Consider the following 42,989-nt stretch of genomic DNA (forward strand, 5'->3'; position numbering starts at 1 on the left):
CATTTTAAATCAGGATAGAGCATTCATGGCTCTTTTATATTAATTTTTCAATTTACACCATTATATGGACATAATGTGGCTGTGGACGGATAATTACCGTATATGCCCAGTCATCTGCGATAAAAGCTATGACGAGGGGTGGCTGCAAGCCTGAAATCAGGCTATATACCCAAAACCTGTTTGATTGCAGGTGGCTGAGCTATTAAAAACAAGCTATATGCCCAAAGGTAACGCTTTCGGGCTCCCTAAACTGCTACTTGTATAGTGTACACATATAAACTCCCTTTAGCCCTGCTTTCACATGCGGCATGCGAAAGCTGCGAGCCCATGTTCCCTAGAAACTAGCCGCTTCTGCTGCCACTGAATTCAGAGTCCGAGGCGCCTTCATCCCCTACTGTTCTCGGAGTCAGAGCCCGAGGCCCTGGTATCTAGCCACACCGAAGGTGCTTGCCGTTGACGGGTTCTGAGGGGAACGCTACAATGCTGAATCCGACGGTGCGCGAATCTAATTACTGTTCCCATCATCCTCACCGTCGGCTCTAAGGCCAGGGCGTTTCCCTCAGGTTCAGTCAATGGTGGCGTACAGAGCCATAATCTAAGCTTTTCTTATAATAAAAGTATCGTTTCCAACACATATATTTATCATCATGTGGTTTGCTCTATAAATTATGAACTAATAACCAAAGAATGCTTACGCCACCGGCGTAAGCATTCGTAACAAAGATCAATTCAATTTATCAAACTCTCGCTGTAACACAAGAGTAAGTTTTTCCACGGTCACTTTATTTGAAACACCTCTTAACAACTTCGATGATCACATCCTGCTGCTCAGGGGTCATCTTGTTATCACTTGGAAGGCAAAGGCCTCTCTCAAAAATGTCACTTCCAACATCCTCAAAGCCGGTCTCTTTGATGTATGCGTTACTTCTTGCTCTTCCGTTTCCTGCCTGTGTAACGAAGCCGTTCATGCGGTAGATTGGCTGCATGTGCATAGGCTTCCAGATTGGACGACCCTCAGCATTTATAGCTGCGATTGCTTCCAGAATTTCTGTAGGACAGCTCTTTCCGGGTTCTGAAATATAGAGAACATCTTTTTCTCCACGAACCTGTTTGCACATTGCATCTTCATTTATAAGGAGACATGAAAGCCAGAAATTAGGCTCACTGTTCTCAGCATCATATGGGTTCATGGTTACAGGAAGGTCTTTGAAGCCCTCTTTGTATCTCTCATAGATTGCTTTCTTCTGAGCGATGTGCTCCTCAAGGTATGGCATCTGGCCTCTTACTACGCCTGCGATAACGTTACTCATGCGGTAGTTAAAGCCAAGCTCCTCATGCTGATACCAGGCCGCATCTTCTCTTGACTGAGTTGACCACTTGCGGACCTTGTGAGCATCATCTACATTATTTGTCAGGAACATTCCGCCTGATGAACCTGTGATTATCTTATTACCGTTAAAAGAAATAACGCTGTAATCGCCAAAAAGTCCTGTCTGCTGTCCCTTATAGGTTGCACCAAAAGACTCTGCGGCATCCTCAACTATAAGAGCTCCGTGTGCATCGCAGACTTTTCTGATCTCATCTACTTTGCCGGGAGTTCCGTAAAGATGGGCAATTACTACAAGTTTTACCTCGGGATAGATTTCAAAAGCTTTCGCAAGAGCAACCGGGTCCATGTTCCAGGTATCTCTTTCGGTGTCGATATATACTGCTTCGCCGCCCTCATAAGCAACAGGATTTACTGTTGCATCGAATGTCATATCTGAACAAAAGACTTTTCTGCCCTCGAGGCTTCCGTGTCCAACTTTTGGCTGTCCGTAAAGTCTTTCACCTGCAAGTTTTATAGCAAGGTGAAGGGCTGCTGTTCCGCAGGAAAGAGCTACAGCATCCTTGCAGCCGATCTTTTCTGCTACAAGTCTCTCAGTCTCATTGATATTGGCTCCGACAGTTGACATCCAGTTGGTCTCATAGGCTTCCTGCATGTACTTAAGCTCATCTCCGTGCATTGTAGGAGATGAAAGATAAATTTTTTTCTCAAATCTTTTTATTTCCATGATATCTAACCTCAGCAAGTGCTCTACTCTTCGTTTATTTTTTCTGCTGCCTTTTTAAGAGCTTCCATATGCTCTGCTGTCTTGTCATCTTCGTTGTCTGTTGGATGATAGGTTGTTACTATCTCGCGGACAAGTGACTTAATGTCCGGTGACTCAGCTCTTGCAGCCTTATGAAGTCTCTCAAGCTCTGCAAAGAACTTCATCTCGTCCAGCTCGATTGGCTTTCCTATATGGATCATCTTATTTGCTGTATCCTGAAGGCCTTCCTCGTCCATAAGCATCTCTTCATAGAGTTTTTCTCCGGGACGAAGTCCTGTAAATTCAATCTTTATATCCTCGCCAACCTTAAATCCTGAAAGCTTTATAAGGTTCTCAGCAAGATCAAGGATCCTTACAGGCTCACCCATATCAAGAACGAATATCTCTCCGCCCTTTGCAAAGGCTCCTGCCTGAAGCACAAGAGACACTGCCTCGGATATAGTCATGAAGTATCTGATAATGTTAGGGTCTGTTACTGTAACAGGGCCCCCTGCCATGATCTGCTTTTTAAAGAGCGGGATAACAGAGCCGTTTGAACCAAGTACGTTACCGAATCTAACTGCAACAAATTCTGTGTCATAGTGCTTATTAAAGGTCTGTACGATCATCTCGCAGATTCTTTTGCTGGCTCCCATGACGTTTGTGGGGTTAACAGCCTTATCGGTTGAGATAAGGACGAACTTCTTGGTGCCGTTCATTGCTGCTGCCATGGCTGTCTTCCAGGTACCAAATACGTTATTCTTGATAGCCTCTCCCGGGCTGTCCTCCATAAGAGGAACATGCTTGTGAGCTGCTGCGTGATATACGATATCAGGCTTGTACTGCTCAAAAATAGTGTTTATTCTAAGTGTATTTCTAACTGAAGCAATAAGAACAACAAGATCAAGGTCAGGGCACTTTGTCTTAAGCTCCTGCTGAATGTCGTAGGCGTTGTTCTCATAAATATCAACAATGATAAGTCTCTTTGGTGAGTGCTGGGCGATCTGTCTGCAAAGCTCTGAACCAATGGATCCGCCACCACCTGTGACCATGACAGTCTTGCCGCTTACGTAGCCTGCAATAGAATCAAGGTCAACTGCGATCGGGTCTCTTCCAAGAAGGTCCTCAACTTCTACGTCACGAAGTCTTGATACATTTACTTCACCGTTAACTAGCTGATACATTCCGGGAAGCGAACGGAGCTTACAGTCTGTGTTCTTACAGATATCAAGTATTTTCCTAAGCTCCTGCCTTGAGATTGATGGCATTGCCACGATGATCTCATCGATGTCGTAGAGGTCAGCGCACTCAACGATTCTCTCTCTTCCGCCTACAACTCTGATTCCCTGAATATATTTGCCCCACTTCTCTGTGTCATCATCGATGATGCACTTGATGGACATTGTGGAGTAATTGCTGGTAATAATCTCTTTTATGATGATATTGGCAGCTTCTCCTGCGCCGATGATCATAACGGCCTTGGAGTTGTGCTTATTCTCAGCTCTGTGTTTTTGTCCTCTTAAGAATCTGTAGGAGAATCTGCTGATAAAGATAAGTGTTATGAGCAAAAACGTATACAGAAAATAGTAGCTCTGAGGAACAGGCTGATCTTCTGATTTAAAGAACTGAAGGCCGATGGCATTGATGACACCTGAAAGTACGCAGCCCATTACGAGATTCTGCATCTCTCTTTCGCCAGCATAGGCCCACAAGCTGTCATAGAGCTTAAAGAAATAGAACACAGCCAAAGTTATCAATATATTAAGTGGCAAAAAGGTAGTTACGGGATCAAGGAAGTGATCAGGTATAGTACCGATCCTGAACTCATATCTTATTAGGATTGCCACGTAACTTGCCACGATAACGCTTATGATATCGTAGATAATAAGGCCTGTTCTTCTATATAGTTTTTGATAGTTAAAGGGTTCTTTTTCTTTGCGCATTTTTATTTTGCCTTTTTCTGAAATAATAATGGAGCAATTGCGAACATAAGAGCAAGTGTCATAGGATTGCTGAACATAAATACCCACTCACTTATTCCTGCCACGGCAAAGCCCAAGACAACAGCAAAGGGCATAAGGGCGAGAGGCTCTTTTTTCTCTCTCTTGTAATATGCCGCTCCGCATACAATTCCACCAATTATGAACAGTATAAATAAAGCTCCGACAATAACTCCGTGGTCGTATGCCACCTGAATGTAAGTATTGTGGGCATGTACTGCTATTTCACCATTTGGAAGCTCTGCTCCCATCTCATCATGTCCTGTAAGATTCAGCTCTTTTAAATAGGACCTGAATATAGTGATTCGGCCGTTTGAAAGGACATCAATGATGTTGGAAGAGTCAACGTATTCATTGACCTCTTCTGTAAGCATCAGGATTCCAAGTTCCGCCCTTGTGATGGCAGCGCTGGCCAAAAGCTGGCCAGGATCATAGTCTGTTACAAAGCCGTACTTCTGCTCCTGCTCATCGCTTCCCTCATAATCATTACCATAGTAATCAAGATAAGGGTCACCGGTTACGGGATCGTAGTTGTACAGATCCACCGGATAATTATAGTCGCCAACAGATATTCCAAGAATCTTACCTGCAAAAAGACCTGCAAATCTCTCCACGCACATAAAGTTAGGGCTATCCCACGCTGCGCCGCCTCTTATGAACTCGTCAGTGTCGTCAATTGCATACACAACAGGTCTTGCCACCATGGCCGGGATTATCCTCTGAAGGGTAAATGCCCCCGGGAAGCACACTATCACTGACACTATCATAACAAGGAGCATTCTAAAGAACTGCTTTTTATATCTTGCCGCAGTTACAATGAGCACAAGTAAGATGCAAACGCCCATGGCAAGGTAAGCTGTCCTTGATACAGTAAATATCGCGTAGGATGCTATCCATCCAAAGAGCACAATTTCTTTCCAGGCTGTCTTTATGACCTGCTTTATTCCGATGTGGTTTGGAAGGGCTACTATCTTTGCTGTCAAAAGAACTGCTGCCACAGCCCCCATGAATGTGAAATACTCAGCAGTCACAGTAACTGTATGGAAAAGAAATCCAAATCTTCCGCTTACGTATCCTGCAAAATAGCGGTGAAGCAGGCTAAACACAAGTGAAATAGCAAAGTTCATCATAAGTCCGCCGGATACGATCTTTATAAAGTCTTCTCTGTTTTTCCAAACTGACAATCTGATATACAGACAGGTAAAAGTAACTGCAAGAGCCACTCCCCACCATCTGGTATTTCTCATGATAACAATTGATGCAAGGAAAACAAGCACCAAAAATCCATAGGGTGAAAGCCTGTATTCTGAGCTCTTTTTCTGAATGTCTTTTGACAAAACATCCATAACAAAGCCCACAAGGAGTCTTATAAGGTTAAGTACAAGAAGTCCTCCGAGGATTACAATGATAATGCCGTACTTGAGGATCATATTGTGGAGGTCATACTCTTTTTCCGTGTCTGCAAGAACATTTGCATTGTAGTAATGAACTCCGTAAATAACTGAGCCAATAAGCCAAAGGATATTGACGATGTTAACAAGCTCTTTGTAGCTGAGGGTAAGGATCATAAAGATCAAAAGCCAGATGAGCATCCTTCTCTCAGAAAGAGTGTGGTAAATATCGTAAAGGTCATTCATGTAATCGCAGGCATACCAGATGGACATTGCCATTGAGAACATCATGAGGATGTATCTGACCTTGTTTCCGGAATCAATTCCTTCCCAAAATGAAATACCAACCTCATGCCTTACAGTCTTGTGGTTAACTGCATAGAAGGCGATCCCTGCACTGATCATGAGACCAATCTCGTAAAAGACAATATCCAGAACTCTCATGTCAAATATTCTAAGGGGGAACACCATTATCATGAGGCTTCCAAAGAAGAGTGCAATGATGGGATTAGCAACTACTTTTAGTGCCTGCCTTACAGTAACTAAGGTATTCCTGTCAGGTCTTTTCCTGAAATATAATCCTATGGCTGCCCACAGAATAAGGGCCACAGCAAGGATCCCTGCAATAAGCTCAAGTGAAAGAGTCTTGGAAATCGGAAGTCTGTAGTTGTAAATTGCCGCAAGGTGACGGGCAGGAACATCCACTCCATCCCTGAACACTCCGCCAACATAGGCAGAATCGGACTCAACACTCTCGTAGGCCACGCTGTATTTAGATCTGCAGCCATCAAGGTACAGGTAATAAACCTCGCCCACCTCTACATCGTATTCGATAGGAATAGTCACATAACCCGGAATCTGGAACTTGTTGGTATCAACATAAGCGTAAAAGAGCTCTCCATAGTACTTATCCATGAGAGTTGCGCTTATGTATCTTCCTTTTTCCACGTCTGTAACATAGATCTGGATGGAGCTGAGCCTGTCGTACTGAGTGACAAACTGCTGGGAGAGGTGATACTCGGTGTTTACGAATTCGCTCTCATTAAGAAGCTGACCTCCAGCTGTGAAGCTGTCTACCTTTGTCCAGATTCTGAATGGGAATATACTAAGCACTGCCAAAAGAGCCAGCAATAATACCACGGCTCTGCATGCTGTTTTTTTATCTATAACTTTTCTCATATTTATTAAGCCTTTTCTCAAAAATGGTACAAAACACCATCGTTTAATAATACCATATAGGCCCTGGCTTATCAAATTTATGGCTACGCGGACGTGTGACAACGTGTATGTGCATTTTTGCTGACGTTCCCACTTCGTGAAAAACGTAGCGGTACTAAGTCGTCACAAAACGCCGACTAAGTACCGACGTTTTTCAAGACAGCAAAACTACACATACACTCTTGTTACACTGGTCACGGAAGTTCATATATGTGTACTTCCAGTGCCTAACAATAACGGTAGTGCAAACCATAGGATTACAACGTAGCGTACAAGATATGTTGGTCCGAGGATTACCGTAAGCCAAACAAGCAATATAGGCAGGAAAGGCAGTATGTTCTTGTAATCCCTTTTATACAGTCTGTATGCAAGCACATACAAATAAATGATTATCAACAGCCCTGGTGAGAATAAAAGCGCTGGAACCTTGTGGTCTGTGTGAAATGATCCGATGGATATGTATCTGTAAAACTTATCAATGAGCGGTATGAAGCTGTGGCGCTCTCCGGGAAGTTCTACCTCATAGCCAAAGTATGAGCTTTCATCGTAGGTAAAGGTATAAACTGTGGTTCCTTTGTAGACGTTTATATTAGCCGGAGGATACCAGTATCCGTAGGATGTGAGAAGCCAGGCATTTACGTAGGTCATAGGGTGGGCCTTAAAGAGCTTGAAGTAAAGCTTCCAGAAATCCGCCTTATTCTGCTCGTAAAGTTCATTATTAAAGCCAACCTTCACAAGGTCAGAAACTCTTGGGGTGTATTTTACAAGATTCTCTTCAGGAACATAGGACTCAAGAGTTGTAATATCCTCTTTAGTCATGGAGTCTTTGTCATAGGTGTAGACCCTTGCCATCTGCATGATAGGCACTGTGAGCATTTCCTGATGATGAGGAGTAGCTGTTGTTAGAGCTGCTGAAAGCGCAGTACTTATAAGGAGGTACAAGATAACAGGTGTTACAGTTACCGTAACTAGTACCTTTGAAAGCTTTTTTCTGAAATAGATAAGGAAAAACGGTATAAATACAAGATAGGCGTAAAAGCCGTTATGTCTAAAGCAGGGCATCAAAACAGCTGCAGCTATAAAGGCCGCGCATTTACTTTTATTATTGAGAAACGCCTCAGGATTCTCTAAGAGCTGCACCAAAAGAGCTGTCATAAGAAGGAGCATAGCTGAAAAGAGCCCATCCTTACTTGAGCATAATGTATACATGACAATTGTAGGGAAAACTCCATAATAGACTATCCACAAAATGCGACTTCTCTTCCCCATGCCTCTTTTTTGCATATAGGTGACGACATAGGCCAGAGTGCAGGTGATTACAAGCATCTGCAAAAAGATATATGCAAATATGCCAAGGTTCCAGGAACCTGTGATCTTGTGGAAAAGAGCTATTGTGCCCCCAAGGAGCAGTACGTGAAGAAGAGGGTGATGAGTCGTGAAGGTCCTTGTAAGGACTTCATTAAGCTCTTCCTGGGCATCGTAGACAAAAAAGCCGGGGAATTCTGCAAGAAGGACCACAAGTCCAAGGGCTGCTAAAATGCCCCAGGTACACAGGTGTTCCCTTGATAAAAATATCTTTTTATCTGAGGTATCAAGTGGTGATGCGCTCTTTAAAGGAAAGAGGCCAAAAAGTTTCTGACCGCTGTGGGCCTGCTCGTAGTTACGCCATACGTATCTGGTGTCAATTGCAATGACCAGCATAAGGCAGGCCATGGTAAGCATGGCATTTCTGTCAGAAAGATTCACCTTATCAAGTGTTTCCAGCTGATAACCTATTACCAGGAAAAAACCTGTCAATATGCCAAATAAGCCTGACATAAGCCAGGCTCTGTAATTGATCTTATTTTTATTATCATTCCCCATTCTTTTTTCCAAGTACACTTTAATGCCCCCAAAAACTGATCTTTTCATTACTGTTTATGGGAAGTTGTCTCTCTTATGACATACTGAGGATTTTTATTCTGAGAGATGTAAACCCTTCCCAGGTACTCTCCTATCATACCAAGCATGAGCATAACCATTCCGCCAATGAACATGATAGCGCTCATAAGTGCAGAAAATCCAACCGGAACGTTAGGATTTACGAATTTCTTTATAACTGTATAAATAGCATACAAAAATCCAAAGCATGCAAGTATAGTTCCAGACATCGTAGCAATACGCAAAGGTTTGATACTAAATGCTGTAAAGCCGTTTATCCACAATCCAAGAAGCTTTGCGAATGTGTATCCACTGGTTCCGACTTCTCTTTTTCTGTGATTGACATCGACGTTTACAACGTGCTTGGTAGTCCTGAGCACAAGGCCGATAACGTAAGGGTATGAGCTTTCATACTTGACCATCTCATCCACAACGAATCTTCTGACACCAAAATAGCTTGATACAAAAAGATCTTTTGGCTTACCAAGCATCACGCTTGCCATCCACTCATTCATGGCAGTTCCAAAGTTTCTGAAAAGATTGTGCTGCTTGTGGCCGTATCTTGCATAGACTGCATCTGCGTCCCCTTCAAGGGCCGCAAGGAGTTTGCCCACTTCGTTGGCAGGAGTCTGTCCGTCATCATCAAGGCATACGACAAAATCGCCCTTTGTATGCCTAAGGCCCGCCATCAGGGCTGCGTGCTGGCCAAAGTTCTTGGCAAAGGTTATTCCAAACACTCTTTCATCAGTTCTTTTGCCTGCTATTTCCTGGATCTTACCCAAGGTATTGTCAGGAGAACCGTCATTAACAAGGATGATCTCATAGTCATAATCCATCCCTGCCATAGTCTCGTCTATTTCATTTATAACTGATTCCAGAGTCTGCTCTGATCTGTAGCATGGAATCACAAAACTAACCAATTTTTTGCTCATATTCTCTGCTCCATAAGTATCATATCACTTTTCTCTCCATCGCTGCATTCAACCAGCGGGAGGTCTTTTATCTTAACAAAACCTGCGTGCTCATAGCTTTTTATCGCAGCTTCGTTGTAGGTAAATACCCTGAGGATAAGCTTTGTAAGGCCAAGCTCTTTTCTTGCATACTCTGTTGCAAGAACTGCTGTCTCATTGCCATAACCCTTTCCTATAGCATCATCCTCACCAATAAATATACCATACTCTGCGCTGTGGGCGGTATTATCAATATCCCTGAAGTACACACTTCCTACAGGCCTGTTGTCATTGTTCTTCTCACAAATGATAAGCTGAACCACTTCCCCGGTCTCAACCTTTGTCTTTATCCAGTTCTCGTGGATCTCATTTGTAAACTTTTCCCGATAAACAAAATTGTCTCTGACTCTTTGGTTGTTACGCCACTTGACGATAAGGTCAGTATCTTCCCTTGTCATAAGGCGAAGAGCCACTTTTTCCCCAGCAACTAACATAAATCCTCCACATAAGTATTTATAAGTTTTCAGGTTACTATATCAAGTATCAAATATATCTACCGCTTAATAACTATCATCAATCATTCAGACTAACCTTATAGATTCCAAAGGCGTCAGCCACTATGTCCACTTTTGTAATCTGAATATCATACCCCTTTTCAGTGTAGTAGTCGGTGAGCCACTCTATATCCTCAGACTTATTCTGAACCACATACACATTATCAAGAAGTATCGCATCCTGCATGGAATCAAAGCCAAAGGCCTTAAATTTCTTTTCTGTGAGAGGGCTCTTTGACGCCCATCCTCCCATGAGATCATGGTTGGCGTAGGAATTATCAACATTCTTGAACATTTTTTCTGAAAAGAATGTCTCGCCCTCTGCCATGTCTTCGCCGCAGGAAACGCTTGTGTAAACATCTATAAAGTAAAAGTTATCTTTATTGTCTGCAAAATAGTCATAGAGCGCGTCGTAGTGCTGGCGCATCTTTTCCCTGGATGCCATCTCGGATTTCAAGACAAAAACCTGATTAGGGATGGATACAAGAGAAACTATCATAAGAGCTGCCAAAGTTCCCAAGGCTATCTTAAGGCTCTTTTCTGCCCTTAAATACAGCATTCCCAAAAGAACTACAATTTCCATAAGGTAAAGGGGATGGGTTATCCTTATTGGGTCCCTGCCTCTAACGATAATATAGAGCCAGAGCGTGGTTCTGCAGGCAAATAAAAGGGCCATCAAGGCTACTGCAAGTAGCGCTGATTTCTTTTCTCTCTCCTTTTTAGGGAAAAGATACATTAGGAGAACTCCCACATACAAAATGAACGCAACTACGTTCCAGGGAAAATCTGTCATAGGATATTCAAAGCTCTTTTGACAGGAAACCTGCCTTAATCTGTACAGGTACTTACCTGCTGCCTGACGCAGCTGGGCAGGAAGCGGAATTTCGTCGGTCTTAAGCTTATCTGCGTATTCGGCCACAGCCCAAAGCGTATCCGCATTTATCTCATCATCAAGTCCAAAATTGTAGTTCACAAGGAGGTGCTGTTCGCTCTCGGAAAGGCCGATGCTCTCATAGAACTCCTTATTCTCCGCATAATCAGGGATGTACTGGAAGTCATAGAGCTCTGTCCTTGCATTGAAAAGATCTGTAAAGTCCTTCCAGTCAGTGGATGAATAGGCCACTTTGTGGATAACCTGGCTTGCAACAATGATAAGGGCAATGGAAATAAGGAGCTTTAAGTAATTCATGAACTCTTTTCCTGTAAGTGCCCATTTTATCAGTATTCCAACCATTACAACCGGAAGTGTCAAAAGAAGCATCTCAGAGCGAAGAAGATATGCTATGGCTATGAGGACTGCTGCCAGATAAAGATTTTTGTCTTTTTCCCTGTGGGTAAAAATTAAAATAACAGCCGTTGCCGATAAAAATCCACAGGTGAAGGTGTACTGCACAAATAAGAAATGTGCTCCGACAACTCCAAGCATCAAAAATATGCTCGAAGCAAGTGACATAAGCCAAAGCTTATTATCCTTAGATATCTCCAGGATCTTGTAGGTGATGATAAATACGCAGAGAGCCTGAAGTAAACATAAAAAGATGCCGTACCAGTCAAGAGCCCCTGAAATTCTGTAAAGTACAGAGATCAGGGCGCTTATTGGATACAGCATCTGTATATTGTGTCCCTCCGGAACGCCTGTGTAGGCGCCGGAGAGAATATCCTTCATAAGGACGTCATCATTTAAGTCAAAAAAGTAGTCTCCACCAATAGCATTAAAGAGCATAACAAGGAAAGCAACTGCTGCACTCCCTTTTATATTTAAGCTTTTTGATGTGTTCCCCATAATCTGACTCCAAATTTAAGTAAATCTATAATACTCCTTTACCCTCATAACAACTTCATCAAGGTCCTCTTCCTTAAGATTGTAGTACAGAGGAAGGCGAAGGAGTCTCTCGCTCTCTTTGGTAGTGTATTTATCCTCTCCCCTGAACTCACTAAAGCGAAGTCCTGCCTTGGAAGAGTGGAGCGGAATATAGTGAGAAGCAGGAAGAATATCATTGGATTTAAGGTAATCGATAAGTCCCTGTCTCTCCTCAAAGTCTTTACACTTGATATAGAACATGTGAGCATTGTGAACGCACTCAGCAGGCACATAAGGAAGCTCGATAAGTCCCTTTTCAGCCATATCTCTGAAAGCGTCATAATATCTGTTCCATGACTTAAGTCTGTTATTATTTATCTCTTCTGCAAGCTGAAGCTGAGCATATAGATATGCCGCATTCATATCACTTGGAAGATATGAGGATCCAATCTCGATCCAGCTGTATTTATCAACCTTTCCAAGCTTGTAAAGTGTACGGTTAGTACCCTTTTCTCTGATGATGATGGCATCGTCAACATAGGTCTCATCTCTTAAAAGAAGTGCACCGCCTTCACCCATGCTGTAGTTTTTGGTCTCATGGAAGCTGTAGTTACCAAAATCACCGATAGCTCCAAGAGCCTTGCCCTTGTATGTAGACATTACGCCCTGAGCTGCATCCTCAATAACAAGGAGGTTGTGGCGCTTTGCTATATCCATGATAGTGTCCATCTCACAGCCAACACCTGCATAGTGTACAGGTACGATTGCTCTTGTTTTCTCTGTGATGGCAGCCTCGATCTTGGTCTCATCGATATTCATGGTATCAGGTCTGATGTCCACAAATATGATCTTAGCTCCACGAAGTGCAAAAGCATTGGCAGTGGAAACGAAAGTAAATGAAGGCATGATAACTTCATCACCCTCTTTTATTCCCGCAAGAATTGCGGCCATCTCTGTTGCATGTGTGCAGGAGGTTGTAAGAAGTGCCTTTGTTACGCCTGTCTTTTTCTCTATCCATTCATTATCAAGAGCTGTGTATTTGCCATCTCCGCATATCTTCTGAGCTTCTACACACTCTTTTATATAATCGAACTCTTTTCCGGTAAATGGTGGAACATTAAAATTAATTCTCATAACTTTAGCCTCTCTTCGCAAGTAAGTTATTTCTTTTCAAGGAAAATCTTTCTTGATATGAAATTATAAACCATTACTACGCCGGTTGCACCAAATTTAAAGAATACGTCCTTGGCAAAGCCTGCGCTCATGAAGCTCTGAAGCCATGGCCAGTTGAGATAGATCACATCAAATCCGATGAAAAGACATATCTCGTTGATTCCAAGACCGATGATACTAAGAACAAGGAAGATAACGAACTCTTTCTTCCTGCTCATATCCTCTTTTCTCTCAAATACGAATTTAAAGCTGAGGATGTAGTTGGCTACAACTGAAACTGTAAAACCAAGAAGCGCTGAGATCAGGTAATACTGTGGAAATACGTTGTTAAAACCTGTAGATTCAAATACTACGTTAAAAATTCTGTAAATTACATAATCGATGATGAAGGCAATGACTCCAACAACGCCAAATTTAGCTATCTGTGCCAAAAGTTTATTCATAACATTACTCCTATTATCTGTTTTCGGCGAATACAATAAAACGATCGCCCTCGAAGATTTTATTATAATCGTGATTTACAATATAGTCCAATAAAATATCATATTTCATTCCTATGTTGGCGTACTCAGCCATGTCTTTTCCAATGATTATGGTAGGTGTAGGCTCATCGGAAACTGACAACTCCATAAGCTGACTGTCGAAATTATCAACGCTGTAGCTGTCCAGGTCAGGCCATGTGGTGTCAATTGCAGGATACAGGTCAAAAAGATATGAGATTCCTGGGATTCCACCGAATAAGATGACCTTGGTATCGCAGAGATCATTGGTTTTCAGGACTTCTGAAAGTTCCTCCAGAGTCTGAGCATTATAATCTGTTGTGACCATATGCTCTGCTTTTGCTATACTCACGTAAGAATCCCTTGGCGTTCCATCTGCGCCGTCCATAAATGAGTACCCCAGGTGGAAAAGAGCTCCCTGTATGAATAAAACTATGAGAACAAATGTAAACATAGCTTCCCAGGCAAAGTTAAAATGTCCTTCTCCTGCCCTTTGCATCATTCTTCTAAAGAGCCATAAAATAATAGGTGCTATCAAAAACAGGTTGTTAAGAATTGGGAATGTATAGTTGTTGCTGCCTATTGGAGTTACAAGGATGAGCAAAAGAGCTGTAAAGGCCAGTGTCTGCTCCTGTCTGCTTCCATTTAAGATTCCAAGGCTTCCGATAAGGGCTAAAATGATGCCAAATATGATGAACATCATGGCTGCCTGGAACATTGAATCGTAGTAGTAATAGTTTCTTGTGAAAACTCCGGTTGCAAAATAGTACTTTGTAAGAACTAAGAGGCCGCAGATAAAGAGTATCTTTTTTATCATCACGTATTTCTCAGGAATAAGTAAAAACATGATGATTCCTGCAGCTACGCATGGCACCATTATGGCCATGTTGGAAATTGAAGTCATATAAGCATCAAGAATAAGGCCTATCATTCCACCTGATGAGTAGTCAGATGCGCCCTCTGTCATGCCAAAAAGTCCCATGATACCTGAAACGTAAGCAGACGGGCCATATTTCGCAACTGTGAATATAAATGGCACTGCAAATCCTGCTACAAATCCAAGTATGCAAACACCGGTCTTTTTTAGGATCTCCTGAAGCTTGTCCTTTGTTATAAATCCGTAAAACCACAGAACAAGGATAAGCGCTGTTTCAACAATATTGGGGAACCTTACCATTACGTTAAGTCCAAGGCAGACTCCTGCCACAAAGAGGTAAAGGTTCTGCCTTTTCCAGGCAAAAATACCAAGCAAAAGAAAAACCGTTCCAAGAGTAAAAAAGAGATATGTAAGGTAGTTATAGAGGATAACTCTCGGGCTAAAGCAGATGCTCTCTGCTATAAACTCGCCGATAAAGATCATCCATCCCGGCATAAAGCCCTTTAGGAAATAGTAGGAAACAAGGGCAATAATGCTTGTTACAAAGCTGCAATAGATGCTAAAGCCAAGCATGGTTCCTGCCCCGGGAAGATGCATGATCGCAGCCCCGAATACATTACTTAAATATGTGGAAAAGAGCCACATAGGATTTAGGGTCTCTATAAATTCATAATTGGTAAGGGAATACATGGTGTCAGATATATCAAGCCCCTGATTGACACCGATCAAAGGGTATAATAGCAGAACCACCGGAAAGAAATATCTTTCCAGCGGTGATTGATACTTTTTTAAATTATAAAAATAGCTTCTGATATTTTTTAACATAAGTCCTGATCCAACTGTCTTATTTTGTTAAAGAGCCAAGTGTCATGCAAGACTCTGCCTACGTACTCAAATATCATCTTGCGGATCCAGTCAACAAATACGCCTGCCGCAAAAATGATCACGATTGAAGCTGCCAGATGAAGGGCATAGAGAGGTACGCTGTAAGTTGGAACCGGGCCGATAATATGCTCAATCCACTCTACCCATCTGTCTTTCATCTCAATATGCATATGAAGCAGATAAACACCAAAGGTAAATGGGGCAACAAATCTGATAACATCCGCAGCCTTATTTTCTTTTACCCTGTAATATCTAAAGAATGAGAACAGTCCAAGGGACCCTGTCAAAGTGAAAAAGAAATTAAGGTGGATAGGAACTTCTGCGTAATAGATAAAGCCGCCTGTCATCAGGTTGATATAGTAAAGAACAAAGCTCATGGCTGCGATTATCACGCCTGATGCAAGGAAAACTATCATGCTGTTTTTGGCATTGTAAAATACCTTTACATCGTACTTGCGGATATATGCAGCAATAAGGTAAAGAACTATGAACCATCCATAATCGTATCCAGCGTGGTCTGTGACAAACATTACAGGTACAAAGCTCTTTATGATGCAGAACCAGATCAAAAGTCCTATGATAACTGCCTTCATCTGCTTTCTTGAGAGGTTGTGGACACCTGCGTTAAGTACAGGTGCCAGAACATACATGATGATATAGGCTGTCACAAACCAGTAGTGCTCAGAAGATATAGGGAAAATATACTGAGCGATCTTGTAGATGTTATCAGCAGGGTGAACCACGTAGGTCCCTGCAATCATCATAGCCACTGAGATCAGTATAGTATAAAAATAAACCTGACAAATGAGCTGAATGATACGACTAACTTTGACCTTTGATCCTGAGAGGAAATAACCACTTATGAATACATAGGTGTTAAGTCCTGTGATGCAAAAGGCCTCTAAGATAGTGGCATATGCCTGAACTCCTGTTACATTCTCCCCAAGGTGAAGAAGGGTGTCGCAGTGGGCGTTATAGTGCAAAACCAATATCATAACCATTGCTATTATTCGCAAGAGTTCAAAGTTAGCATTTCTTTTTGTCATTTGATCACGGCCTTTCCGTCATTTATGCTGTAAACCATATCGCATTTTTCAATAGTCTGAAGTCTGTGGGCAATAATAACAAGAGTCTTTCTTCCATGGAGGCGGTTGATTGAATCCATGATTGCTGCCTCTGTCTCGTTATCAAGGGCAGAGGTAGCCTCATCAAGAACAAGTACCTCTGGATCCTCAAAAAGAGCTCTGGCAATACCGATCCTCTGTCTCTGTCCGCCTGAGAGTCTTATTCCCCTCTCACCGATCTTGGTGTCAAGTCCTTCAGGAAGGCTTCTAACGAATTCATCAAGGGATGCCTCTTTAAGGGCCTGCCATACCTTGTTGTCGTCGATCTCATCATCAGCATAGCCAAAAGCTACATTTTTCCTGATTGTAGAATCGATCATAAAGATTGTCTGCGGAATGTATCCAATATTTTTAAGCCACTGTGGATAGTGCTCCATTACATCAACGCCATCAGCATAGATGTGGCCACTAACAGGCTTTAAAAGTCCCAGCATAACATCGACGATAGTTGTCTTACCTGCGCCTGATGTTCCAACGATACCAACTGACTTTCCAACAGGGATCTCCATGTCAGCGTTGTCGAGGATGAGCTTGTCAGTTCCAGGGTACTTATAGGAAATCTTATCAAGGTTGATGCTCTTAAGAACAGGGAGCTTTTCAACTTCTTTCTTTTTCCTGTAGTCATCGCTGTTATATGAAATAGAGCCATCGTGGATCTCCATCTGGAGATTGTCACTTACATTCATAAGGAATGGCTCAAAATAAGCAATTGATGTAAGGTAGTTATTTATTCTGTTGGCACTTGGAAGGAGTCTTGCTGCAGCCGCTGCAAGGACTGTGAGCTGAGGAAGGAGCTGTGTAAGGCTTGTTCCCCTTGCCATAACAACAAGCATATATCCGACCATTCCGGCAATAGCAATTGTCTCGATCAAAAGCCTTGGTGTTGAGTTGTAAAGATTGTACTTCTGAACGGCGTTTACATAGCCTGCTCCGCAGTCTGCGTAACCGTTTATAAAGTAGTTCTCTTTATTGGCAATCTTGATCTCTTTTATACCTGTAACAGATTCATCGATCCACTTATAAAGTCCGCTGTAATAATCCTGATTCTCCTGTCCTGCCTTGGTCATAACAGGCTTGATAAAGTACTTGATAACAAGAAGGACCACCACAAGGAGAGCAGCGATTGTAATGGTCATCTCTGCATCCTGGCTGATAAGGATAGCCACAAGACAGATAAATACGATTATCTCGCTTATAAGCTGAAGGCTGCTGAGGATAAGGCCATACATGTTATTAACATCAGATGTTATGTTTCTCTGAATGACACTTGTGTCAGCATTTAAATAGTACTCGTAAGGTCTCTGCATGAAATTGATCATCATGCGCCTTGATGTGGCAAACTGATTGGTATATACAAATCTGAGCTGTACGACATTCATGAAGTACAGGAAAACATTCTTAACCACAAACACAAGAATGAGCATTACCATAATAAGGGCTGCCAGCTGTGTTGGAGATGTGAAATTAAACAGGTTATAAATAAATGAGAGTGCCTTGCTCTTCTGGATCTGCTCAGGGTCAACAACCACCTGCATAACAGGAGCTATAAGAGCTATTCCCATAGATTCAAGAACGCCGCCTATAAGCATCATTATAACTATGCCCACCATCTGCCTCTTTTGTCTGGCATCGAGGAGCTTCATAACCTTTTTGTAAATCTTACGCATAAAAATAAACCCTTCTGAATTTAGTCTGTAATAGCTTCATTCTGTCTGTGTATCTCGGGAGCTTCATATTTATCCATGAAGTCGTCGCCAAGATAGATCTTTTCATCCACAAATTGAATGGAATCAACAACCGTATACACAGAAACAAGTCTGTCAAATCTGACGTTCTCAATGAAGTTTAACATTTCCATTGGAAAAGAACCATCAAGAAGGCAAGCATCAGGAAATTCCTTTTTGTAATCCAAAAGATCTCTTGGATGTTGTTTTATAATAACGCTTGCTTTTTGACCATTTATTGTTCCGTAATCCCGAATAATATCCTTAAATATTTTAGCCCTGGTGTCAAGGTCACATAAAGGTTCTGATAAAACAAGGAGAGTTTTGCCTTTTCCTTCCACTTTTTCCTGAATTTCTTTTGGGTTATCCACAAAAAGCTCCAGCATAAGGTTCTTTTCTTGTTGAGTTAACCTGTCAGTTAAGGTCTTTCTTGGAAGTTCAACATATTTAGGACATGGGTATTTGAGCACGGATATATCGTTCACTTCCATATCGATGCAATATCTTCCATAGCCATTTTGAATGTGGATAAGTCCAAGGGATGCCATAAAGGCCTTAAACTTAAAGTGACCTCTGTTATCGTACCTTGCTGTGTCATAGTATCTTATGCAGTCAAGGCCATCCTCGAGGGCATGGTACTTTATCTTTTTATAATTCAGGTAATACCCTATAGGATCGGAATCACAGAAAACATAGATTTCCTTATAATCCTTAAAGTCCACAGGTACATACTGCTCCTGAAGCTGGCCAAATTTTCTGCAGAACTTTATTCTTTTGAGCATGTTTACTGCGATGTTTCCTGAGTTTTCCTTGAGAGGTTTTAGCTCAGGAAAAAAAGTATCAAGTTTTTCATCGTATTCGTAAACTTCGTCAAATATGGGGCTCTTTTTAGCTCTCTCCACCATTTTGCCGAAATTATTGGACATCTTGGATAGCACCAAAGTGGCCTTTCCACCGTCAGCAATCTGAAATTCCTTTAAACATGCCACATACACATGATAAAAGGTGTGGCATACGTATATTCTGTCTTTCATTTTAATTCTTTTTCCCGCTTCTTAATCCCCTGTAGAACCACAGTAGTCTGTAATACAAATAAAAAAACAACTGTGATTTCATCTGATAAGCTATGAGTTTTTTCTCCTCCGGATGAATCTTATCTACATAGTATGGGTTATTTTGAAAACCAGGAAATGTCTCCTTCATTTCTTTTGCCAGAGCCTTTGTAAAAGAGTAGCACCCTTTAAGGCGTGACTGTTTAGGCATGGCTGAGAACAAGGTATTCACATAAAATAACACTGTATACTGAAATTCTATCTCTAGTTTATAGTCCTCAAAATAGCCATTATCCCTGGCTTCCTGTATTATCTGCCTTCCGGCGCTCATTCTGTCTTCAAGATTCTTTTTGGAAATGCTGTGGACAGTTGATGCCTGATGCTGATAGTAAAAATATAGAGGCTCAGGTATGTACTCAAAATGTTTGGATCTGAGCATCCAAGTATTACTTACGGCGTTGTCCTCATAAAAAATGTTCTCAGGGAACACCTGAAGCTTGTCCTTGGTGCCCGGCTCATAATCTCCAACTATAAGGTTTCTTTTGTAAACCTTAACAACAAGGCTTCCAGTCTCAAGAAGAAGGTTTTTATAGCGTTTTTTATCCATAACGCCTGTTTGCGTATCATTGTTGTTATGGACGATCTTTCCAACCTTAAAGCTGTGTTCATCTGTGAGACAGTAGTCGCATCCAACCATGTCTGCCCCTGTTTCCTCGGCTCTTTTTATAAGTCTCTCGTAATAATCAGGAACAATCCAGTCATCCGCATCAATAAAGCCAAGCCACTCTCCCTTTGCCCTGGCAAGGCCGATGTTCTTGGCCCCTCCCTGATGAAGGTTAACAGGTGAATGAACAGCTATGAATCTGCCTGGATAATCTCTTTGAAACTGCTGCAATACCTCATAGGAATTGTCTGTAGAGCAGTCATCAACTGCTATGATCTCATAATCTGAAATTGTCTGATTCACCAGGCTTTTTAAGCAAAAGTCCAGTTTTCCGTCTCCAGCCATATTATAAACAGGCACTATAATACTAAGTTTCATAACAACTCCAAAATCTCCCGGGCAATTCTTTCTGCGCCTTTACCATCTATAAGATTTCTGGCTTTATCGCTCATTCTTTTCCTAAAGCCCTTATTATCAACAGAGGCAGTGCCCCAGGTAGCTATTTTCTGAACCAGCCTGTGATCAGTTCTGGCATCGCCTGCGTACCTTACTGCTCCGGCCTTGTCAAAGGCCTTTACAAATTCCATCTGATTGTCTGCCATGCTGAAAACTACAGTTGGAACTCCAATTGCGCAGAGCTCATAAAGCGTGGTTCCTCCCGCAGATATTGCAAGATCCGCCTGCTTCATAATATCAGCCATATCCGATACGCCTTCATAGAGCGTAACTGACGGATTTTCCGCAGCAAACTCTCTTAATTTCTTTTTATAATCCTCATCAAAAAGGTCTCCCACAATGACAAGGCATCCAAAATCGTTGTGAGCAAGCACTTTTCTGCAAGGGCTGTTCTCGGAATATATCTCTTCAAGAATTTTTCCGATCACGTGACAGGGGTCGGTCCCTCCTGATGAAAGAAAGGCTTTCCTTGCATGCTCTCTTACTTCGTAGTCGCATTTGGAGAACTGGCTTCTAAGTGGAGAATACTTAACTCCAAGGAGCTGCTTTCCCGCACTGTAAAATCCCTCAGGAATCTCAAGGTCATAATTTATTATCATATCAACCGGGTAATCAAACTTGTAGAGATCATCTATATATCCGGTTTTTGTGGATAACGAATGTTTTTTAATGATCTTGTTTAACTTATCAAAAAACTCTTTTTCAAGATAATAGGAGTCCATTAAAAAGAAATCCGGATTTTCAAAAACAAGCATATCCTCTAAAACCTTGAAATCCTCCATGGGATTAGAAAAGATAGTATTCAGGACTCTTGCCTCATAGCTCACTCCATCCTTTTGGGACAAAGAAGTCAAAATATCATGGCTTTCTTCGTCAGACAAAATAAAGAGAACGTCTGCGCCAAGGTCAGTAAGCTCTTTTGCTATAGTCATGCATCTTCTCATATGCCCAAGGGCGATTGTTTCATTTGCATTTGCTTTGATCCAGATCTTTTTGCTTCCCATTATGCCTCCATATCAGCAAAAATCTTCTTTGTGAAGTGGTTCACCTCTAAACAAATCTTTTGAAGCTATCTTACCTATTACATTATCATACTCTACAGGAGGAAGGCCATTTCCCTGCTGAGGTCTTATGGACCTTATATTTTCAGGGGTAAGTGCCTCTCCTTTTTTGATATCCTCAACTATGAAAAGAGATCTCGCTCCTTCTCTTTCCTTTTCCTGGAAAGGAGTAAGTTTATAATCCCTGCTTCCAAGGGCTTTTTCAACTATTCTGATGCTCTTTACCATATCGGCGAACTCTTCAGGCTCCATTGAAAAAGCGCCGTCTGCTCCGCCATCTGCCCTTCTTAAGGTCAGGTGTTTCTCAACCATTCTTGCCCCAAGAGCTACTGCTGCTGTAGGAACGGTTCCTCCCATTGTGTGGTCCGAAAGTCCCATAATACAGCCATATTCATCAGAAAGACCCTGGATCATATTGAGGTTAACATCCTCGTAAGGAGTTGGATAAGCTGAAACACACTTAAGTAAAACTATGTCCTTATTGCCTTCCTGAAGGCAGGCCTCAATGGCGAGCCTGATGTCGTCCATCCGTGCCACGCCTGTTGCCAGGATCATTGGCTTCTTTTTGGCTGCACATAGCCTTATGAGTGGAATATCCGTGATCTCATAGGATGCGATCTTGATGGCCGGCATGTTCATCTCTTCCACAAAATCAAGGGAAGTCTTGTCAAAAGGAGTTGAAAAGCAGTCCATACCAAGCTTATTAGCTTCTTCCATAAGCCTTGGCTGCCACTCCCATGGTGTATAGGCTTCCTGATAGAGCTTGTAAAGTGTCTTCCCATCCCAAAGGGTTCCGCCATCTATCTGGAAATAGCTCTTGTCACTGTCAATTGTCATTGTGTCGGCTGTGTAGGTCTGAAGCTTTACTGCATCTGCTCCTGCCTCTTTTGCCGCATGTATTATCTCAATTGCTCTGTTGAAATCATTATTATGGTTAGCTGACATCTCAGCAACGATATACACAGGATCGTCCTTGCCAATATAGTGATCAGCAAGCTTTATCCTCTGGTTTAATTCAAATCTGGGCATTTAAATTCCCTCCTGGAAATGGTTCTTCATCATGAATTCCTCGTTAGTCCATGGACTTCTGGCTTCGTAAAAAGAACCATCACTCTTTTTTACATATACCGCAGGAAAATAGTGTATGAAAAGTGGTGTTAAGCAGACTGTATAGCCGCCTGCATTTGTGAATACCACTCTGTCACCTGTTTTTAATTCCGCAGCATTTTCAACCGGGAACATTCTGTCATATTCCATGCAGGTAGCACCGCAGAACATCTGAGATGGGATCAGAGCTCTGCCACTCTCTTTCCCTTTATACTCAAGTCTGTGGGGATACCATCTTCTGGTAACCTGAGGGTTCATATTGACTCTGCTTCCGTCTATTATTACGTATCTGTGCTCTCTTACGTCCTTTGTATCAATAACACTTGTCACAAAATTAAAGCTTGATGAAACCATGGATACACCTGGCTCCATAACAAGTTTTGTCTTATTTACATCAAAATACTCTGAAAGAACTCCTGCTATAGCAGGTACATAATCTCTAAAATCAGGCTTTCCTTCTACTCCGCCGTAGTAGCCGCCTCCCATATCCACATAGTCAAGGGACAGGTCATACTCTTTTGCAACGAGTACTGCCACCTTGGCCAGGGCCTTATAAGCCTCAGTAGATCTGGATTTTGTTGATGAATGAAGGTGAAGACCTGCAACTCTTACGTTTGCAAGAGCTTTGACCTTGTTTATTACTTTTTCAAGCTCTCCATTTTCATAGCAGTACCCAAACCTGCTTCCCTCTTCATCTGCAAGAACTTCATCAGGAATAAGCTTTGCTATGTCATAATTTACCCTGACACCTACGTTAAAAGTCTTATCAGGGTGTGACTCTGCCAGCTCTTTTAACCATTCTGGCTCATAGTTTGAGTCCATATTTACAAGACCACCATTTAAAAGAACTTCCCTAAAGGTATCCTTGTCCTTAATAGGTCCGTTATAGATAATATCAGAGGCTCTAAAGCCTATTTTTCTGGATAATTCGTACTCTTCCTTTGAAACGACCTCAGCAAAAAAGCCGTTATCCCTAAAGTGGGCAAGGAGCCATGGAAGGGAGTTAGTCTTTACTGAATAAGAACAGATGTAATTGTTCCAGCTGCCCTGCAGTGCGGTTTTCAGCATATTGATATCCGCATCAAGAGCACTCTCATCAATCCTATAATAAGGTGTTTTTAATGAGGCGTCATCAAAGAGCCTGTGCTCATCGCTAGCTGCTCTTTCCTTTTTTGCCCTGAGAGCTTTAAACTTCTCCTCGGCAATTCTCCAGTCCTCAAAGGTATCTATATCCTGAACTTCATCTTCGCTCAAGATAACAGGGACCATATCATCAACGTCTGTTGTGTTATCCCTAAAAAAGGCATCTGTTCTGCAAGCGTAGAACTGGCCACTGTCATGGTAGAGCTTTTCAAGGTCCTGAGATCTGGTAGTAGCAAACTCAGGATACTTTCTCACAAGCCTCTCATTTTCTATAACAAAGCCTCTCTGTGGAGGATATGAAAACTGTGTAACAGGTGTAACTGATTCGTGGGTATCGAGGCACTTCATAGCTTCTGAAAGCCTCTGGGCTGTTATAAAAGGAGCTGTTGGGTAAATGCAGCAGAATCTGTCAAACTCCATGCCTCTTTCTTTATAGGCACCTAGGACTTCAGCGATAACTTCATCTGTTGTTGCAAAATCGCCTGAAGTCTCATTGGACCTCATAAATGGGACCTTTGCTCCGGCTTTTTTGGCAACTTCAGCTATAGCCTCATCATCAGTTGAGACCATTACTTCATCAAATGCTCCGCTTTCAATAGCAGCAGATATCGAATATGCAATTATGGGCTTTCCGCAAAATTCCTTTATGTTCTTTCCGGGGATTCTTTTGCTACCGCCCCTGGCTGTAATAATTGCAACGCTAGTCACTCTATCGCTTCCTCCACTTCAAACTTGCTCTTTATCTCATCGCACAAACGGTCAAGCTCCTCTTTTGATGAACCTTCAAGTACAAAGAAACCTCTTCCCATAATTGAAGCACCATTTGTCACTTTTCCAAGTGTCATGCCCTTTTCTATATTGCAGTTCCATGCCTTCAGAGGATATTTTTCCTTGAGGAACTTTTCCTCCGGAACTTTATTTACTCTGACATTTTCAAAATCAAAATATCTGATGATCATATGCTTTTTAACATTGGGTTCAAAAACATATCTTCTTCCAAGATCAGGAAGCGCATACTTTATGAACTCTACAACCTCATCAACTCCGCTTGCCATTGGAGTAAAGAGATTGTGCAGATTGTGGCCCGATGGTCTTGCTGAGGTCTCAATGATAAATGGCTTTCCATTTACATCTTTGATAATATCAGCGTGGATAAGGTTATTCTCAAAGCCAAGGGCCTCTCCTGTTTTCTGCATAAGGTCTTTTACCTTTTCAAAAAAGGCTTTGTTGTCATCATCCTCGATCACAGAATAATAGCCTACACATTCCCTGTAAGGAGGCAGGGTATTTCTTTTACCTCTAAGAAGGATCAGATGAAAGATCCCGTCAGTAAATACGCCGTCAACTCCATATTCAGGACCTTCTATACAGCTTTCAATGCAGTAATCCTCATCATATGGCATTTCCAGTAAAAAGCCCTTTACCAGGTCTTCTTTTGTGTTGTAGATCTGAACCCCTCTGCTTCCTGAGCCAAATCTGGGCTTAACCACCACCGGGTACTGCTCATTGAGCTCATCCGGGTCGCTGTATTCGCACCCCGCAGGAATTAGATACAGCTCAGCGTTTCTGAGCCCTCTCTCGCTCAAGACTCTGTGGAACTCATATTTATCAGTGCAAAGCTTTGCTGCATGCTCTGAAACACCGCAAAGTCCGTAGTGGTCATTGACAGCTCCTGTAGTTGTAAGGTACCTTCCGATAGGCACGGGTAAAACCACATCCGGCCTGTTTTCATCAAGTACTTCCAGGACTTTTCCCACATCTCTTATGTCTACGACAAAGGACTTATCAGCTGCCTTAAGTCCCGGAGCATTAGGGTTTCCGTCAAGGGCAACCACTTCAATGCCCATTTCTTTTGCTTTTCCAATTGTATAAATTGACTCCGAGCTGGCGCCAATAACTGCTGCTCTCATACATTTCCTCACTTTACATTACAGTATATCATAGCCTGCGCAATGTAGTTTGCTGTTCACCTTTTATTGGTAATTCTATAAATAATTATCTAAGTTCATAGGTGGTCCACATATCTTCACCACTTATGTATGTCTTTGTTTCTATATTGTGACAGGCATTTGTAAGATTCTCTATGGCCTGCTCCTGACAGTCTTCGTCAGCTACATAAAGAATTATTATTTCTGCATCTATGACACTCGTGTCAGTTAGCTGATCAAGGTTTTCTTCATTCATATAGAACACCTTGTCATACTCTAAAAGTTCATCGGTTAAGCGCCACACATTATAGGCTGTGGCAGGATTATACATAACAACCGCTACTGAATCTTTATTGTCCTTCGCATACTCTATCTTGGCTACATCTTCTTTATAAAGGAACAGCACATTCCCGTCATAGATAAGTCCTTTTAAAAGAAATGCCGCCATAGCTGCAGTAAATGCATAGAGATAAGTCTTGTTCTCCGCCGCATCAAATACATAGTAAATATCCCAGAAAAGAAGAAGGATAATAAGTCCATATATTGGCATCTCGTATCTGTTTGAAGCACTTCCAACCAAAAGAGCAGACTTTGCAGTCAGAAGGAAGTACCCAAGAGTTCCGATAGTCAAAAGAACAGCTTCCTGCTTGATCTTTTTGTGCTTTTTATTTTTTATCATAAGGGCCATAATGGCCATTACCAGCAAAAGAGCTGCTATTATCAGTCCACCTGCAAAAACATAGTCATTAAGAAGTCCAATGAAAAATGAAAGTCTTACAAGGGAGTTCTTTATATCAAAAAGGCTCCCTGCCGCATCGCTTCCCCTGTAGCCTCCAAACATGTGATGGACGCTGGCGGGATAAGTAAGCACTGCAAGTCCCAGCGATACCGCGCAGGACACTACATAGATCAGTGTATTATAGACATCTTTTTTATAAAAGAACATCCATACCGCAAGGCTAAATCCGATACTCACAAAGAAGAAAATGTAGAAGTACTGGATAAGAAATCCTACATAGGAAACGGCCATTACAGGGAGCATGAGCTTTATAATAAAGTCTTTTACCCTGTTCTTATATCTGTCATATTCCTGCATGACTCTCACATGGGTGTAAGCGCAGAGAAAAACTGCTGCTGTGAGCCAGGCATACATTCTGATGAGCATATTGCTTGAAATTGTAGCCGGATTGATTCCCCAGAATATAAGAGTCATGACTTTTACATAATAGGGAACACTGAGCCTGCTCATGAGAGCTGCCAGCGCAAGGAATGAAATAACAAAAGCTATTAAATTAGTGATAAGCCCTGTCCATTTGGTAAATGTTCCCGGCACAAAGGAGCAGAGGGTGTGGAATATCATGTAGTAAACAGGCGGGTGTACATCCCAGGACTGAACAAGCTTTACAAGTCCGTAGTTAAAACCCTCTCCCTCTTTTACCACAAATTCATCAAGGATGGTCTGTCTATCCTGCCACTGTCTGTCAGGCTCATAGAGGCCAAGGCTTCTGTTTGATGAGTAGTAGGTATAGTACTCATCCTCGTGATAGCCCTGTTTCTGAAAGCCATAGAACACACTGACTAAAAGAGATATGAACATTATTATGTAGATTGAAGCTCTTTTGATATTACTCATAGCCCTCTTACCCTGGCATGTGCCCTTCGAACAAATCTTGGGGCAGGCGCCAAAATGCAAAGATATATTTTCTGTTTTGTAGTCAAAAGTGGGTTAGACATCATTTTACAAAAATTTCCCCTGATATTTTTAACAACGTCCATATAAAATCCATTGTCTTTTGTCATCTTAGAAACAGGTATGTGCAAAAGATAGTCAAGCCTTTGGACAAATCCAAATCTCTCGGCAACCTTTGTAAGTTCCGGGTAGTCCTTTTTCACCAGTTCAAGCGCAACGTCTGCATTTCTCACAATGTCGGTAAAAACTGATGGAAAATAGTCCTTATCTTCCTTATTTTTCCTGGAGTTGCTGCCAAGTCTGTAGAACACGTGATAATACTGTTCAGGTAGGATAACAAGCTTATTAACATACTTCATGACATGTATCATGAGATAAAAATCTTCATTGAGCTCGCCCTCTGGAAATCTAAAGCCCTGATCAAAGATCTTTTTCCTGGTTATCTTGGTGCAAAAAGAAGCATCTCCCACATGCATAAGAAGCCTTTTCATCTGCTCCGCAGGACTTATTATCTCTTCGGTGGCAGGTGGAGTTACAACATCGGGGAGCTTAGTTCCATCTTCTGCTATCTCGTCCCTTGAAATCTGCACCATATCCGCATCATTTCGCTCTGCGGCCTCAATCAAAGTGGAATACATATGCTTATCAACAAAATCGTCGCTGTCAACAAAGCCAAGGTACTCGCCTGTAGCAGCTTCAATGCCAACATTTCTGGCACTGCTTGATCCGCCGTTTTCTTTGTGGATAACTTTGACATTTGAATACTTTTTTGCGAGTTTTTCTGCAACTAAAAGCGTTCCATCCGTAGATCCGTCATCTACAACGATTATCTCAAGAAGGTCCTTTGGATAATCCTGCATTGCCACAGACTCCACGCACTTTTCAAGAAGATTTTCTACATTATATGCAGGTATGATTACAGTCAGCGACTTATTTAAACTAGTCATTTACAATCTCCGTGCTCTTTTCAGGAACATTCATCTGAAGGTAGAGGTCATAACCAATGATCAGGATGATCACAAGCATAGCGCAGGTAAGTGGCCACAGTGAAAGAACTGTTGAGCCAAATAAAAATCTTGAATATGTGATCATAGTTATAACCTGAAGTGCTGCGCATATTGGCATTCTCTTGTAGCTAAAGAGCGCATATACGACAGTTAATATCTCAGGAAGATATCCATATCTCTCGTGCATTGCAGGAAGGCAGAAGCAGCAAACCTCCGCTGTAAATATAACAAGAGTTATCATAAATCTTGTGGTAATTTCAAATTTCTTTTTATAGGAATAGTAAGCTATCATACCCATTATGATGACTGTAGCCATTGTTCCGGCTGAAATGATGATCTTCCTCACATCCTTTGAAAGGTCTGATGCGATAATGGTGTAGATGCTTGGATAGTTCATTGAAAGTCTTGAAAACATTGTTACCTGTTTTCCATAGATTCCAAGGAGGTCAGCCCAGCTTCTTCCGGCGATGGCACATGGGATCATAGCTGCAACATGAACTACAGGAACCCATAAGATGTATCTGATCTTAATTCTGTTCTTAAGCCACATGATTATGATAAATGGCATAAAGAAAATGGCCTGCTGCTTGAAACTATAAGATAACGCAAGATATATAAATGCTCTGTTGTCTTTTCCCTTGATAACACTAAGAAGAGATAAAAGAATGAATGATGTAAAGATAGAATCATTCTGAGCCCAGGCTGCGCTGTTAAGTACAACTGAAGGAAGGAACATAACTGCCGCAAAAGCCATAAGAGACTTTCTGACACTTCCAGCTGTAACGTTATATGCAATGCGCATGATAGTAATAGCTGCAACATAATCAAATATGACAGAAACTGTTTTTACCAGATACATATCGTCAATTCCACCACCAATGTAGTGAAGGATTACGATTACATACTGGAACATACAGTTGTAATCGAATGTACTTGCATCACTTACACCGGGCTTTATACCAAGATATGCAAAACCGCCGGCTTCATGGCATTCTCTCATCCAATCCGCAAAGGCAAGAGTGTAGTCGCCTGACGCAATGTCGTAAAGTGATAGTCTAAAGTACAGTCCAAGACACGCAATGATCGTAAAAAAGAACAGATCAAAAAGCGTGATGGTCACTCCAAAAATAGTAATTTCTGTTTCAAAAAACTTGTCGATAGATCTCATAATTTCCTCTTTATTCTAAGTGATTATCTTCCTGCATGGTCCTCAAAAATCCCGCAGGTCTTATATTAATAGCTTCGCTCATGGGACCGTCTGCAGCCGGAATAGGCTCTTTTCCTTCAAGGAATTCACTGCAAAATCTCACAAATTCCCTTGCTGCATTTTCGGCATTCCACAATTTTTCTATGGTTTCTCTTGATTTTCCACCAAAGTTCTCTATGTTTTCCCTGTTTTCAAACAGGCTCAGGACCTTCCCGGAAAAATCTTCAAAACTTCCATTAACATAAGAATATCCATTATAGCCATTCTTTATCAAAAATGGAACAGCGCCCGCTTCCCTTGAAGCAACTACCGCGCAGCCACAGCCCATGGCCTCGTTAACAACTGCTCCCCAGCCTTCCAGGTAGTTACTTGTAAAAAGAAATACATCAGAAGCTTTCATATATTCCAAAACTTCTGCAGGACTCTTTTGTCCCACAAAATTCACGACATCTGAAAGTCTCATATCTGCTGCAAGCTTCTCAAGAGATTGTCTCTGGTTTCCATCTCCCACTATATCAAGAGAAAAATCATATCCCTTTTCCTTAAGTAGTCCCGCAATCTTTACAGCAAATTCAGGATGCTTTAGCTTGATAAGTCGTCCTGCCCAGCAGATCTTTACTTTTCTGCCGGCTATAGGCTCTTTATCCACATTTATGCTGCTGATCTCGGGGAAATATCCCCATTTGAGCTTCTTATGTGGATAACAGCATATAAGATCAAAGTCCGATGCCACGTAAGCTCCGGCACACAAAAGATATACCGGCTTATGCCTGTAAACAAAGTGCTGATGATACTTTTTTATAAGGCCTCTGGGGCTTACTGCCTTCCACTGGCCCTCCCTGTAAATTCTCTCACTGAGCCTGAAGGAGAGCTTCCCTGATGAAAGTCTCTTTTTTTCAAGATTCTCAATAAGTTCGTCGGACCAGCCAAAGATCACAACGTCGCTGTCAGTAATAAGTTTTTCACACTTTTCCCGGTCTTCGTAAAAAAGCTCAACATAAGGATAAGCCTTTGGATCAACTGCCCATCCCATTTTAATTCGCTCTTCTTCCATTGGGCTTGTCTGGATAAAGGTAAAAGAGCCTTTTCCGGCCACCTTCTCCATAGCATTGCAAAACGGGATCTGATGGTGATTTATGTAATTGGACACAAAAGTAATTACCATGTTTTCCCCTTATTTACTGCTGATCTCATCATATATTTCAAGAAGTCTCTTATAATTTGCATCTGGATCATGAGTAACCCTTGCCTTTTTTGCTGCATTTTCTCCATAAACAGAAGAAATGACAGGTTCATCCCACATCTGAAGTATAGCCTTTGCAAGCTCCTCCACATTTCCTCTCTCAAAAAGAATTCCGTCCTTGCCTGAACTAACAAGGCTTGGGATTCCACCGGCCATTGATGCCACCACGGGAACTCCCAAAAGCATAGCCTCTCCCACTGAATTTGGAGAATTCTCCAGAATTGAAGGGCAGATAAAGAGACTGCTCTTTAAGTATCTTTCTTTCATCTCAAGATCGGATAAAAGCCCTATCATAGTCACCTTATTTTTCAGCTTCCCATTAGAAATAAGGGATTTAATGTATTTGCCGTAGGCACTTGCCCTCAAAAAATATGGGTACTTGCTCTTTCCTTTGCCAATTATGTTGTTGCCGGCAACGTAAAGATGGGCATCCGGATATTTTTCCAAAATCTTTGGCATAGCCTGAAGTACAAAGTGAAAGCCCTTAAGGGGATAATCTCCCTGAGATAAAAAGATGCTGTGGGGCTCCACATTTTTTTCATCCCACTTGCCATCATAAAAACAAGGCCTCATGGTCTCATTCATGGCAAAATATCTGGCATTTGGGTTTATCTTAGAAGTGACACTTCTGTCAAAAGCAGTTCTTCCTGTGATGTTTCCTGTCAGCAACAGCGCCTGCTTTTCATGGTCTGCTCGAAGCTTATACTTTTCAACCTGATCAAGCAGGGAATCTTTTTTTAGCCTGTCCCTAAATGTTGCCGCTTTTTGAACCTTTTCAGGAATCTGCGCCATATAATCTTTTTCTATTTCGCAGCAAAGGCCCTGGATTCCCACAAGAGCTTTTTTAGGGTCATCCATCACCTTGAGCATGGCAAGTGTATGGGGAAATTCCGTGCCAAATATATGGACAATATCAGGCTTAAAGTCTTCTAATATATTGCGAAATCTTCCTTCAAGAGACTGGTCATAGTTTTCAGGGTGAGCAAGGTCCTCATCAAATCCATAGAATGTGATGCCTTCTATTTCCTCTTTATCCTGAACTATTTCGGACTCTTTTGGAAAACAAATAGCCAGTGTTATTTTATTATCATCAGCTTTTTGGAGCCTTTCAAGGCACCCGGACAGCCATCCCTCTCTAACGGAAAAAGAGATATCTTTTGCCCTGGCGTATACCGGAAGCATGATGTTGCAAAGCCACAGTACTCTCAATTCTTTTTATCCTCTCTTTTACCTCTTACATTGTAGATGGCATTCTTTACAAGATTGTACCCCTTGGAAGTCACTTTGTTGGAATCAAGAAATGTCCTGAATTTGGCAAAAGTCACAACCCTGAGGAAGTCGTATTTTCTAATCTGAGCTCCTGTAAGGTAGTGCTTTATGACTTCTTTCCTTTCTTCTTCAGATATCTTTTTATTCTGAGCTGAGTATCCACCGCCCTCATAGTTTGCAATCGTGATCCCCATGTAGTCAGTCACCGCTTTTTCTCTGTAAAAGCATCTCAAAAACTGCTCATAGTCTGCTCTGACTTTGTATTTAAGGTCAAAATGATTGCCAAACATAAGTCTCTCATCATAAAAGCAGGCCTGGTGTGAAGGAACATTTCTATAGCAGGCGTAGTCATCAATGTGCGGGTTGGAAGGAATCCTGTTTCCCGTTGTCTGGTCAAAAATGTCTCCATAAAAAATAGTAGGAAGTGTTGTGCCCTCTTTTTCCTGCCTACTCACAATAAAATCATGTACATTTTGTAAAACATTTTCATCTCTGAACTCGTCGCCGCAATTCAAGAAATAGATATAGGAAGGAGCTTCTCCTGCCCTTAAGATCCTCACTTCATCTGTCTGTTCATCCAGGTCTTTGCCCCTGGCATCAATTATCTTTTCCTCAAGATAGGAAACTGCAATATTCATAGCATGGTAGATACCGTTGTCGCAGCTCTCAACAAGAGTCATTTTTCCTTCTGCATCTTTGCCATCAGCAGAGAACCCGTACTTTTCCCTAAGCATATCTATAGAGCCGTCAGTTGACATTCCGTCTTTGACAAGGACCCTGTAGCTGTCATAGGTCTGCTTTTTGATACTCTCGATGGTGTCGATTATTCTTTTTCCGGGATTATATGAAACTACAATTATAGTAAAAAAAGGCTTTTTCATATGTCGCTCCTTAGTAGCCCCTTTCTGAAAGTGTCAGAGGCATCTCATCGAAAAGAATTGTCTTATAGGGAAGGATCCTGACTCCATCCGCTGAAGCTCCCCTCATATAAAGTGCGAAGTACCCAAGGCAGAAAAGAACTGTCAAAACCGTCAGAAGTTTCTTTTTCCTGTCATCCCTGATATGAAGCAAAAGAGCCGGTACAAACAGTATATGTGTCACTGTCAGGTAATATCCTATTCTGGAGATTATGGGTAAAAAAGATCCAAATACGTAAAGGGCAAGGGCCATGATGTTGCAGTGGAAATAGAACATATAGCGCTTATCTGTATTTACCACATCTTTAAACAGCCACAGGGATATCACCAGTATTAAAAAACACCTTAATATGCTAACAGGGCTTGTTCCGCCTGAAAGATATTCCGTATCCTTGTAAGAGGGATATAAGAATATCACTATTTTCAGATAAAGATCCTGCAAAAAGAGGCAGGATATGCACATGAGTCCAAAAAGTCCGTACATCCACCTTCTCCATCTGATGGATGCAAGGGGATATAAAACCAGTATCAACAGTACTGACTTATGAAAAAGAGCTCCTATAAGAGCCAAAAGAATAAACCTTGGCCAGTCTTTTTTCAGAACGAATTTCACTGAATACAGGGCCATTCCAAGGGCCAGATAATATCTGACTGTACTGATGGACTGAAAGTAGTAACCAAGCAGCATGAACATCATAAAGCTAAATGAAAACCACTCGCTCTGCTGCCACATGGCTGTCATAAAAAATAAAACCGTAAAAAATGTAAAAACAGCAAAAACCAGAATATAATTCTCAAATCCGCAGAGGTAATAAATTGCATAGGTCAGAGCGTTAAATCCGGGCTCTGTGGGAACATAGGCGTGGCTAAAAACCAGGTGCATGAATTCAACGTACTTGGCATAGTCATTGCCCACGTTTACTCTCAGGGCCGGAACCCAAAACAGCGCAGAAAAGATAAAGAGCAAAACTATTACGTTTACTGCTCCCTGTCTTGTCACTGTACCACTTCCGATATTTAGTTTCGTCTGCCTAAGAAGTAGTGCCAAAAGCACAACTACTGCAGTCAGTGTCAGATATATCGCCATTTATACCTTCTCTAGTGTCTTGCCGTGGTCAACTCCGTCCCACAGTATCTTTACACTCTTAAAAAGTCCCATTTCATTACACATGATATTTCTATTTTTTAATAAATATCTAAAGCCCAGTATCTTTGCCATTTTCCCGTAAAGGAAATGGTATAGGACTCCTCTGTCAAAAAAGAACTTGTCATTGTATCCCTTAAACCAGGTGGACTCGTTAGGTCTTTCATGTCCCACAACAACTGTGGTTCTGTAAAGATTAAGGCCGGCCTTTAAACAGTCATGTAAAAATAAGCTGTCCTCGCCGTTCATATAGGGTGCTCCGCCGCCAAAAAGCAGAGAAAATCTCACATTTTTACCTATAATCTTCTCTCTCCTGGCAAAGACTGCGTAGGAGGGATATCTTCCATAATTTTTCCAGTTAACCTTTGCAAAGTCCTCATTCCAGTAGGTTTCTCTGCCTTCCTGGGCCTTTACATTAAAAAGAAGAAGGTCAGCCTCAGGATGAGCATCAAATTCACCAAGGACTTTTTGCACATAGCCCTCATCATAGATAATGTCATCATCGGCAAACTGGATGATCTCGTGGTCAGCGTGCTCAAGAGCTGTATTTCTGGAAAGGCCAACGCCCTTCTCGTTTCTTTGAAGGACCAGAATGCTTTTGCCCTTAAACTCTCTTTTTTCCTCAGTGTCAGGCGCTTTTTCACCTATTATCTGATTCACGATCACAGCATCTGAGGAAATGTTCATATCCTCAAGAAGGCTGTCTATATTTTTATTTACAGCTGAAACCAGTATTTGTAGCCTCTCTGGCATGCATCTTACCTCTATTTATAGTCTGTAGTATTTTTTCAAAAACTTCTCATCTGCTCTGACAAGAACAACTCCAAGGATAGGGCACTCATGTTTCTGGAGCTGTGCAACTATGTGGTCATTCATAGTGCCGCATCTCTTTCCTGCAGGGATTCCAAGGATAACTCCGTCGCAGGTTCCGATCTTCCTGTAGTTTTCAAGGACATTGCCAGGTGTCTCCATAGCTGTGATATTCTCAGTCTGAGCACTGAACCTGCTTCCAAGGGACTCTTTAACAGTCAAAAGATCTTTTTCCGAAACTGAAACGTCAAGTGCACTGTCAGTTGAGATGAATATGACCTTTTCAGCCCCTGCCACATGTTTTTCGAAGGCAGCCTGAAGTTCATTTCTAAAATATTCATTTTTACCTGCAACTCCAAGTACAGGAATGCTAAACCTTTTCTCTATATCTTCAGGAACATAGACCGCATCATCAAGCGCATCTATAAGCAAAAGCACAAATATGGCAAGCACCAAACATGCAACTGCTCCAAAAGCTGCTGCCGTGAAGGTCTTATTGCTGTATGTTACAAGGGCAGCCTCTGACTTACTAAGGAGCTTAATTGATGTGAAAGCGTCATTGGTCTCGCCGTAGTTTTCAAGGGATTTATCTGTCGCATCAGTAATGAGGTCTGCGTGGTCCTTATTATTGTTTTTTACTGTCACAAGAAGGAGTCTTACATCTGAAGGGATCTCGGCAGCAATAGAATCTGCCACTTCCTGCCTTGTTATCTCATCCTCTGAAGCTCCTGCCTTCCCCAGATTATTCATGACTTCATCAAGGATGTCGTCAGTTGTCATCAAAAGGCCCCAGGTATAAGCGTTATAGGAATCAACCTGGCTCTTTGCATTTTCATCGTAAGCAAATTTTATATAGAGCTTTGACTCAGTGCTATAGGTCTTTTCTGGGCCAAAGGTCACGGTGACAAGCGTGTATATGCAGCCTGCGATTATGGCTCCGATAATCGCAGCAAGGGGAATGATCCATATTTTCTTAATAAGTCTTAAATAGAAACTCCTAAGATCAAGAGTTTCATCCATATGTCTTAAATCACTTCTTCCCATGTTGTCACCTCTGTAAAAGCATGTTTATGTCAAGAGTTCTTCTGTGCAGTGGTCTGTCCTGATTCAACACCCTCTGTAGAATCAGGGGTAAAAAGAATCTTAACTGTAAGCAGCATCAGCTTGATATCAAGCCATACTGAATAGTTCTCAATGTAAGTAAGATCGAGCTTTAATTTATCATAAGGAGTAGTGTTATATTTACCGTAAACCTGCGCATAGCCCGCAAGTCCGGCTTTTACCTTCATTCTGAACGCAAACTCAGGCATCTCCTTAAGATACTGCTCAATGATCTCAGGTCTCTCAGGTCTTGGTCCGATGAAGGACATCTCTCCCTTAAGGATGTTAAAGAGCTGAGGAAGTTCATCAATTCTGCAGGAGCGGATAAACTTACCGATTGGAGTAATTCTTGAGTCGTTCTTGGCAGCAAGGCGGGCAACTCCGTCTTTTTCTGCATCAACTTTCATGCTCCTGAATTTCATGATCCTGAACTCTTTCCTATTAACTGTACAACGAACCTGTTTATAGAGCACAGGGCCGCCATCATAGGCCTTTATGATAATGGCTGTGATCAGCATTATTGGCGATGTCAGTACTATGAGAACAAGAGAGATGATAATGTCAAAAAATCTCTTTATTGCTCTCTGCTCGATCTTTATGGCATATTCTCTAAGGAGCAGCACAGGTGTATCAAACAAATGAAGCTGTGATGAACCTTTTAAAAGAACATCCGTTATTTTGGGCATTACATATATACGAATATTGTTGCCATAGCAGTACTTTACAAGACCGTTTCTGAACTTGCTTGGTACATCCCAGATGATCACTCCGTCGTAGTCACCCAGGCACTCTTCATATATCTTGTCGATACCTTCATCAATGTTCATTTTCTTTTTGATGTGGTACTTATCTTTTCTGGAGTTGAACTTGGTAACAATATCATCAACTGAGTACTCACCGCTTATAAGAAGGAGCTCTCTTGGCGGGAATATGGCCATATATATGGCGTTGGTGATATAGGCCCAGGCAAAAGAAATAATGAGCTGGATCACAAATATCTCAACCATTGGGACAACTTTTACCAGCCAGTTTCTCAAAAGGGCAATCTGGAAATAGGAGATGAAATTCACCATAAACAGCGCGAAAATCTGTGAAAAGAACACATCCATTGGCTTAAGATAACCAATCTTAAGACCGCCGTAAGTATTTGAGAAGAATAAAAGCAATACAAAATATATTGCCAGAATCAACAGATGTCCACGAAAATACAGTTTTAATCCACTACCTAAATTGTATCCGTCGACACTGATACGAGTAGATGAAACTATTGGATAATATGTGTTAAACCAAAACCATGCGTACACAGCAGTCTGCATACTTAATCCGATAAATCCCAAAAACAGCACAAGGATTCTCTTCACTGATTCCACATGTTTCATAAATTCCCCTTTTAGCGATCAAAAGAGCCTTCTAAGTGTGGCTCTTACCGCCCATCCTCCAAAATAAAATATTGATTCCAAGACTGATAAATTAGCTATATTTCTGTACAAAAACCAAATTCTCTCAACTGCAACGAACTTATTGGAAGAAAGAGATTTGGCAGGCCTTCTGTAAATAGCAAGATTCTCATTAAGGCCGTAAGCGGTGATGCCGCTCTTTAGTATTCTCCACCAGGTGGCTGTGTCCTCACTTGGAACCTGGGGCATATGGATTATCTCCATATCTATTTTTTCTGTATCAAACATAACAGTTGTTGTGAATATAATTGTTCTGGAAAGAGCCTTCCTAAAGGTAAGCTCCTTTGGAACATTTACAACTTTGCCTGTAGGCCTGGCGTTCTCATCCCCAAACTCATAGGAATGAAAAGCAAAGGCTGCGCCGGTCTCTTCCATGAATGCGATCTCTTTTTCCAGCTTCTCCGGTTTCCAAACATCGTCGGCATCAAGGAAAGCAATATATCTCCCAGCCGAAGCGTCGATACCGATATTTCTTGCAGCTGCCGCCCCTTCATTTTTTTCTTTCCTGATGAGACGGATTCTTTTGCCCATGGAAGAGATAAGCTCTTCGATATAATCGGCACTTCCATCTCTGGAGGCATCATCTACCAGTATAAGCTCCCAATCCTTATAGGTCTGGGCACACACCATGTCTATACAGTCTTTAATATATTTTTTTGCATTATAAACAGGAACTACAATACTGACCATTAAATTTCCTCTTTTACTATATAAAGTGGACGCTTTTTAACCTCAAGGTATGTCTTTGAAAGGTACTGGCCCACAATTCCTATACAAAAGAGCTGTACTCCGCTTACAAGCAAAATGATACAAACAAGTGATGGCCATCCACTTGTAGGATCTCCGTAAAGGGATTTTCTGACAATCGTAAAAATGATAAAGAAGAAAGCCAGTACACAGAACAAAACTCCGATGAGTGATGCAAATGCAAGGGGAACTGTTGAGAATGCCACAATTCCATCAAGTGCGTAAACAAAAAGCTTCCAGAAGGACCACTTTGTTTCGCCCTTCATACGCTCGATATTTTCAAATTCTATCCACTTATTCTTAAATCCAACCCAGCCAAAGATACCTTTGGAGAATCTGTTATACTCCTTCATTGAAAGGATGGCATCCACAAACTGTCTGGTCATGAGCCTGTAATCTCTTGCTCCGTCAACGATCTCGGTTTTTGAAACCTTGTTAATAAGTCTGTAGAACATCCTTGCAAAGAATGATCTGATAGGCGGCTCGCCCTTTCTGTCTACTCTTCTGGTGGCTACGCTGTCATACCCCTCATTGACAATAGCCTCGTACATCTGTGGCAAAAGAGCCGGTGGGTCCTGAAGATCACAGTCCATGATAGCAACGTAGTCGCCCTTAGACTTTTCAAGTCCCGCGTACATAGCAGGCTCTTTTCCAAAGTTTCTGGAAAAGTTAATAAGGTGCACTCTCTCATCCTTAGCCGCAAGTTCTTTTACCCTTTCAACAGTCTTATCCTTAGAGCCATCATTAACATAGATAAATTCAAAGTCAACATCATGACCTTTGAAATAAGCTTCGTTCTTCAATACCTCATTGTAGAAATCTGCAATATTCTCTTCTTCGTTATAGCAAGGCACTATAACACTTAACAGTCCCATTCTATTTACTCCCGCCTTATAAATTAATTATCAGCGCATACTAAGCGCAATTCTATTCAGTATTTTACACTTAAAGCCATGGTCTTTCAACCTATGGCCTTTATTGGACTAAAAAACCCGCCAGTGAGGCGGGTTTTCAAAATCTGCATATTTATTATCTTTCTGCGCGCATAGGATTGTTAAGGAAATCCTCGTATGCAAGCTTGATACCATCATCAAGTTCTGTCTTGTAGGTCCATCCAAGATTCTTGGCCTTTGATACATCAAGAAGCTTTCTTGGTGTGCCGTTTGGCTTTGAAGGATCCCATCTTATCTCTCCTGTGTAACCAATGATCTTGGCTACTTTCTCAGTAAGCTGCTTGATTGTCAGCTCTTTTCCTGTTCCTGCATTAACAGTCTCGTTGCCACTGTAGTTATTCATAAGGAATACGCAGAGGTTTGCAAGGTCATCTACATAAAGGAACTCTCTGAGTGGACTTCCGTCTCCCCAACATGTAACGTAAGGAAGATTCTGCTCTTTTGCCTCATGGAAACGGCGAATAAGTGCAGGAAGTACATGTGAGTGAGTTGGATGGTAGTTATCATTTGGTCCGTAGAGGTTTGTAGGCATAACTGAGATATAGTCAGTTCCATACTGCTTGTTCAGATACTCGCAATACTTAAGTCCTGAGATCTTAGCAAGGGCATATGCCTCATTTGTCTTCTCAAGCTCTGATGTAAGAAGGCAGTCCTCTTTCATAGGCTGTGGAGCCATTCTTGGATAAATACATGATGATCCAAGGAACTCAACCTTTTTGCAGTTGTTCTTCCATGCTGAGTGGATAACGTTCATCTCTAGGATCATGTTCTCATACATGAAATCTGCAAGGGCCTCTGAGTTACCCATGATTCCACCAACCTTAGCAGCTGCAAGGAATACGTACTCAGGCTTCTCTTCTGCAAAGAACTTTTCAACCTCATCCTGTCTTGTAAGGTCAAGCTCTTTGTGAGTTCTTGTAACGATATTAAAATATCCCTGTCTATGCAGTTCTCTGACAATGGCTGATCCAACCATTCCTCTGTGACCTGCTACATAAATCTTAGCATCAAAATCCATCATTGTTTTTTACCTTCTTTTAATTATTTATCAATACCTTTTTCAAGGAACTCTGCAAGGTTAAATTCAACATGCTCATTGGCTCTCTCAACAGCAACCTTGGCCATATCATGCTCAACCATGATTCTTACAAGGTCTTCGAAAGATGTTGACTGTGGATTCCAGTGAAGTTTCTCTTTTGCCTTTGTAGGATCACCCCAAAGGTTAACAACGTCTGTAGGTCTGTAGAAATCAGGTGAAACCTCTACAAGAACCTTACCTGTTGCCTTGTCATAACCCTTCTCGTCTGCGCCTTCGCCCTTGAACTCAAGCTCGATACCTGCATAGTGGAATGCAAGCTGTGCAAACTCTCTAACTGAGTGCTGAACACCTGTTGCGATAACGAAGTCTTCAGGCTTGTCGTTCTGAAGGATAAGCCACATACACTCTACATAATCCTTGGCATATCCCCAGTCACGAAGACTTGAAAGGTTTCCAAGATATAGCTTGTCCTGTTTGCCCTGTGCGATTCTTGATGCAGCAAGAGTGATCTTACGTGTTACGAAAGTCTCTCCTCTTCTCTCTGACTCGTGGTTGAAAAGAATACCTGAGCAGCAGAACATGTTGTAAGCTTCTCTGTACTCTTTTACGATCCAGTAGCCGTAGAGCTTAGCTACAGCATATGGGCTATATGGATGGAAAGGAGTCTTTTCATTCTGAGGAACTTCCTCAACCTTTCCGTAAAGTTCTGAAGTTGAAGCCTGGTAGATACGGCAAGTATCAGCAAGACCGCACTGACGAACAGCCTCTAATACTCTAAGAACGCCTGTTGCGTCTACATCTGCAGTGAACTCAGGTGAGTCAAAAGAAACCTGAACGTGTGACTGTGCAGCAAGGTTGTAGATCTCGTCAGGACGAACCTTTCCTACAACACCAAGAATGCTCATTGAATCGCCAAGATCGCCATAGTGAAGGTGGAAATGAGGCTGACCTTCAAGGTGAGCAATTCTTTCTCTGTAGTCCACAGATGATCTTCTGATTATACCGTGAACGTCATATCCTTTTTCCAAAAGAAACTCTGCAAGATATGAACCATCCTGTCCTGTTATACCTGTTATTAAAGCTTTTTTTGCCATAAGTTTTCCTTTCAATTCAAAACAATTATTTGCATTTTTCTATGCTATTATATTGCGTGGCTTTCTGCTTTTAAATTCACTTTCTTGATTTTTATTTGCATTATCTTGATTAGTTGTTTATACTAGCAATTATCATTGTTATGGAGTATTTTATTATGAAAAACAGATTATTTCAAGGCGAATACGTATCCTCTGACAGGCTCCTTTATACCCCGTCAGAATTCGCAAAAAGCAACCTTTTTTACCTTCAGGAAATAGGTTCACTTAAGGCTCAGAAAAAACATACCAGCAAGAGACAGAACCTGTCCTCATTTTTGTTTTTTTATATACGATCAGGAAGTGGATATTTGGATTATGAAGGCCGGGAATATGAGATAAAGGCAGGAGACTGCGTGTTTATCGATTGTCAGAAACCTTACTCCCACAGAACTTCTGAGGATCTGTGGTCTCTTGAATGGATCCACTTCAATGGAAATGTAGTTCTTCCTATTTACTTAAAGTACGTGGAAAGAGGCGGCCAGCCCATTTTTCACCCCGATAATCCAGAAGAAATCGAAAGAATTTTTGACGGCATAAAGACAATTGCCTATTCCGATGATTACATCAGGGACATAAGGATCAACGAGGGACTCTCATCCCTTCTTACATTCATTATGTCTTTTAGCTGGAATCCTGATATAGTACCGGAAAACAGCAATTCCAAGACTCTCTTTATGCTAAGGGAATACCTAGATAGTCACTATCAGGAAAAGATCACCCTGGATAATCTTGCAGATAAGTTCCTGATCAACAAATATGCCCTCTCCAGAGGCTTCAAAGAGCAGTTTGGAACCTCTATCATCAACTACCTCTTATCTGTCAGGATAACCCATGCCAAGCAGCTCCTTAGGTTCTCTTCTGACTCTGTGGAAGAAATCGGAAATCAGTGCGGTATATCACCTCTGTACTACTTTTCTCGTATTTTTAAGCAGATAGAGGGGATAAGCCCTATGGAATACAGATCCCAGTGGAAGTGATAAAAGTGCAATCGCAAAAATAAAAATATTATAAACGGTTTATTAATACTTAATAAAACTCGAAAACGTTTACTTTAAAAAACTGTTAAAACCTCTAAAATACAGTTAATAATCGTTTTTTCGTATATTAATTACAGTATCATCCAATTATAGGAAAGATTAATTTTTAGTTCTTATAAACGGGGATACTATATGAAAAGATTTCTATGTGGACTTCTGCTCATAGTTTTTATGAGTATGTGGATAATTCCCATAAACTCGAAGGCTGCTTCGAAGGATGATATTCTGACTCAGATAAATGCAGCAAGAGAAGCTGCTGGATTGCCCACGCTCACATATAGCGAAGACCTTGAAGCTGCCGCAAAAATAAGGGCAGAAGAATGTGCCAGCAGCTTTTCGCATATCAGGCCCTGCGGATCAGCCTGGCATACAGTTGGCTTTACCCGGGGTGAAAATCTGGCCCACGCAGAAAATGAAAATCAGCGCAAAGCCGAGAACGTCGTACTTGCCTGGCTCTTATCGCCCAAGCACAAAGAAAATGTGCTTCGAAGCTGTTTCACTTCAGTTGGAGTTTCTTACTACAGCGATTCAAACGGGCAAACGTATATTGCCTGTGAATTTAATTAAAATAAGGGGCAGACAGTGGGGACGGTTCTTTTGACTTATTGTGAACAATAAGTCAAAAGAACCGTCCC

The 42,989-nt window shown here is 41.6% G+C and carries 34 protein-coding genes; 2 read left to right on the forward strand and 32 right to left on the reverse strand.

Annotated elements, in window-relative coordinates; translation table 11 throughout:
• Positions 1-782: 782 nt before the first annotated feature.
• The 32 genes from E7303_RS12620 to gmd all read right to left on the reverse strand — a co-directional run bounded on the left by E7303_RS12620 (position 783) and on the right by gmd (position 41,278).
• Positions 783-2,054, reverse strand: a complete 1,272-nt coding sequence (locus E7303_RS12620; protein WP_292145689.1) for a DegT/DnrJ/EryC1/StrS family aminotransferase — start codon at positions 2,052-2,054, stop codon at positions 783-785.
• A 23-nt stretch (positions 2,055-2,077) separates the two neighbouring features.
• Positions 2,078-4,015, reverse strand: a complete 1,938-nt coding sequence (locus E7303_RS12625; RefSeq protein ID WP_292145690.1) for a polysaccharide biosynthesis protein — start codon at positions 4,013-4,015, stop codon at positions 2,078-2,080.
• Positions 4,016-4,017: 2 nt separating this feature from the next.
• Positions 4,018-6,642, reverse strand: a complete 2,625-nt coding sequence (locus tag E7303_RS12630; RefSeq protein WP_292145691.1) for an O-antigen ligase family protein — start codon at positions 6,640-6,642, stop codon at positions 4,018-4,020.
• Positions 6,643-6,885: 243 nt separating this feature from the next.
• Positions 6,886-8,544, reverse strand: coding sequence for a DUF6020 family protein (locus E7303_RS12635; RefSeq protein ID WP_292145692.1), 1,659 nt, complete (start codon positions 8,542-8,544; stop codon positions 6,886-6,888).
• 47 nt (positions 8,545-8,591) lie between these two features.
• Complete coding sequence (locus E7303_RS12640) at positions 8,592-9,533, reverse strand: glycosyltransferase family 2 protein (RefSeq protein WP_292145693.1); 942 nt, start codon at positions 9,531-9,533, stop codon at positions 8,592-8,594.
• Complete coding sequence (locus E7303_RS12645) at positions 9,530-10,045, reverse strand: GNAT family N-acetyltransferase (protein ID WP_292145695.1); 516 nt, start codon at positions 10,043-10,045, stop codon at positions 9,530-9,532. Before E7303_RS12645 ends, E7303_RS12640 begins: the two co-directional genes overlap by 4 nt.
• Positions 10,046-10,124: 79 nt before the next feature.
• Positions 10,125-11,888 (reverse strand): hypothetical protein, encoded by a 1,764-nt coding sequence (locus E7303_RS12650; protein ID WP_292145698.1) that lies wholly within the window; start codon positions 11,886-11,888, stop codon positions 10,125-10,127.
• Positions 11,889-11,903: 15 nt separating this feature from the next.
• A complete protein-coding gene (rffA, locus tag E7303_RS12655) occupies positions 11,904-13,040 on the reverse strand; it encodes a dTDP-4-amino-4,6-dideoxygalactose transaminase (RefSeq protein ID WP_292145699.1) in 1,137 nt (378 codons plus the stop codon).
• Between the two features lie 26 nt (positions 13,041-13,066).
• The gene (locus E7303_RS12660) at positions 13,067-13,522 is read right to left on the reverse strand and encodes a GtrA family protein (RefSeq protein ID WP_292145700.1); all 456 of its coding nucleotides are present in this window, start codon (positions 13,520-13,522) and stop codon (positions 13,067-13,069) included.
• A 13-nt stretch (positions 13,523-13,535) separates the two neighbouring features.
• Positions 13,536-15,281, reverse strand: a complete 1,746-nt coding sequence (locus E7303_RS12665; protein WP_292145701.1) for a hypothetical protein — start codon at positions 15,279-15,281, stop codon at positions 13,536-13,538.
• Positions 15,275-16,387, reverse strand: a complete 1,113-nt coding sequence (locus tag E7303_RS12670; protein WP_292145702.1) for an acyltransferase — start codon at positions 16,385-16,387, stop codon at positions 15,275-15,277. The genes E7303_RS12665 and E7303_RS12670 overlap by 7 nt, the downstream gene beginning before the upstream one ends.
• On the reverse strand, positions 16,384-18,132 hold the full coding sequence (locus tag E7303_RS12675) for an ABC transporter ATP-binding protein (RefSeq protein ID WP_103869582.1): 1,749 nt from the start codon (positions 18,130-18,132) through the stop codon (positions 16,384-16,386). The genes E7303_RS12670 and E7303_RS12675 overlap by 4 nt, the downstream gene beginning before the upstream one ends.
• Before the next feature lie 20 nt (positions 18,133-18,152).
• Positions 18,153-19,223: a glycosyltransferase family 52 gene (locus E7303_RS12680; RefSeq protein WP_292145703.1), complete on the reverse strand. Its 1,071-nt coding sequence runs from the start codon at positions 19,221-19,223 to the stop codon at positions 18,153-18,155.
• Position 19,224: 1 nt separating this feature from the next.
• Positions 19,225-20,283: a glycosyltransferase family 2 protein gene (locus E7303_RS12685; RefSeq protein ID WP_292145704.1), complete on the reverse strand. Its 1,059-nt coding sequence runs from the start codon at positions 20,281-20,283 to the stop codon at positions 19,225-19,227.
• Positions 20,280-21,365, reverse strand: a complete 1,086-nt coding sequence (gene pseG / locus E7303_RS12690) for a UDP-2,4-diacetamido-2,4,6-trideoxy-beta-L-altropyranose hydrolase (RefSeq protein ID WP_292145705.1) — start codon at positions 21,363-21,365, stop codon at positions 20,280-20,282. Before pseG ends, E7303_RS12685 begins: the two co-directional genes overlap by 4 nt.
• A gap of 12 nt (positions 21,366-21,377) precedes the next feature.
• Positions 21,378-22,451: a pseudaminic acid synthase gene (gene pseI, locus E7303_RS12695; protein WP_292145706.1), complete on the reverse strand. Its 1,074-nt coding sequence runs from the start codon at positions 22,449-22,451 to the stop codon at positions 21,378-21,380.
• Positions 22,452-24,380, reverse strand: coding sequence for a pseudaminic acid cytidylyltransferase (pseF, locus tag E7303_RS18030; protein WP_330601679.1), 1,929 nt, complete (start codon positions 24,378-24,380; stop codon positions 22,452-22,454).
• Positions 24,377-25,582 carry an ATP-grasp domain-containing protein gene (locus tag E7303_RS12710; RefSeq protein WP_292145707.1) on the reverse strand — a complete coding sequence of 402 codons (1,206 nt, stop codon included), beginning with the start codon at positions 25,580-25,582 and terminating at the stop codon, positions 24,377-24,379. Before E7303_RS12710 ends, pseF begins: the two co-directional genes overlap by 4 nt.
• A gap of 85 nt (positions 25,583-25,667) precedes the next feature.
• Complete coding sequence (locus E7303_RS12715; RefSeq protein WP_292145708.1) at positions 25,668-27,233, reverse strand: hypothetical protein; 1,566 nt, start codon at positions 27,231-27,233, stop codon at positions 25,668-25,670.
• The gene (locus tag E7303_RS12720; RefSeq protein ID WP_292145709.1) at positions 27,230-28,237 is read right to left on the reverse strand and encodes a glycosyltransferase family 2 protein; all 1,008 of its coding nucleotides are present in this window, start codon (positions 28,235-28,237) and stop codon (positions 27,230-27,232) included. Before E7303_RS12720 ends, E7303_RS12715 begins: the two co-directional genes overlap by 4 nt.
• Positions 28,230-29,465, reverse strand: coding sequence for a hypothetical protein (locus E7303_RS12725; RefSeq protein WP_292145711.1), 1,236 nt, complete (start codon positions 29,463-29,465; stop codon positions 28,230-28,232). The genes E7303_RS12720 and E7303_RS12725 overlap by 8 nt, the downstream gene beginning before the upstream one ends.
• Before the next feature lie 10 nt (positions 29,466-29,475).
• Positions 29,476-30,669 carry a glycosyltransferase family 4 protein gene (locus E7303_RS12730; RefSeq protein WP_292145713.1) on the reverse strand — a complete coding sequence of 398 codons (1,194 nt, stop codon included), beginning with the start codon at positions 30,667-30,669 and terminating at the stop codon, positions 29,476-29,478.
• Between the two features lie 9 nt (positions 30,670-30,678).
• Positions 30,679-31,956 carry a glycosyltransferase family 4 protein gene (locus tag E7303_RS12735; RefSeq protein WP_292145714.1) on the reverse strand — a complete coding sequence of 426 codons (1,278 nt, stop codon included), beginning with the start codon at positions 31,954-31,956 and terminating at the stop codon, positions 30,679-30,681.
• Complete coding sequence (locus E7303_RS12740; protein WP_292145715.1) at positions 31,953-32,897, reverse strand: glycosyltransferase; 945 nt, start codon at positions 32,895-32,897, stop codon at positions 31,953-31,955. The genes E7303_RS12735 and E7303_RS12740 overlap by 4 nt, the downstream gene beginning before the upstream one ends.
• 10 nt (positions 32,898-32,907) lie before the next feature.
• Entirely contained in the window at positions 32,908-34,020 is a 1,113-nt protein-coding gene (locus E7303_RS12745) for an EpsG family protein (protein WP_292145716.1), read from the reverse strand.
• Entirely contained in the window at positions 34,021-34,830 is an 810-nt protein-coding gene (locus E7303_RS12750) for a glycosyltransferase family A protein (protein WP_292145717.1), read from the reverse strand.
• Positions 34,831-34,845: 15 nt separating this feature from the next.
• Positions 34,846-35,931 (reverse strand): YveK family protein, encoded by a 1,086-nt coding sequence (locus tag E7303_RS12755; RefSeq protein WP_292145719.1) that lies wholly within the window; start codon positions 35,929-35,931, stop codon positions 34,846-34,848.
• 29 nt (positions 35,932-35,960) lie between these two features.
• Positions 35,961-37,367: a sugar transferase gene (locus E7303_RS12760; RefSeq protein WP_292145720.1), complete on the reverse strand. Its 1,407-nt coding sequence runs from the start codon at positions 37,365-37,367 to the stop codon at positions 35,961-35,963.
• A gap of 18 nt (positions 37,368-37,385) precedes the next feature.
• Entirely contained in the window at positions 37,386-38,135 is a 750-nt protein-coding gene (locus E7303_RS12765; protein WP_292145721.1) for a glycosyltransferase family 2 protein, read from the reverse strand.
• A complete protein-coding gene (locus tag E7303_RS12770) occupies positions 38,135-39,067 on the reverse strand; it encodes a glycosyltransferase family 2 protein (protein ID WP_292145722.1) in 933 nt (310 codons plus the stop codon). Before E7303_RS12770 ends, E7303_RS12765 begins: the two co-directional genes overlap by 1 nt.
• A 154-nt stretch (positions 39,068-39,221) precedes the next feature.
• Entirely contained in the window at positions 39,222-40,163 is a 942-nt protein-coding gene (locus E7303_RS12775) for a GDP-L-fucose synthase family protein (RefSeq protein WP_334293926.1), read from the reverse strand.
• 23 nt (positions 40,164-40,186) lie between these two features.
• On the reverse strand, positions 40,187-41,278 hold the full coding sequence (gene gmd, locus E7303_RS12780; protein ID WP_022772648.1) for a GDP-mannose 4,6-dehydratase: 1,092 nt from the start codon (positions 41,276-41,278) through the stop codon (positions 40,187-40,189).
• Between the two features lie 155 nt (positions 41,279-41,433).
• On the opposite strand from gmd, the gene E7303_RS12785 reads away from it, so the two are divergent.
• Together E7303_RS12785 and E7303_RS12790 are read left to right on the forward strand one after the other, a co-directional pair.
• Entirely contained in the window at positions 41,434-42,294 is an 861-nt protein-coding gene (locus tag E7303_RS12785; protein WP_292145723.1) for an AraC family transcriptional regulator, read from the forward strand.
• Positions 42,295-42,486: 192 nt separating this feature from the next.
• Positions 42,487-42,921, forward strand: a complete 435-nt coding sequence (locus E7303_RS12790) for a CAP domain-containing protein (RefSeq protein ID WP_292145724.1) — start codon at positions 42,487-42,489, stop codon at positions 42,919-42,921.
• Positions 42,922-42,989: the final 68 nt, after the last annotated feature.

The sequence above is a fragment of the Butyrivibrio sp. genome (assembly GCF_015056685.1).
Lineage (GTDB): Bacteria > Bacillota > Clostridia > Lachnospirales > Lachnospiraceae > Butyrivibrio.

Excerpts from the sequence above, each read along its gene's own strand:
- E7303_RS12725 (WP_292145711.1), bottom strand. The coding sequence starts at position 29,465 with ATGAGATCTATCGACAAGTTTTTTGAAACAGAAATTACTATTTTTGGA.
- rffA (WP_292145699.1), bottom strand. The coding sequence starts at position 13,040 with ATGAGAATTAATTTTAATGTTCCACCATTTACCGGAAAAGAGTTCGAT.
- E7303_RS12775 (WP_334293926.1), bottom strand. The coding sequence starts at position 40,163 with ATGGATTTTGATGCTAAGATTTATGTAGCAGGTCACAGAGGAATGGTT.
- E7303_RS12745 (WP_292145716.1), bottom strand. The coding sequence starts at position 34,020 with ATGGCGATATATCTGACACTGACTGCAGTAGTTGTGCTTTTGGCACTA.
- E7303_RS12670 (WP_292145702.1), bottom strand. The coding sequence starts at position 16,387 with ATGACAAAAAGAAATGCTAACTTTGAACTCTTGCGAATAATAGCAATG.
- E7303_RS12765 (WP_292145721.1), bottom strand. The coding sequence starts at position 38,135 with ATGGTCAGTATTGTAGTTCCTGTTTATAATGCAAAAAAATATATTAAA.
- E7303_RS12770 (WP_292145722.1), bottom strand. The coding sequence starts at position 39,067 with ATGGGACTGTTAAGTGTTATAGTGCCTTGCTATAACGAAGAAGAGAAT.
- E7303_RS12685 (WP_292145704.1), bottom strand. The coding sequence starts at position 20,283 with ATGAAACTTAGTATTATAGTGCCTGTTTATAATATGGCTGGAGACGGA.
- E7303_RS12740 (WP_292145715.1), bottom strand. The coding sequence starts at position 32,897 with ATGAAAAAGCCTTTTTTTACTATAATTGTAGTTTCATATAATCCCGGA.
- E7303_RS12640 (WP_292145693.1), bottom strand. The coding sequence starts at position 9,533 with ATGAGCAAAAAATTGGTTAGTTTTGTGATTCCATGCTACAGATCAGAG.
- E7303_RS12625 (WP_292145690.1), bottom strand. The coding sequence starts at position 4,015 with ATGCGCAAAGAAAAAGAACCCTTTAACTATCAAAAACTATATAGAAGA.
- E7303_RS12645 (WP_292145695.1), bottom strand. The coding sequence starts at position 10,045 with ATGTTAGTTGCTGGGGAAAAAGTGGCTCTTCGCCTTATGACAAGGGAA.
- E7303_RS12710 (WP_292145707.1), bottom strand. The coding sequence starts at position 25,582 with ATGAGAGCAGCAGTTATTGGCGCCAGCTCGGAGTCAATTTATACAATT.
- E7303_RS12755 (WP_292145719.1), bottom strand. The coding sequence starts at position 35,931 with ATGGGAAGAAGTGATTTAAGACATATGGATGAAACTCTTGATCTTAGG.
- E7303_RS12790 (WP_292145724.1), top strand. The coding sequence starts at position 42,487 with ATGAAAAGATTTCTATGTGGACTTCTGCTCATAGTTTTTATGAGTATG.
- E7303_RS12730 (WP_292145713.1), bottom strand. The coding sequence starts at position 30,669 with ATGGTAATTACTTTTGTGTCCAATTACATAAATCACCATCAGATCCCG.
- E7303_RS12675 (WP_103869582.1), bottom strand. The coding sequence starts at position 18,132 with ATGCGTAAGATTTACAAAAAGGTTATGAAGCTCCTCGATGCCAGACAA.
- E7303_RS12720 (WP_292145709.1), bottom strand. The coding sequence starts at position 28,237 with ATGACTAGTTTAAATAAGTCGCTGACTGTAATCATACCTGCATATAAT.
- pseG (WP_292145705.1), bottom strand. The coding sequence starts at position 21,365 with ATGGGAAGCAAAAAGATCTGGATCAAAGCAAATGCAAATGAAACAATC.
- E7303_RS12750 (WP_292145717.1), bottom strand. The coding sequence starts at position 34,830 with ATGCCAGAGAGGCTACAAATACTGGTTTCAGCTGTAAATAAAAATATA.
- E7303_RS12715 (WP_292145708.1), bottom strand. The coding sequence starts at position 27,233 with ATGAGTAATATCAAAAGAGCTTCAATCTACATAATAATGTTCATATCT.
- E7303_RS12680 (WP_292145703.1), bottom strand. The coding sequence starts at position 19,223 with ATGAAAGACAGAATATACGTATGCCACACCTTTTATCATGTGTATGTG.
- pseI (WP_292145706.1), bottom strand. The coding sequence starts at position 22,451 with ATGCCCAGATTTGAATTAAACCAGAGGATAAAGCTTGCTGATCACTAT.
- E7303_RS12650 (WP_292145698.1), bottom strand. The coding sequence starts at position 11,888 with ATGGGGAACACATCAAAAAGCTTAAATATAAAAGGGAGTGCAGCAGTT.
- E7303_RS12760 (WP_292145720.1), bottom strand. The coding sequence starts at position 37,367 with ATGAAACATGTGGAATCAGTGAAGAGAATCCTTGTGCTGTTTTTGGGA.
- gmd (WP_022772648.1), bottom strand. The coding sequence starts at position 41,278 with ATGGCAAAAAAAGCTTTAATAACAGGTATAACAGGACAGGATGGTTCA.
- E7303_RS12785 (WP_292145723.1), top strand. The coding sequence starts at position 41,434 with ATGAAAAACAGATTATTTCAAGGCGAATACGTATCCTCTGACAGGCTC.
- E7303_RS12620 (WP_292145689.1), bottom strand. The coding sequence starts at position 2,054 with ATGGAAATAAAAAGATTTGAGAAAAAAATTTATCTTTCATCTCCTACA.
- E7303_RS12630 (WP_292145691.1), bottom strand. The coding sequence starts at position 6,642 with ATGAGAAAAGTTATAGATAAAAAAACAGCATGCAGAGCCGTGGTATTA.
- E7303_RS12665 (WP_292145701.1), bottom strand. The coding sequence starts at position 15,281 with ATGTTAAAAAATATCAGAAGCTATTTTTATAATTTAAAAAAGTATCAA.
- E7303_RS12635 (WP_292145692.1), bottom strand. The coding sequence starts at position 8,544 with ATGGGGAATGATAATAAAAATAAGATCAATTACAGAGCCTGGCTTATG.
- E7303_RS12660 (WP_292145700.1), bottom strand. The coding sequence starts at position 13,522 with ATGAATAAACTTTTGGCACAGATAGCTAAATTTGGCGTTGTTGGAGTC.